This is a genomic window from Pseudoalteromonas distincta, assembly GCF_000814675.1.
Lineage (GTDB): Bacteria > Pseudomonadota > Gammaproteobacteria > Enterobacterales > Alteromonadaceae > Pseudoalteromonas > Pseudoalteromonas distincta.
Window position 1 is genome coordinate 429156 of record NZ_JWIG01000001.1, and the last position, 57671, is coordinate 486826.

A 57671-nucleotide genomic window follows, 5' to 3' on the forward strand; every position below is an offset into this window, starting at 1 on the left:
ACGTTTTTACCTGCGCCTTTTGCAATAATAACTTCAACACCTGCACGCCTTGCAATGTCGGCGGCTTGCAGTTTAGTCGCCATACCGCCGGTGCCTAAATTTGTACCACTGCCACCAGCAAGTTGGCGCAGCTCATCGTTTATATGTGTTACTTCACCAATGAGGGTGGCATCGGCATTGGTGCGAGGATCGCTGGTAAATAACCCTTCTTGATCGGTAAGTAGCAATAATTTATTAGCATTAGCCAAAATAGCAACAAGTGCCGATAAATTATCGTTGTCGCCTACTTTTATTTCACTGGTAGCGACTGCGTCATTTTCGTTAATGATGGGCACAACGTCGTAATTTAATAACGCATTGAGTGTATCGCGGGCATTAAGGTAGCGCTCTCTGTCGTCTACATCAGCGCGAGTAAGCAGCATTTGCCCTACATTTACCCCATATAAAGCAAACAAGCTCTGCCAAATATGAATAAGTTGACCTTGTCCAATTGCAGCAAGCATTTGTTTATCAATTAAGCTTCTGCCACAGGGTTTTAATAGTTGTTCGCGCCCAGCAGCAACTGCACCGCTCGATACTAAAATAACGTGATGACCCTGCTTTTTAAGCTCGCAGCATTGGCGTACTAATTCAACCATATGTGCTTTGTCTAGCTTATCGGTGCCGCCAGTGAGTACGCTTGTACCAAGCTTTACAACTATTACCTGTTCCCTTTGCATGTGCTTTTTACTACTGATTAATTAAAGATGAATTAATTTATACCAGCTCGGTATTTTTGAACAAGTTAAAAATATTCATGCTAGGATCTGATTTTATTAAATTAAGTAAATTACTCTCTATGCCTGCCAGTTTATGTTTAATTATTGCCACCTTTTTATGGGGCAGCTCTTTTATTGCGCTTAAATACGCCATTGCTATTTACGACCCTGCATTGGTGATATTTTTACGCATGCTCACCACGTTAGTTTTGTCGCTTTGTTTATGGCGCTACGTTATTCGGTTTGAGTATTTAAAAGGTGACTGGAAGTATTTAGTGGGTATGTCGCTTGCTGAGCCTTGCTTATACTTTTTATTTGAAGGCCATGCAATGGAATACACATCAGCCTCGCAGGCCGGTGTTATTGTCTCTTGCTTACCTATTATTATTGCGTTGCTTGCCTTTGTATTACTTAAAGAGCATATAAGCAAAGCCATTGTTGTCGGTTTTACGCTGTGTATAGGTGGCAGTATTTTACTTACGCTTCTTTCACCAAGTACCGACCAAGCACCTAATCCGTTACTAGGTAACTTTTTAGAGCTTATGGCTATGGTGTGCGCTGCATTTTATACCGTAAGTATTAAACATTTAGCTAATCGCTACTCGCCCCTGACTTTAATTGCGTTGCAAGGTATTAGCGGCAGCTTGTTTTTTGCGCCGTTTTTATTTTTTATCGACCTACCAAGCGAAAATCAACACGACTTAACTGCGCTCATGAGCATTTTGTATTTAGGTTCGTGTGTAACCCTTGGCGGCTACGGCATGTACAACTATGCAATTAGCAAGGTATCGGTATTAACCGCTGCTGCGTACTCTAATTTAATTCCTATTTTTACACTTATTTTGTCAGCTATTATTTTGGGCGAAGTGCTCAACGTTTGGCAATGGCTGAGCATATTTGTGGTATTTATTGGCGTAATGGTAAGCCAGCGCCATCAAGAACTCGTGGTTGATATACCGCTTAGTGAATCAGGCGAAGACATTTGCGCAGATACAAGCAATCTTAAATCAGTACCCGAGGCAAGCGAATCAAAAGGGTAACAGGTAAGCAAATACAGTCCAGGTGTTTGTAAAAATGAGTTTTGGGATTGATGAATAACCTCAATCCCCGTTACCTTATAATTTTGAATCACCCCACTTTGCAGTTGCAAAGTAAACGCCTCTCCCACTTTGGCCTTTTGTAAAAATGCAAAGTGGGTGTCGTTATGCCCTGCTATTAACGCGCCCTTTTCGTTTCCAAACTCTTTTCCGCCCAGCTCCCCTGCAGGTAAAAATTGGCTAGGCGCAAACGCTAAATTACGACCACTCGCTCCAGCCAATACACTTAATGTTTTATTATGACTTGGCCAATCAAGCTTTGCAGTCACGTAGCTATCGGAGTAATACCACGGTTTTACTTTGGTGCTGGGTGATTTAAGTGCCTCTTGCCATGCTTGCTCAATTAATACTTGAGCAAGCCATGCTTTTGCCTGCATATAAGCGCCGTGACCAAATAATCCAAGCCCAGCTATTAGTAAACCCACGCTTAGCCACTTTTTCATTTACGTGCCCTGCTTAATTTAAATGATCGGTTTATTTTAAGGGCGCCAAATCCCAATAATAAAATACAACCTAGCAATATATGTAACCTGCTTTGCCCATCGGTTTGCGGTAAGCGCATTGCCATACCTTGCGGTACTGCATTAGTAGCTTGCGCCGTTTGCTCTGCCACTTCTTTTATTTGAGTTTGTTCAATCGCTATAAAAGCAGTAAACGGGCTAAGTAATTGATGAGTAAGCGCAAGCTCCTGTACTTCACCTTTAACTACACTTTGCTCGTTGTATAAAAGTAATGACTTGATTTTTTGGCGCGCCCACAGTTTTGCTATACCTTGAGCGCTTGAGCTATTTTGTGTACTTAATTTAATACTTAAAGGCCCTTGTGCTGTTTGCCCAGCAAGTACCACACTTTTAGCATTATTAAGTTTTATAGCGACCATAATAGGCTCGCCAAAATATAAATCAGGTAGTGGTGATGGCCAAAAATCTAAGTTGTTACCGCTTTCATCGCTTAGCGCCAAATTAGTAATAGCCGGATGTGCAAGCTTATCAAACAACTGCTGCATTTTAGGTTGCACCTCGCTTGTGCTGCCTATAAACGTAAATGAGCCCTTACCGACATCTGCCGCTCGGCGCATAAAAAAGCTGTTAGGTGCGCTGCCAATACCCACTGTAAATAAGCGGCTATCACCTAATTTATTTTGAATATTTTTAAATAATGCATCTTCATTACTTACGCTACCATCAGTTAAAAATACAACTTGGCGTACAAAACCATCAAACTCGCTGCCATCAAGTACGGCATTAAGCGCACCTTGTATTTCTGTGCCGCCGTCGGCTTCTAGGCTATAAATAAATCGCTCTGCACGGCGTAAATTAAAGTCACTGGCTATAAGTGGTTTATCGCTCATTGGAGTCACTATGTTGTCAAAACCAATAATGTTAAAGCTGTCGTCGCTATCAAGTAATGACAGTGCATAAAACAACGCTTTTTTAGCTTGCTCCATAGATTGCCCGTGCATAGAGCCTGACGTATCAACTACAAATACCATTTCGCGAGGTAAGCGTTGAGTTTGTGTAAAATGATCCCCTGGTGGCATTAGCATAGCAAGCCCGTATCGGTCACCATTTTCAAACTGCTGAGTAAAAAATGCAGCTTGAGCTTGCTCTTTTTGCAGCGGTTTAAACTCAAGTACAAAGTCGCGATTAACTGTATTTGTCTCATTTAACGCTATTTTATATTGTCCAAACGCGGTGTTTTGCACATCAACATTATGAAATTTAGAATTGATATCCACCAGCTCTAAGCCTACGTCTATATCAATGTTTAAGCTAAATTGGCTGCTTGGTACGTTATCATTTTGATTACTGCTTTGAATGCTGTAAACAGGGCTTAACCATCCCGTTGGGAGTGAGTTAACATGCGTTTGGTTCTGAGTACTCACCTCAACCTCACCACTAATCGCGTGATAACGCGGTGTAATGGTAGTAGGAAACCTAATAGCGAATGTACCGCTGCTGTAATCAATTATTTCTTGATACTCAAGCTCAATAATCACTTGCTCACCAGGGCCAATATTTGCCACATTAGTAATAAACATATTGGCGCGTTGCTGGCGTACAAGGGCCGCTTGGTTACCTGCTTTTTTAGCCTCCTCGTATTTTTTTTCGGCTTCCACTTTTTTATCAATTTGGCCTTTAATGACTCGCTCACCTATACGCATTGTCATGGCGTGCACAGCGCTTTCATCTGGCAATGGAAAAACGTAGCGCGCGTTAACTGCAAACGGGTTTTCGTTTTGATAGGTTTGCGTTACTACAACATGATTAATTAGGCCGGTTAAGGTCATATTGGCGTCGCTTTTTAATATTATTGCGGGGCCTGCTGGCGCACCATTGCTATCAAAAAGTTCTAACTTGGGTGATTGCGCTTGGCTTTTAAAGCTCGCTAACAGCACAATCGCTATGAATATAAAAATGCTTACTTTAGTAAGCATTTTGGTTGGTTTACTCAACATAAAATCACTCCATCGAACGCTTTGTTTTAAATAGTTTTAGTTACTCGCCGTTTGGCCATTTACAGGGTTCATTGAGCGAGTGGTAAGCGTTACGCGTCTATCAAAAAAGTTATCTTCCACCGTGTTGCTGTTAGCCAATGTTTGCTGCTCGCCAAATGCCTGCGTACTTAAGCGTTTGTGGCTCACGCCGTGTTTTATTAAATAGCTTTGCACGGCATTTACACGCGCTTTAGAAAGTAAAAGGTTGGCTTGCTTATCGCCGCGTTGATCGGCAAAGCCACTTAAATCAAGTGCGAGTTGTGGTTGGTTGTTTAACAAGGTAACGAGTTGGTCTAACTGCAGCGCAAAATGCGGGGCAATAACACTTGAACCTGTTTTAAATTGCACCGTCATCGCCAATAAGTTATTAATTTGAACTTGAGTTAACTGCTCATTTTGATTGGCAAGCACTTCTAGCTGTTGCTCTAACATATTATTGTGGTTAAGCACGTGTTGGTAATCGCTGGTTTTTTCTTTCATGACCGTAATTGCACGCTCTTGCTCTGCAATTTTGTTATCAGCTACTTTTGAATCACCTATTAAGCCACCGGCAAATGCCCCAATAAACGCACCAATTGGTCCGCCCACTACGCCGCCAATAATAGCGCCTGCACCTAGCCCAATAGCCGTTTCTTTATGGGCTTCTTTTGATGGCGTGTTAGATGTTGAGGCAATTGCTGGAGTACAAAAACTAGCAACGAGTGTTAACGCAATTAATGTCTTCTTCATGATTTGATCCTTAAACTTACTTTTTAATTTGTGATGTTTTGTTTTGATGGGTGTATTAAAACAAGCTCAAGTGGCAGCAAAGGGGATCAAAAATGGCAAACTGCTGAGCAATTGTGGCAAAAAAGTGGCAATTGCCTTTTTAACCTTACTTAGCTTAAAAACTTCGATATAGTGCACAACAGAGCCGATAGGATAATGATTAAAATGAAAAAAATAGCCATCGTTGAAGATGAACCCGCAATCCGCGAAAACTACATAGAAATGCTGAGCGCACAGGGCTACCAAGTAAGTGGCTTTGAAAATCGCGCCAGCGCTGAAGCTGCATTTAAAAACGCCCTGCCCGATTTAGCCATTGTTGATATTGGCCTAGGCCATGAAATAGATGGTGGTTTTTTACTGTGCCAAACATTGCGTTCGCTTTCTAAAACACTGCCTATTATTTTTTTAACCGCCCGCGATAGCGAAATAGATACTGTATGCGGCCTGCGCATGGGCGCCGACGACTACCTAACAAAAGACATAAGCTTGGCTCACTTGGCTGCACGTATTGGTGCGCTGTTTCGCCGAATGGAAGCACTTGAACAACCCGCTGATGCAAACGCCCTCATAACACGCGGGCAGTTAACGCTCGACACGCAACGTATGCAGGTATTTTGGCAGCAACAATTAGTTGATTTAACCGTAACCGAATTTTGGATGCTGCATTCACTCGCCCAGCGACCAGGCCATGTTAAAAGCCGTAACGATTTAATGAGCGATGCAAAAATTTATGTAGACGACAGCACTATTACTTCACACGTAAAACGTATTCGTAAAAAGTTTATAGCACTCGATAGCACCTTTGATTGTATAGATACTGTGTACGGTATGGGCTATCGGTGGGAACAACACTAATGCTACGATTTGGTCTGCGCAGTAAATTTATATTACTTTCATGTTTTTTGTTTTTGCTGCCGTGGCTTGGCTACGAGTACGTATGGGAAATGGAAAAGTTTTTACGCCAAGGCCAAGAAAAAACCCTCGTAGGCACTACTCGCGCACTTGCTACCGCATTACATGAGCGCCCTGCATTATTTGACGAGCAAACCAACTTTTTAGACCAAGTTGTAAAAGGTCGCGATTTATACGCTTATAATCTTAAAAACCCTATTCAGCTCGACGGTAAACTTAACGATTGGGACAGCTATCAACCGCTATTTTGGCATTACGACAAGCGCTACTTACAAAAAACAGATAACAAACATCAAGCCAGTGACTTATCGTTCGATCACATGGTAGGAAAGTTTGATAACTACTTATACGCCGTATTTAAAGTAACCGACAATACCCTTATTTATCGCGCTAAAAATAGCTTAAGCATTACCAATAACGATTATTTACAAATTGGCTTAAAAACGCCTAACGGCCAGTTTAATACTTACATTATTGCGCCGCGCCAAGATGGCTGGGTTAATGCGTTTGATGCAAATACCAAAGCCCCTTTTACAAAAATTCAGGGCTATTTTGAAAGTACTGAATCAGGTTATAACGTAGAGCTGCGCTTTCCTATTAGCATGCTAGGCAACAAACTTGGCTTTGCTATTGTTGACGTTGATAATAAAGAGGCATTATTAGAGCCTAAAATAATGTCGACCTCAAACTTAAATAACCCAAACGATTTGGGCTCGGTATTAGTCCCTTCCCCAGAAATTAGCCGTATTTTAAAAGGTATGGGCCACAGTGGTAGCCGCATTTGGGTGGTTGATAACCATCATCGTGTACTTGCGCAATCGGGTACTATTCAAAATGCAGATGGCGTATGGGCTGATGGGCTTGCTAATAAAGCACCTGAAACTTGGTGGCAACGCTTTGAGCAAAATTACTTACACCCAATTTACTATAAAATATTAACGCGCCCCGAAAATGAGTTTTTAGATACCCTGCACGATGTAGCCTCTATGCAGGGCACACATTTAGCGAAAGCATTAAAAGGACAACCAGCATCGTCTTGGCGATTAACACCCGACAGTAAAGCCGTTATTTTATCGGCCGCTTACCCTATTTGGATTCAAGACCAAGTAATTGGCGCGGTAATAGCAGAGGAAACCACAAACGGCGTACGTACGCTGCGTAACAAGTCACTTGAAAAACTCTTTAACGTTATTTTAGCTGTGATGCTAATTGGTACTGTCACCTTGTTCTTTTTTGCCTCACGTATATCGAACCGAATTAGGCGGCTGCGCGATACAGCTGAGCAAGCAATTGATGCACAAGGGCGTGTTACTGGCAGTATTAATTACAGCGACGCTAACGATGAAATTGGCGACCTGTCTCGTAGTTTTTCAAACATTGTGAGCCGACTTGGTGGCTATACCGATTACTTAGAGAATATGTCGTCGCGGTTGTCGCATGAGCTGCGAACGCCGGTTGCCGTAGTGCGCTCGTCACTCGAGAACTTACAAAGCTTGCCACAAAACGAGCTGAGTCAAAAATACCTTGATCGCGCCAGCGAAGGCGTTGAACGCTTAGGTAAAATAATAACCACCATGAGCGAAGCCACTCGCCTTGAGCAGAGTATTCAAAGCAACGAGCCTGAGCCTTTTTATTTACAAAAAGTAATAAATGGCTGTATGCAAGGCTATCAGCTTACTTACCCAAACCAGTTATTTACGCTTGATGTATGCCAAAACAAATTACCAATGCAAGGTGCACCGGAGTTTATAGCTCAGCTGCTTGATAAACTTATTAATAACGCGCTGGAGTTCAGTGAAGCCAATACGGCTATTAATGTAAGCCTAAAGCAGAGCGAAAACAAAGCAACATTAACAGTGAGGAACACAGGCCCTGCTTTACCCGAAGGGTTAACTGAGCATATTTTTGATTCAATGGTGTCGGTACGTAGCCAGCAAATGCAGCAACAGCCACATTTGGGATTAGGGCTTTATATTGTAAGGCTGGTGTGCGACTACCACAAAGGCAGTGTAACCGCGCAAAACAACGAACAAGGTGATGGTGTCGTGTTTACCGTAACACTGCCGTTAGCTAATGGTTAGGGCTGTATTTATACCGTTATATTTATAGCCACTGCATTATATGCAAATAGTAAGTACGTAATAAATTAAATTCAGCTGTATATTTTTAGTTAAAAAGAGTTACTTTAATTTACCTTAACTCCATATAAATTAACAAATAAACTCCTCTCATCCCTTAAAACCTGCCGGTTACAATTTAGTACAACTTCAAATGTAACTATTCACTTTTTATTCAGTCGAATGACCATACCCTACATCATATTAAAGTATTAAATTGAAGGAATACTCATGAAACCATCACTAGAGCGTGAAGAACTAGACTTTATTTTTGACTTATACTGGCCCTCTAAAAAGCCCAAGTCTGAAGAGGTAAAACCAAAAAACACCAATTACAAAGAGCTAAGAAAGCACGACGCGACTAAAAACCAAGGCGTATCGCACTACTTAGTCTAATTTTATTACGCTTGGGACTTCTCATGTTCTAAAAATGCTTTAATACAGTTTATTTCTGCAAGTTTTACTTCTTCGCCTATTTCAGGGCCTTTTTTGCCATTTTTAAGTGCATCTTGCACTACTTGTTTCTTATCCATTTTTTGCAGTTCAGTATGAATTGCTCGCAGCTTAGCTGCTTGCGGGTATGGCTTATCGACCAGTGTTTCACCACGCCCTTGTGCATCACATTGGCATGCTTGGGTAAACGCTATAAAACGTTCTGGGTGTACCAACGCATTTAAGTTAGTCACTATTAGCTTGTGAATGGTTTGCGGCCTTAACTGATCAATTGTATGGCAAAGGGTGTGATTATCACTGGTGAGTACGCCAACATCACGAAAACGGTTAGGCACTTTTAAGCGCTCACAAAACGCCTCAATAACTGCAACACCTTCGCGTTCGTGCCCACGTAGGTTTCCATGCTTTTTAAAACTAAGCGCTTTTCCAAAATCATGGGTAAGTGCAGCAAAACGTGCTTCTAAGTTAAAATTTAAATCGGCTGCACGCCTAAGTACCAACATAGTATGCACAAACACATCCCCTTCAGGATGATGGTTTGCCGGTTGCGGTACATTAACCATGCGCTCAAGTTCTGGAAAAATACCTAAACCTTGCAGTGCTTCAAAATAAAGCTCAGGGTGCTTTTCACCCAGTGCTTTTTCAGTTTCAAGCCACACGCGCTCAGGTACTAAATGATTTAGCTCACCTTTATTTTTAAGCTCGCGCATTAATGCATAGGTACTTGGGTGAATACGCCAATCACTGCCATAGCGCGCTAAAAAACGGGCAATACGCAGTACTCGAACAGGGTCTTCTACAAATGCCTCAGTGGTGTGGCGCAGTGTTTTATTTTGTAAGTCAGTTTGGCCATTAAACGGGTCAATAATATTACCGTGTTCATCAAGCGCCATTGAATTTATGGTCAAATCGCGCCTTGCTAAATCTTCTTCGAGCGTTACCGTTGGGCTGGCATCAACTACAAAGCCAGTATAGCCTTTGCCACTTTTACGCTCTGTGCGCCCTAGTGCATATTCTTCTTTTGTTTTTGGGTGTAAGTAAACCGGAAAGTCACTACCTATTGGCACAAAACCAAGCGATTCCATCGTTTTTGGTGTTTCCCCAATCACTACATAGTCGTTATCTTTTGATTTTATATTTAGCAGTTTGTCGCGCACTGCACCGCCAACGAGGTAAACTTGTTTTAAGTTACTTTTCACTTTATTCCCAATAACACTTGCCCAATTGTTTGACGCTAATCATATCATTAATTAAAAAATTCTGCGGTATTTGCCAAGCTTAAGTAAGCTCATTACAATGGCGCATTATTTTTAGCTATAGCCTCACAATTAATGAAAAACCATTCATCAAAAAAAGAACTCATGTTACTACCCATTTTATTAGTGGTTATTTTGATGTGTGTGGCGGGTCACTTTTTACTACAAGCAAATTTTCAAGACAGTAATGTGGTTGAATACATGTTGGCAGCACTGCCGTTTGCTATGTTTGGGTTGGTTATTGTGGCGTTTAAAATGGCGGCTAAAAGCGAAAAAGATGAGCAAAACGAGCAGGATTCTTAATCCTGCTTTATCTTTTTAGAGCGCTCTATTTATTTAAAGTACGTGGTACCCAAACCAATCTGGTTTAATTGCTTGAGCTTGCCCACTAGGCGTGAGCTTAATGTTTAGCTGGCTGTCGAGTAAATCAATGGCAAAGCAATCGTCTACATCATGTAAATCATCTTTATGAATATGACTAAGCCCTGCGAGCAAATCGTTTTTAGCGCGCTCTTTAGCTTCATGGCTACTGCTTGCAACATACAGTGCAAAGTCATGTTGCTCAGCCATGGAATCACTTCTGTAAGCGCCTAAATTTACAAAATAGAGTTGTTTATTTTGCTCCACATAGCTATCAACAACTTCTACTTTAAAGCCATCAATATGATTAATTGCCATGTAGCTATCCATGTGAACACTACTTCTGTCGCCTACCCATTGGCTTTTTAACTTTGAGTAGGTTTGCTCTATATTCTCCCCTACTACAAAGCGAATATCGTGCATTTCAATGTGGCAACCTTGAATCCGGCCACCTAAATACACCATAAATAACTGCATGCTTTTCCTTAACCTAAATTATCAACATCAATATTATGCTTTTTAATCAACTTATAAAAATCTGAGCGATTGCGCTTGGCAAGCTTAGCGCCTTCAGCTACGTTACCACCTGCCATTTTTAAAGTGTTAATTACATAGTCGCGCTCAAACTCTTTTTTAGCGTCGTTTAGTGATAATGGTTCTACGTTTGTTTCGTTACTATTTAGCGCAGCTAACACTAAGTGCTCTGAAATAACATCGCTTGGCGTTAATGCTACAACTTGCTCTACTACGTTTTGTAATTGGCGGATATTACCTGGCCAATCGTAACGTACAAGCGCATGCATAGCATCGCTTGCAAAGTGTTTTTCAGTCTGGTTCATGCGCTTAGCAATGCTTGCACTAAAGTGCTGTGCTAATAAGCTTATATCTTCGCGGCGTTCACACAGTGGCGGTAATTTTAAATTAACTACGTTTAAGCGATAGTATAAATCTTCTCTAAATTGCTGGTTTAAAATAGCTTCAGGAAGATTTTTATGTGTTGCCGACACTATGCGTACATCAATTGCTATCTCTTCTTGAAAACCTACTGGGCGAATTGTTTTTTCTTGTAATACGCGCAGTAACTTAACCTGTAAGTTAAGCGGCATATCGCCAATTTCGTCTAAAAATAACGTGCCACCCTGTGCTTGTTGAAACAAACCTTGGTGATCTTTAATTGCACCCGTAAACGAGCCTTTTTTATGACCAAATAATTCGGACTCTAAAAGCTCCCCAGGTACAGCGCCGCAGTTAATTGCAACAAAAGGGCCACCGCTTACATGACTATGCTGATGAATCGCCTGTGCGAGTAGCTCTTTACCAGTACCACTAGCCCCCGAAATAAGTACATTAACTTGCGTTGGCCCAAGTAGTTTTACTTGCTCTAACAAGTGCAGCATTGCACCACTGCGCGTAACTATATTACTTTTAGGTGCAGCTTCATCGGCGTTAACACCATGAATTTCTATCGCTTTAGCAAGGCTGTCAAATAGCTCATCTTTATCCACTGGTTTAGTTATAAATGCAAAAATGCCCTGCTTAGTTGCCTCTACGGCATCAGGAATTGAGCCGTGCGCTGTCATCATAATGACAGGTAATGCTGGGTAGCGGCTTTGCAGCTGACGATGCAGTGCCATACCATCCATTTCATCCATGCGTAAGTCGGTTATTACGGCGTCAAACACTTGGCTTTTAAGTATTTGTAGTGCGGTTAAGCCGCTTTCGCAGGTTGTTACTTCGTATCCTTTTGATTCAATACGAATAGCGAGCAGTTTTAATAAGCTAGCGTCGTCATCTACGAGTAATACTTTTGCACCTTGTACTTTAGTTGCGGCCATCGTTACTGCTCCTTCGTTTCTTCTCGTAGTAAAAGTTGCTGCTCAATCGTTGCTAACGATGAGAGGGTTTCTTGCATTTTATTATTAAGTGCTTGCTGCTCTTTTTTAGCATTTATTTGCATAGTTACTTGCTGCTTTTGAAGCCATAAATATTGCTTTATGTCATCAGGCCAAAAGTAAGCAAGATCGATTTTTAGCAACTGAGTCATTACCGTATTTGGATCATCATTTATGTTTAAGCACATGAACTTAAAAAAGCGTTTAAGCTCGTTTTCGCCTGTAAAAACATCTTTGCTAGGTACCAATTTGAATCCACCACACTGATTAGCATGCCATGCAATAACCTGCTCTGCAGGAGGATAGCTTGGTTCAATTTTTGGTCTAGGTTTTGGACTAGGGTTACTGTTTTTGTCGGTCGTTTTTTTTGTATCGACCACAGGTGCAGGTGTAATTGACACACGCTCTTCTTGCCCATTATTAATTTCACAACCTGATATAACCATGCTGCTACTGAGCACACATAAAATAGCGATTAAACGCAAGCGCATGTTAATTAACTCCTAGATTTTTTGTTATGGGAATTTTAATTGAAAACCGGCAACCATGTGGCTCGTTATGCTCAACACTAAGTGTACCTCTTAGCTGTTCAACAGACTCTTTTACAATAGTTAAACCCAGTCCACTGCCTTGCAGCGTAACATTTTTACTGTGTTTACCTTGATAAAATGCGCTGAAAATTTGAGTTTTTTCTTGCTCTTTAATACCGCACCCTTTATCAATCACAACGATACAAAGCTGGCTTTGCTCAAGCGCTAAATTAATAGTAACGCTTTGCTTATCTTCTGAAAATTTTAAGCCATTTGAAATAAGCTGAATTAAAATCATCTCAATAAGCTCACTAGGTAAAGCAAGCGGTTTGTTCGGTAAAGTATTTTGCCACTGCAGAGCTTGCTGACGCGCAGTTAAGCGATGCTCAAAATGGCTATTAATTTTATTAATAAGAAGACTAAATTCAACTTCGCTTAAGCTGTCTTTACTGGTGCGAATCGCATTATAACTCAGCAAACTGTCAATCATTGTGCGAAGGCGCACCATAGATTGGCTAATGAGCTCAAGCACCGCTTTTTGCTCAGCGGTAATTGGGCCTACTATTTCATCAGTTAATAAATCAGTGCCTTCAACCATTGAAGCAAGCGGCGTTTTTAGCTCATGAGTTACATGGCGTAAAAAAGTATCTTTTTGCTGCTCAAGCATATGAAGCTGTTCTTGTACCCATTGGAGCTTTTCTCCTAGCTCAACAAGCTCAGCTGAACCTTTCACAGATATTTTTTGCTGCCAATGCCCCTGCCCAAGCTTATCAATAACCGTAGTTAACCCTTTTAGCCGCCCACTTATGCGCCATAAAAAACCTCCCCCAACAATTAAAGTCAGTGGAATAAGTGCCACCAGCCAGTTTATAAATGACGCTTGCAGGCTTGTAAGCTCATTTTGGTTATTGGTAATTTGCGCTTCGTTTTTATCACGTAACCATAAAGTAAGCTCAGCAATTAAATCGCTCACTGGCACAAATAGCTCAGCTTGTTGTTGTTTTTGCTCAACGAGTTTTACATGCGCGGTTTGTAAGGTGGTATATAAGCGTTGCCATTGGTGAATATACTCCTTATTCGTGTTTACAAATTTGAGTTCATCAATGCTTTGTAGGGATGATTGCCATTTATCGACAATGAGCTTATCTAGCGATTCACTTTTTAATACCCAGTTTTGCCTAGTGGCGCGCTCAAGGCTGTTGAGCTCTTGCTTTAAAGTGTTAAACGATTTGGTAACTTGGTAGTTGCTACTCACAATACTTTGAGTAACCGCTAATTGCTTATTAAGCGCATTTAAAAATACGATCACCACTATAGAAAGCGGAAGTAGCGAAAGCAGCATACTCATTGCAAATTGCCCAATTAAATTAGGCCGCCAGTTAAGCATTGCTTGGTATTTTTTAGCTATGGTTGCTGGCATTTCGTTTAGTCCTTTTAAGTTAAGCGTTCTATTATTAAGTGCTTACCTTATACACTAGCTGAACCAGCAATTATATTTAATACGATTAACAGCCAGCACTACAAAACAATGTGTCGCCAAATAGAGACAACGTAACTCGTTGATTTTAATAAACTCCCTTTTAACCCCATTAAATAGTGTTGCAAAAGGCGCACAAAAATTACAATAAACCCAGTAAAAACTTCTCACTGGCTTAAAGCTAAAACAATAACCAGTTGAAAAATAACAACAATTATTATTGGCACCATTTTTGTAATAGGAGTAATAACTTTAATCAATAAGGAAATAATTATGAACAAACGCATTTTAGTAATTTCATCATTACTGGCTTTAGGCTTTTTAGGCGCTAATGCACACGCAATGGACGTTCACGCGACTTTTAACGAACTTGATAAAGACAGTAACGGCACATTAAGTGAAGCCGAAGCAGGTGAAGATGCTGTGTTACACGAGAATTTTTCTCAAATTGATACTAATCAAGATGGGCAATTGTCGCTAGATGAATTCAAAAAATTTATTCAATAAACTCATTTAATAAGGAACGTGATTATGAAACAACTTATAGCCGCTTTTTCATTAATGTTTTTAGCAATTAGTGCCACCGTAATTGCATCGCCAACAAATGTGCGTTTTGCCCACTTAGATAAAGACATGGACGGACAAATATCAATTGCAGAAGCAAAGGAAGACAAGGAAGTAATGAGACAATTTGCCGACTTAGATGAAGACGGTGATGAAAAGGTCTCAAAAAAAGAATTTGAAAGCTTTAAACCTTAATGAGTAATTACTGATTAAGCTTTACTTAAGCTTGTTATAGGTAAACTGGAATTAAAAGCATTTGCCATAATCCCTGAGGGAGTGTGTAAAAGGATTTAATGTTGGGAGTTAAATTACGGCAAGTGCTTTTTCCTTTTCACTTTATTTTAGCCACAAACTTTAAATACATCTTTTGGAAGGAACACCATGAAGATACTTCCCCTTACTATAAGCATCTTAATGCTATTAAGCTTTGATGCCGCTGCACTTGATGTAAAGCAACGCTTTGATCACCTCGATAGCGACAAAAGTGGCTATTTAACGCATGACGAACTTGCTCCCCAACCACAACTATTAAACACATTTGTAAAATGGGACAAAAACCAAGATAACCAAATTTCGCTAGTCGAATTTAAAAGTTATCTAACTAACAACCTTTACTAAGTGATTTGTATGAAAAGTATTAGCTATATAACGCTGCTGGCGTTTAGTATTTTTAGCACATTTAGTTTTGCCGCAAGTAATGACATTGCAAAGCAATTTAAAAAGCTAGATAGGAATAAAGACGGTTTTTTATCACGTTCAGAAACCGCTATAGACCCGGCTTTATGGTCACGGTTTTCAAGCTACGATAGTGACAAAGACGGTAAATTAGCATTAAATGAATATGGCTTATATGCAAGTAAGTAGTTTTATAGCTAGGTAAAAAACACCTAGCTTATTATATTTATATCTATTAATTACGTTCAGGCTTTATCTTTAGAACAATGCGCCAAATACTCTGCATCAGTAGGTTTTGGGCTCACCATAAAATCCATTTTGAGATAAGTTAGAACAGGTTGATTACTCGTATTTTCAGTTGTCGCTTTCCAGCGCCATAAACCCACAGCAGCTGCCGCATTATTATCAAACACGCCCTCTGGGTAAGACGAGATAACCTTATACCCTTGTGCTTTACCTTGTGAATTAATTAACATAGCAAACTCAACACAGCCTGAAATGCTTTTCTTTGCAGCTTCTATCGGATATCGCGGCTCAACTCTTTTAGCAACATCCCAGTATTCACCTACCTTACTTCGCAGTTCAGGACTTGATAAATCAATAAAACTCGGCATTTCATCGTTTACTTGTTTATCAGACATAGAGCTACAGGCTGTCAGCATCATGCTCAAAGGGAGTAATAAATAGAGGGCTTTCATAGCATTTCCTTATTCTTGATGCTTATTTAGTTATTTGTAATATTCGTATTAAACTCATACCCATCAGATTTTATAAAAGTTCGATCCAAAATATTACACACACTGAAGGTAACTTTAAAGTGAGGTAAAGAAATACTTTTTTCAAACCTATAATTTTCACTTTACTTGAAATGTTCATCAGTAGGAGATTTTTTTAATTTTACCTGTTACTTGAAATGTTTCGCCAGCCGGACAATTTTTTAGATATTTTTTACCTACAGGTATTGAATCAATCATAAAATCAATTCTAATATGAGTAAGTATAGGTTGTTTGGTTGTATTTACGGCAGTAGGCAGCCAGGCCCATGTATTTAAAGATCGCGCTGCGGCTTCATCAAATAACCCTTTAGGATATGAGGAAATTACTTTATACCCTTGCGCCTTACCCTCAGAATTAATGATAGTCATGAGTTCTACACAACCTGCAAGACCCTTTTTTGCAGCTTTTATTGGATATCGTGGTTCTGTTCTTGTTAAAATACTCCAATAGTCTTTCACCCTATCGCGCAGCTCAACACTTGATAAATCTATATAATCTATTTTTTCAACAGTTTTCTCTGTCGTAGGTGTTGCTCCACATGCCGCAAGTAATGAAGTTAATGGGAGTAATAAATAGAGGGCTTTCATAGCGTTTCCTTATGCTTTATTGATTGTTTTACATACTAAATAATTACATCAATTACCTATTTTGTAAACAGTTAGTATAGAGAAAAACCTTAAAATGAGGCCTATCAATTCATTGGTATTATAAAATCAAGTTTGTTAATGTAAGTAAATTAACAATAAAAATTCAGTAACTATGCCGCTCAAAAAAATAATCAAACCACTCATACTAGCCAGCCTTTGCGCTAGTTCTAGTTACACTCTTGCACAAACAAAAGTAATTTATAACGCCAATGGTTATACCCCTTTATATCAAGGTGAAGTACAGCAGTTTACTACCCTCGTTATTAAAAATGGCAAGGTAGTAAAACTAGGTAGCGATACACTTAAAGATAGCTACCCAGATGCCAAGCTAATTGACGCGCACGGTAATACCTTATTACCAGGCTTAATTGATGCTCATGGGCACGTTATTGGCCTTGGCGATAATTTATCGCAACTTGATGTACGCGGTGCAACATCGGTTGATGAAATAACAAATAAACTAAAAGTATTTGCCGATAACAAACAAGGTTGGATTATTGGGCGAGGTTGGAACCAAGAGCTTTGGGCTGATACACGCTTTCCTACAGCTAAAGATTTAGACAAAGTAGTGAGCGATCGACCTGTGGTTCTTTCGCGGGTTGATAGTCACGCCATTTGGGTTAATTCAAAAGCGCTCGAACTTGCTGGGATTAACGCCCAAACAAAAGCGCCTGAAGGCGGTGAGATAATTAAAGACGAATTTGGCAATCCTACGGGTATTTTTGTAGACAAAGCAGAATCGCTAATTACCCAGCATATGCCAGCCCCTTCTAAACAAGATATAAGTGACTCACTAGATGCAGCAGGTAAACATTTATTAAGTTTAGGCATTACCTCTACTCACGATGCAGGTATTGATAAAACCACATGGGAGGTTTACAAAGAGCGCGGCGACCTTGGTAATTTACCGCTACGTATTGTGGCAATGTTAAGTGGTGCAAGCCCTGATTTAGACACAATGTTAAAGGCAGGCCGATACCACGACAAAAATGACTTTATGGAAATTCGCAGTGTTAAAGTTTACGCCGATGGCGCATTGGGCTCTCGTGGTGCAGCACTTATTGAAGAATATGCAGACAGACCGGGTCACCATGGTTTAATGCTTGAAACACAAGAGAAACTCGAAGCACTCTTTACACAAAGCTTTAAAAGCGGCTTTAGCGCAAATACTCACGCCATTGGCGACAAAGCAAATAAAGTAGTACTTGATGCCTATCAAAATGTGTTTAAAAAAACGGGCGGTATATTACTACGAAACCGAATAGAGCACGCCCAAATTGTAACCCCTGATGATATCCCTCGCTTTAAAGCGTTAAAAATAATCCCTTCAATGCAGCCGGTGCATGCCACTTCAGATATGCATATGGCAGAGCAGCGTTTAACTGAAAAACAACTAAGCGGCGCCTACGCGTGGCAAACATTTTTACAGCAAGGTTCGGTGGTTGCGGCAGGCTCTGATTACCCTGTAGAGCTTGCAAATCCATTTGATGGTTTGTATTCAGCCATTACACGCATGGATCATAACAAACTACCGGAAAACGGCTGGCGCGCAAGTGAAGTACTAAGCCGCGAAGATGCATTACGTGCATTTACTCTTGGTGGCGCCTATGCAGCTCATCAAGAATTTAAGGTGGGTAGTTTAGAAAAAGGTAAATGGGCCGACTTTATTTTAATTGATAAAGACTACTTTAAAGTGCCTGTTGACGAGATATACAAAACAAATGTACTGCAAACATGGGTAGCAGGAATAAAGCGATACGAAAAAACTAAGACAGAAAATACCACCGAAAAATAAAACTAAAAAAGGGTTAACGCAAGTTAACCCTTTTTGGTTGTGTAGGAAGGCACTTTTAGCTAAACATGTTTTTCACATCTTTTAGCATGTCGTTGTACTCATCACTTGTGAATAGCTGCATAGACGGTATAACGCCTTTGTCTATATACGTTTGCAGCGCTGCAGACTTATCAGAAACCTGTAACGTGCCCTCTAAAATAGCCCCTACTCGAATAAAATCCACGTAACTTACTTTTTCAGGTTTGTAACTTGGGTCAGCCCAGCTCTGAGCTACATCAACAAACTCTTTAGGGAATTCCCACGCTTGCATAATAGATGAGCCAACCTTTCCGCTAAGCTTTTGAATTGCATGAGCCAAAAAGCTTGGATTAGCAAATACCTCTGGGTGGCGCTCAGCTTCAGTTAAAATTGGTAATACACCAATATTATAAACAAGTGCGGCGAGTGTAATAGAATCGCGGTTTAGTGACGTGTGCTTACTATTTTTTAAATAAAACTCCATGAGTGATATTGAATGGCTAGCAACGGTTAATGTTTTTTGCCATGCCTTACCCATGTAGCCTTTAATTAGCTCATTATTTGATACAAATAATTGTTCCATAGCCATAGCTGTAGCAATGTTTTTAATTTGACGTAATCCAATACGAGTCACTGCTTGTTGTAAATTAGATACTTTTACAGAACGTCCCATAATCGCACTATTAGCTACTTTTATCATACGAGCTGAAAGCGCTGGATCTTGTGAGATCACATCTGACATTTGGATTAAATTCACATCTGGGTTATCTGCAGCTTGGCGAACCTTAATCGCTACTTCAGGTAGCGTTGGTAAAACCAACGTATCGTTATTTATTCTATCGACTAGAATCGTTAATAAAGCGTTTTCTGTAGACATAAAGCTGCCATCCTTTTGTGTTCAGCCTGTAAAGTAACTGCAAACTCAGGCAGTTAATTTTCGTATTAGTAATATAATTAGTATTGTCTAACTTACCGATAAAGTTAAGAAAATTATAGAAGTTTATTTTTATTTATAATGCTTTACCGCTCATGCTTGCCTTACAACGCCAAATACTTGCTATTTACCATTTAGTTTTGCTTTAATGCACTCACAATAAGGAAGCGTTTGTACATACTTAATATTTTAACTAAAGCAGTACAAATTATTAAACTTACTTTTTAACAGGCAATATAATGATCTTAAATAAAATTAGCCAAGCAATTATGCTCTCTGGTGTTGTTTTTCTTAGCGCATGTTCTGAACAAGCGCCGTCTTCTACCGACAACACAGCCGTAGAGCTTGCTCAAAAAAGCAGTGCACAGTCAGGCCCTAAGCTTATTAATGCAGATAAACAACGTTTAGATATTTACACCGACTTTAGCTTACAAAGTGATTTATCGCACTTAAGCGATAATCAACGAGCAATGGTTGCAAAGCTTATTGACGCTTCAAAAATAATGGATGAGTTATTTTGGAAGCAAGCATTTGGTGAAAATAAAGATGCTTTTTTAGCAAAACTAAACGATGAAAAAGTACGTAAATTTGCTGATATTAACTATGGTCCATGGGATCGTTTAAATGGTGATGAAGCATTTTTATCCAGCTATAAAGAAAAACCTCTTGGCGCACAGTTTTACCCTGCTGATATAACCAAAGAAGAGTTAAACAATGCAGACGTTGAAGACAAAACAGGGCTTTATTCTGTAATTAAGCGTGATGAGCAAGGTAAGCTTTACAGCGTGCCATATTCAAAAGAATACGCTGATGAGCTTGCAAAAGCCGCTGATATTTTACGTGAAGCAAGCAAACTTGCTGACGATAAAGAATTTGCTAACTATCTAAACTTGCGTGCCGATGCTCTACAAAAAGATGACTTCCAAGTATCTGACTTTGCTTGGATGGATATGAAAAATAACCCAGTAGATGTGGTTATTGGTCCAATTGAAACTTATGAAGATCAATTATTTGGTTACCGCGCAGCTTATGAATCTTACGTACTTATTAAAGATTTAAAATGGAGCGAACGCTTAGCTAAATTTGCAGCATTTTTACCTGAGCTTCAAAAAGGCTTACCTGTAGATGCTAAGTACAAACAAGAAGTACCAGGCTCTGACGCCGACCTAAATGCATATGATGTTGTTTACTACGCTGGACATTCAAACGCGGGTAGTAAAACAATTGCAATTAACTTACCAAACGATGAGCAAGTACAGCTAGAAAAAGGAACTCGTCGTCTGCAACTTAAAAACGCAATGCGTGCTAAATTTGATAAAATTTTAGTGCCAATTTCAGAGCAGTTAATTGTACCAGAGCAGCGTAAACACATTACTTTTGACGCATTTTTTGCCAACACGATGTTCCATGAAGTGGCTCACGGTTTAGGTATTAAAAATACAATCACAGGTAAAGGTACTGTTCGTCAATCACTACAGGAACACGCAAGTGCCCTTGAAGAAGGTAAAGCCGATATTTTAGGTCTATACATGATTGAACAGTTACTTAAAAAAGGCGAAATTACTGAAGGCACTATTGAAGATTATTACACGACCTTCATGGCAGGTATATTCCGCTCAGTTCGTTTTGGCGCATCAAGCGCGCATGGTAAAGCAAATATGATCCGCTTTAACTTTTTTGCTCAAGAAGGTGCTTTTTCTAAAAATGAAGAAGGCTTATACCGCGTTAATATGGAAAAAATGAGCATTGCAATGGCTAAGCTTTCTCGCTTAATTTTAACCTTACAAGGTGATGGCGATTATGAAAAAGTAGATCAACTAATTGCAACGCATGGCGACATTAAAGAAGAACTTGCTAAAGACTTAGAAAAACTAAGTAAAGCTAATATCCCTGTAGATGTAACATTTAAGCAAGGTAAGGAAGTACTAGGGCTTAAATAAGTTTAGTTAAACTTAGTTAAACCCTAAAAAAGCGTTGCAGCTTAAAACTGCAGCGCTTTTTTTAGCTCTGTGATTTGTAGATCTGTATAAGGCACTGCTGGGTGTTTACCCCATATTGGCGCAGGCCATGCAGCATCATTCGTAAAACGCGCTATATGATGAATATGCAATTGCGGCACCATATTACCTAAAGCCGCTATGTTTAATTTATCAGGTTTAAATACATCCATTAATAATTTACTTAGCTTGGCTGACTCTTTTAAATAAACAATTTGATCACCCTCAGATAAATCAATTATCTCTTTTAAGTTAGCCTGCCTAGGCACTAATACAAACCACGGATACAAGCTGTCGTTCAATAAAAGCACTTTACACAACGGCCAATCGGCAAGTTCTATACAGTCGCGTTTAAGTTCTGGCGCTAGTTTAAATTCAGGGTGAGTCATTGCTATGTCCTACTTTGTCTTTGATAATCGCCACTTTATAGCATTTAGTTGCAGTTGCACACGCTTGGCTTTACCATCAAAGCAATATTTATAATAAGCTAAGGCAACCTTGTGCTAAAAAAAATAAAACACCTCTCACTAGCTATACCGTTAATGGTTGGCGCTATTAGTGTTCAAGCAAAACCTTTATCGCTGGAGCGAATTTTTGACGATCCGAGCCTTTCTGGTAAATCACCTGTACAACTTAAATTTTCGCCTGACGGCAGCCGTGTAACTTACCTACAAGGCAAAAGCGATGACTACAACCGCTACGATTTATGGGAATACAATCTAAAAGATAACACCAACCGTGTGCTAGTTGATTCAGCAAAGTTATTTTCAGGCCCAGAAAACTTATCAGATGAAGAAAAAGCACGCCGCGAACGCCAACGTATTTTTGGTAAAGGCATACTTGAATACAAATGGTCTAAAGATGGCAAAGCACTTTTATTCCCACTCAATGGTGACCTTTATTATTACGATTTAGCCTCAGCTAAAAGTAAAAAACTAACCGACACTGAAGCATTTGAAACCGATGCACGCTTTTCACCTAAAGGTAACTACGTATCGTTTATTCGAGAGCAAAACCTTTATGCTTTAGAGCTTGAATCAGGTAAAGAGATTCAGCTTAGTAAAGATGGCGGCGGCGTAATTAAAAACGGCATGGCCGAATTTGTTGCTCAAGAAGAAATGAGCCGTATGACAGGTTACTGGTGGTCAGGTGATGAAACTAAAATTGCCTATACCCGCGTTGACGAAACCCCTGTAAAAGAAGCTATCCGTAACGAAATTTACGCTGACGAAGTTAAATTATTTAACCAGCGCTACCCGTTTACAGGTACCGATAACGTTAAAATTCAACTTGGTGTGGTTAAGCTAAACGACCAAAAAGTAGATTGGATTGATTTAGGTAAAGATGAAGACATTTACATTGCACGCGCAAAATGGCTAAAAGACGGCAATACACTGTCGTACCAATGGCAAAATCGCTCGCAACATAAATTAGAACTGCGTTTTTATAACAGCGAAACTAAAGCCCAAAAAGTAGCGCTGACCGAAAACAGCGAAACGTGGATAAACCTACATTTTGATCTTGAGTTTTTAAAAGACAAAAAACATTTTGTATGGGCATCTGAGCGAGACGGCTTTAAACATTTATATCTGTATCGCACAAACGGTCAACTTGTTCGCCAAATTACCTCAGGTGATTGGGCTGTTGATAGCTTAAAAGGTATTGATGAGAAAAAAGGCATTGTGTATTTTGCCGGTCGAAAAGATACACCGCTTGAAAGCCATTTATACAGCGCGCCTTTATTTAAAAAAGGCGATGCCAAACGTATTACCGAAAAAGGTCAGTACCACAATGTTGTGCTAGCAAAAGACAATAAAACCTTTATCGATAATAGCTCGTCTGATAATAAACCAAACTCAGCAGCGCTTCGTAAAGTAAACGGCGAATTCATTACCTGGCTTGAAGAAAATAAGCTTGATAGTAACCATCCGCTTACCCCTTATTTAAGCGACTTAACAAAACCAGAATACGGCACAATTAAAGCCGAAGATGGCCAAGTTATGCATTACCGTTTATTTAAGCCTAGCAACATTGCTGATGGCAAAAAGCACCCTGTTATTGTTAACGTATACGGCGGCCCGCATGCTCAACGAGTGACGAATAGCTGGCGCAGTAAAAACTTGTACTTTCAGTACATGGCGCAACAAGGTTATGTAATTTTTCAACTGGATAACCGTGGTTCGTACAACCGTGGTAAAAAGTTTGAAGATGCTATTTATAAACATTTAGGTGTGGTTGAAGTTGCCGATCAAATTAAAGGCGTAGAGTTTTTACGTACACTTGATTACGTTGACCCACAACGCATCGGTGTTTATGGCCACAGCTACGGCGGCTACATGGCGCTTATGACAATGTTTAAAGCGGGCGATTACTTTCAAGCCGGCGTATCGGGTGCTCCAGTAACCGATTGGGCTCTATACGATACACATTACACAGAGCGTTATTTAGGTCACCCCGATACAAATGCTAAAGGCTATGAAGACAGCGCAGTATTTCCATATGCAGATGGCTTAAAAGGCCCATTAATGATTTACCATGGAATGGCTGATGACAACGTATTGTTTACGCATTCAACTAAGTTATTTAAACAACTGCAAGATAACGAAAAACAGTTTGAAATGATGACCTACCCAGGATCTAAGCACAGCCTACGCGGTAAACAAGTGCAAACACACTTACATCAAACAATTACAAACTTCTTTAATCGCCATTTTGACGTTAAATAAGCAAGTAAAGTAATAACAGACTAAAGGCTGATTGATAAATCAGCCTTTTTTTTGCATTAATAGGCGTTAAGCCTAGATTAAACTCTTTTTTTAGCTACGCTTATTCTATGCGCTAAAGCGCACACTTTTTGAGGATAAATGTATGCCTAATCTACGAAGTTTTAGTATATCCCAGCGTTTTTCACTGTTAATAGCCATCGTTGTATTTGGACTAATAATACTTAGTATATCGAGCCTAACTCATCAATATAGTTCGCTAAAAGACGAGCAATACATAAAAACACAAAATGTAGTAGAAACGGCGTACAGTATAATCGAACACTATTATGCGCTTGAACAAGATAACACTCTCACTCAACAACAAGCTCAATCACAAGCACTTAATGCAATAAGAGCACTGCGCTACGACAAAACCAATTACTTTTGGATTAACGATTATCAGCCAACAATGGTTATGCACCCTATAAAACCTGCGCTTGATGGAAAAGATTTAACCAATAACAAAGACCCTGACGGCAAATCATTGTTTGTTGATATGGTAAATATAGTGAAAAAAGATGGCGAGGGCTTTATCCCTTATAAATGGCCAAAACCAGGTAAAGATAAACCGGTTGAAAAAATCGCATTTGTTAAAGGTTTTAATCAATGGCAGTGGATTATTGGCTCGGGTGTTTACCTTGATTCAATTGACGAAGCATTTAGTGAGCAACGTAATCTTATAGTCGTCAGTGCAATAATTATGATTATTGCTGTTATTTTACTTAGTTACTTTATAGGTAAGAGTATTTTAATACCGACTCGCTTAGCGGCCGATATGATGAAAGATATTTCACAAGGCGAAGGCGATTTAACCCGTAAATTAAATGAATCCGGTAATGATGAAATATCTGAACTATCACGTTCATTTAATTTATTTGCTCTAAAAATGCGAGAGTCACTTGTTCATGTAGCACAAAGTGCAAACGATGTAAGCGAACATGCGCATACAGTTGACGACTCAAGTAGAACAAGCCACTCATTTATTGAGCTTCAAAACGATAGTTCAACCCAAGTTGCAGCTGCCATGGAGCAAATGACTCACCAAATACACGATGTGAGCCGTAACGCTGAAGCCGCAGAGCAAGCAGCCAAGGATGCAGCACAAAACGCATCAACGGGTAAAAATGTGGTTGCGCAAACAATTACAGCAATAGAAACACTCTCAAGCAACATTGAAACAGTCAGCCGTGTAACAGAAGATTTAGCCAACGAAAGCCATAATATAGGCTCTGTGCTTGATGTAATAAGAAGCATATCAGAACAAACAAACTTACTAGCATTAAACGCTGCCATTGAAGCTGCTCGCGCAGGAGAGCATGGTCGAGGATTTGCTGTTGTTGCAGATGAAGTAAGAACACTGGCCAGTCGTACAGGGCAAAGTACTGACGAAATTCAAACCATGATCACTAAACTACAAGAAGGTGCAAAAGCAGCAGTAGAAGCAGTTAAATCAAGCCAAGCACTTTCAGTTTCTACCGTGGAGCAGGCGTCATCAGCCAATACTTCACTTAATGAAATAGAACGACTTGTTTCAATTATTACCGAAATGAACAGCCAAATAGCACGTGCCACAGAGCAACAAACGCAAGCTGCCGACGAGGTTAATTTGCGTATTAATGAGCTATCTCAATCAACTGAGCAATCATTAAATAATACTAAGCAGCTTACCGATGCCAGTGATAACCTTAAACAAAGTAGCGAAGGTCTTTCGAGCGTAGTTAATCGTTTTAAATTAGATTAATCGATAGCGTTCTCATAAAATGCAAAAGCCCTGAATTAACAGGGCTTTTTTATTACATGTAATTTTTTAGCTTACAAACAATAACGTGCAAACAAGCTCGTTACTGATGCAGCTGTTGGCTTACCATGCTGCCAATCACCGCCTTCAACACCGCTACCTGCTATATCCATATGAACATAAGGTAGAGGCTGTGCAGAGTCGTTACCGTGCTTATCAAGCCCACCAACAATAGCCATAAACGCCATAGGGAACTGATGTCCACGAGCTGTAACGGCAGATGCTGCGTTATTGCTAGATAAAACATCGTCAGCTAGCGTACGTGGTTTAATAAAGTCGTAGTCTTCACGGCGTGAACGCGATACTTCAGCGCCATCGGCCCACAAATCTCCAAGGTCAGCTATTTGACGTGAGACACCAGCACTACGAGCTGGACCATTTTCAACATACGCACCGTAAGGACCCATTGCACGTGCCGCATGACCCGTTAATGTAGCTACAGTAAATAACGTTGGATTAATCTCACCTTTAGCTAAATCTTTCATTTCGCTAAGCAGGTCGCCCATTGCTAAACGCCCTTCTGCATCGGTATTACCAATACGTACACGAACACCTTCACGGCTAGTAATAATTTCATCTGGCACAAAACAATCTGAGCCAATAGAGTTGCGAACAACAGCTAAGTACGATACCACTTTAACGCCTTTAGGCTGATAATCAGCAACGGCTTTCATAAAGCCCGCAACAGAAGCTGCGCCGCCTTTATCACGGCTCATGCCTGCCATATGGCCGCCTACTTTTAAATCTGCACCGCCTGTATCGTATACAAGGCCCTTACCTACAAACATAAGTGTGCGAGTAATTTCGCCCTCTGGTACATATTCAAGCTTAACAACACGTGGGTGATGGCGCTCAACTGCATACGATGCGCGAGCAACTGTACTTAGCATTGGATAGTTTTTATCAATAGCTGCAATATCATCAATTACGTCAACCGCAATGTTTGAGCCTTTAAACAATTCAACGCAGTAATCAGCAAAACGTGGAGGAGCCATACGCTCAGGTTCAGTACCACACAGGTCACGCGCTGCATATTGGCCAGCTGCAATGGCATTAACAGCTTTAATCGTTTGCTCGCTTGCGCCAACTAAACCAATCTGTGTAATAGGTTCAATGCTTTCACCGTGATATTCACGCGCTTCTAATGGCTGCCATAAGGCTTGGCAAGCGCCTAAATAAGCAACTTCTAAAGCATGCTGATAACGGCTATCGCCATTTAAATTTGGTAAAAATAATGCAGGGTTAACACTGCCCGACGCTTTTGCTTCGTTAATTGCTAATTTAGCAGCATCAAAATAACGACGCACGTCGTCGTAATCTCTATTTAACGGACCGGTTGGAGCAAGTACAACGCGCTTGTTTTCAATTACTAATAAAGTAACTTGCTTACCGATGCGAGAATCTACGTTTGCTTGAGCTAAAATAGCATCACGTAATGAGTTATTTGGTAACTGAGAAAAGTCATTACTAATAATAATAAGCGCATCATGAGATGTGCATTCAAGGCTTGCACTAACCGCTTGAGGGTATGCCATAAATAAGGTCCTGTTAGAAAACATAAGCCCCTATTATCGTCGATTTAAATATTGAAGACCAGCAAGGAGCGATGAGCTAATCACATAACCTGTCAATAAATGGCAACTTGGAGTTACAGGCTTTACAGCTTAATCGAGAATACTAAGTTGGAAGTTTTGTTCTGGCTCGTTTTTAATCCCAACGCCTATGCCAAGTAATCTTACAGGCTGTTGTAGCCCTCGCTGGTAGGCCTTAGTAAGTAGTTGAACAAATATTTCTGTATTTAGCTCGTGATATACCTGATCGGCTGAGGTCACTACAAAATTTGCAAACTTCACCTTAACACTCAATTTATTAATACGATTTTGTAACTGCTGTTTATTAAGCCTTAAAACTAATTCCTCTAACAACCTTGGCAGCTCATCTAAGCACTCTTGCAAACTTGTTTTGTTGTACTCGTAGGTATGTTCAACACTCAGCGATTTTCTTATGCGATCTGTGGATACTTTACCAACATACTCACCTGCACATTTTTGATATAGCGACACACCAAAATTACCCACATGTTGCTGCATCCAGTTAACGCCTTTTTCACGTACATCCTTGCCGGTATATAAGCCTTTTAAATTTAGCTTTTCGAGCGTTACTTTGCCCACTCCTGGAATTTTCCCCAGCGGTAATTGCGCTAAAAAGTCATCGACCTCATCAGGCAAAACGACAAATTGACCATTCGGTTTGTTTTCGTCACTGGCTATTTTGGCAATAAATTTAATCGGTGCAATACCTGCTGATGCAGTGAGCCCTGTAGCATTGTAAATATCGGCTCTTATTTGCTGTGCAATAAGTGTGGCACTGCCTTTACATGCGGTGCTGTCTGTTACATCTAGATAGGCTTCGTCTAAAGAAAGGGGTTCAATTAAGTCTGTGTAGCGGCTAAATACTTCACGTATTTGGTTTGAAGCTTCTTTGTATACAGCCATGCGCCCTGGGACAATAACTAAATCGGGGCATAATTGTTTAGCATGATAGTTCGACATAGCCGATCGTACGCCATACTCCCTAGCTATATAGTTAGCGGTTGAGAGCACGCCTCGTCGGCTATTGCCTCCAATAGCAAGCGGTACACATGCAAGTTTTGGATTATCTCGCATTTCTACTGCTGCATAAAAGCAATCCATGTCTATGTGAATAAACTTCTTCATCACCACAACGATAACTGGTTATTTATACAGTCATTATTATAGAATCACATGCGATAAGCAAGCCTAGGGCCTGTTTATCTTTCGAGGTTAAATTTGCAGCAGTATGTTTGGTATTTAGGCAAGGCAGAGCCTATGTAGTGTGGTTATTCCCCATAAACAGGCGATAACGTAGCACAAATGCCAAACATACGCTGCCCGAAGGGTTCTGCCTAGGGGCAATTTACTCTTTGTTGCCTACATGGATGTAGGTAAGGGGCGTGAGCAGGACGCGGAAGCTTTGCTCGGTTTTTACTTATTCTTACAGGGATGTAAGTCAGTAGAATAACGCAGGAGCAGTTATCGAGCCCACTAGGTCACAAACCTCGCGCCGCGATTAAATAGCCCCTAGATTGAACAAATTTTAATCCTGAAAGGTCAACAGGCCCTAGTTAACGATTAAAAAAAGTGTTTATTATCCTCCGTTCTCTTATAACCACGTAGCCAATACATAACCTCAAATAAAAATCCTGCCAACATTAAAATGATAGCGCCAGATTCATTCCCCATCGCGTAACAGGTAAAAGAAGCTATAAAAACCAAACAAGCTAAGGACCAATTAATTATATTCTGCATATTTTTACCTTTGTGTGTTTTTGTGTTTGTCTGTGTAATTTAACTGTAGACCTAAAATTAAACAGGTACAATCATCTTATAAAAAAAACATGCCATTAATTACCTTGAGCTCGTAACACCATGTTGATAATCTAAGTACTTTGAAAATCAAGGGCCAATAAATAATGCAAACGTTTAAAGATCAGCACCCTATTCATACCGATATCACCGTAGCATGGGCTGATATGGATGCGCTACAACACGTAAATAATGTAGTGTATTTACGTTACTTTGAAATAGCCCGAATCGACTTTTTAAATAAAATAAATCTGTTCGACACAATAAGCCCAAACGGTGTGGGCCCAGTAATAAGCGAAAATAACGTTCGCTATAAACGCCCAGTAACTTTTCCCGACACACTCACTGTAGGCGTTACAATTACAGATCTTAAAACAGATCGCTTTACCATGAACTACACCGTTTACAGCCATGCACAAAAAGCAATAACGACTACGGGTGCATCTAAAGTTGTAATGTTTGATTTTACTACAGGGCAAAAAGCCCCAATCTCCGAGCCTCTTTTATCGGCTTTAATCAGCCATGCTCAAAACTAATTTAGTTAAGGAATTTTTATGCAATACAACCCACTAGGTAGCAGTGGCGTAAACGTATCTCGAGTGTGCCTAGGGAGTATGACTTGGGGTAAACAAAATACTCAAAGCGACGCTGATGAACAAATAGCCTACGCGCTAGAGCAAGGCGTAAACTTTATTGATACAGCCGAAATGTATGCTGTACCTCCTTCGCCAGAGACCTATGGTAAAACCGAGGAGATTATTGGCGACTGGCTATCGCGTAATAAACAAAAACGCGGCGATGTAGTACTAGCTACAAAAATTGCAGGCAATGGATTATCGTGGGTACGTGATGGCGGCAATATTACTCGCCAAACAGTAATAGAAGCCGTGGATGATTCACTTAAGCGACTTCAAACAGACTACATTGATTTATATCAACTACATTGGCCAAACCGCTCTACCCCTCACTTTGGCAGACAATGGCCCGGCACTCTTAAATTTACCGATGTAAATACACAAGAGCAACAAGCTAGTATGCTTGATATTCTAGAAGGCCTTAATGAATGTGTTAAAGCAGGTAAAATTAAGCACTGCGGTTTATCTGACGATACGCCATGGGGTATAAGCCAGTTTTTAAGTTTGGCCAAAGAGCATAACTTACCGCGTATGGTATCTATTCAAAATGAGTTTAGCTTAGCGCACGCTAAAGACTGGCCGTATTTAATAGAACAATGTGTACACGAAGATATTGCCTACTTACCGTGGTCGCCTTTAGCGGCCGGTTTATTAACGGGTAAATATCTAAATGGTGCTCGCCCAGAAGGTTCTCGTTGGACCTTCATGCAGCGTAACGGTATTTTTAGAGATACACCCAATGCAGAGCAAGCCACTAAGCAGTATGTTGAGCTGGCTCATGCAAACAATATTACTCCAGCACAACTAGCCTTAGCATGGTGTAACCAAGTAGATGGCGTAACTTCTTCAATTATTGGGGCAACATCTATAGCTCAATTAAAGGAAGATATAGACGCATTTAGCATAACGCTAAACGACGAAATTCTTAGTGAGATTAACACTATATTTAGAAACCACCCGATGCCTTATTAAGCATGTATGAGTTAAAAGCAGCCTTGAATGAGGTTGCTTTTAACTAAAATATTTGACCCTACTACAACCAACACTATACTTTTATTAGGTTTTCTTAATTCAACGAACATTTATCAATGCTGAAAAAGGGATACTATGCATTTTGCTTATTAATTGTATTCAACGCGCACGCCGTTGAGCAAAAAGTACAACCTCTAGAAGAGATTATTTGGCTGCAAAGTTACACGCCCCCTTTTCATATAGCTAAAAGTGAAAGCGCACCACAAGGCGGTATTTGCGACAACCTAACCGAGCAACTCATCAGAACCATAACTGATGTAAAACATACCCGCTTAATTGTTCCTCAGCAGCGTATAAATAAATATTTAAATGAAGGAAAAAATGTATGTTTTCCGTGTGTTATTTATAAAAAAAATAATAACCAACAACTTAACTACTCAAATCCAACAACGGTATATCCCCCATTTTCAATTATCACGACTAAAGAGCTAAAGCCACAATTAGAAGAAAAGCACGGCTCGCCTATTCACCTTATTAATTTATTAACCGACCCGCAATATGTATACGGGCAAGCGGCTGCTCGTAAATTTACAACTAAAATTAATACAATTATTGAAAATACAAAGCGAGATAAAGAGTCTTCGTTAAGTTGGAGTAGCGAAAATGAAAGTCAGGCTGTTATAGCACGCTTGAGTCACGGCTTTTTAGACTACTCAATTGATTACCCGTTTATGGCTGATTACTTTAATAAACAAGGGGAGTATACGAATATAGAAAGTGTGCCAATTGCAGAAAATGACATTCAATTTATAAGAGGAGCAATAGGCTGTGCGGCTAAAGCACCTAATAATTTTGCAGAGCAAGCCCTTAAAAAAATTAACCGCGCATTAAAAAATAATGTACTTCAATCGCCTGAGTATCAACAAAGTCAGCATAATTGGCTTAAAACCACCTTTACTGACTTTGATAAACACTACCAACAGCAAGTCATTAATTTTTACTTACTTGCCACTGATGCTCAAGCAAACACTGATCATTAGCATAAAGCGCCACTGCAAAAATACTTTTAGCTGTTACCTCACCTACGCCCGACGGTGTACCTGTCATTATTACATCACCGTCTTCTAAGCTCATAAATTCACTAATTTCTTGTAAAATTGAGTCAGGGTTGTGCAGCATAAAATGAGTATCACCTCGCTGAATCACTTCATTATTAATTTTAAGTTCAAAGGTAAAGTGCTTCATTGCATCAGTTAGCGCTACAAAATCAGTTAAAATTACAGAGCCGTCGAACGCTTTAGAGCGCTCCCATGGAAGCCCTTTATTTTTTAATTTACTTTGCACAGTACGCTTAGTTAAATCAAGGCCGAGTCCAACACCTGCAAATTTTTTATCTTTAACTACAAAACATAGCTCGGTTTCATAATGCAGCGTATCGCCGTTGTGAGCTGCAAATAACGTATTAGTAATTGCGCTATTTGGCTTATTAAATAAAACCATTTGATCTGGCGTTTCGTTATTTAGCTCTGCAATGTGTGCTGTATAATTACGACCAACACACACTACTTTTGATGGTGTTAATTCTTCAGATACTAACTTTATTGAATGCATATAAATAATGTCTCAGTTATTGGACCTGTTGACCTTTCAGGATTAAAATTTGTTCAATCTCGGGGCTATTTAATCGCGGCGCGAGATTTGTAACCTAGTGGGCTCGATAACTGCTCCTGCGTTATTCTACTGACTTACATCCCTGTACGAATAAGTAAAAACCGAGCAAAGCTTTCGCGTCCTGCTCACGCGCCTTACCTACATCCATGTAGGCAACAAAGAGTAAATAGTCCCTAGCTAATAAGCGTTTCAAGTAAGCTCAAATTAATAGGTTTAAGTAAAACTCGGTCAATATTTAAATCTTTTATTTCTCTTGGATCTGGCTCTGCGCCACTTACAATCACTAAACGTAATTCAGGGTATCGTTCATTAATTTGCTGGCCTAAGTCAACGCCACGACCATCAGGTAAATGCATATCTAACAATACCTTATTAAATTGCTGGTCGTGATTAAGTATTTGCAAACATTGTGCGCAGCTAGACGCAATGACGGTTTCAACGCCTAAACTTTCTAAAAGTAGTTGCGTAATTTGCGCTGCATCGTGGTCGTCTTCCACAAGTAAAAAGCGCTGCTTTTTCTCGGTTAAGCCATTACTACAATTTATATCTTTAGCTTGCGGTGCATGCTCTGGCGCTACCAAGTAATCTTGCAAACATTGATATAAAGCCGCGCTATCAACAGGCTTTGGTATTACATCGTTAAAACCAAGTGCAGCAAGCTCCTCATGTATGCCTTTCATAGTAGCGGCAGTGAGCGCAATTATTGGGCCTTTGTAGCCCATTTTTCTAAGCTCTATGGTAGCTTCCTTGCCGCCCATTACAGGCATATGAATATCAATAAAAATAATATCGTAAGGCGCTTTATACGCATCTGCTATGCGTACTTTTTCAAGTGCTTGCTGGCCATGTTCGGCATAATCTACGCGCGCACCACAGGTACTGATCATATGACCAACTAGCATGCGTAAATCACGTAAATCATCAACCACTAATACTCGCCCATGCACTTTGCATGGAGCCGATTTACTTTGTAATTGTGGGGCACTACTAAAATTAAGTACTTGTCGTTCTACTTCGCTAATATCACCTGGATATACCGAAATCGTAAATGTAGAACCTTTGCCTATTTCAGAGTGCAAACTAATATCACCGTGCATACGCGCTAACAATTCAGCACATATTGCCAAACCTAAGCCTGCGCCACCTACAGAGCGTGATTCTACATCTGCTATTTGTTCAAATGGCTTAAATATAAGTTCTTGTTTTTCAGGGGCAATGCCCATACCTGAATCTTTAATGCTAAAAAATAGCATTTCGCGATCATCAACCCATTGCGTCCACGCATTAACAACAATTTCGCCTTTATCGGTAAATTTAACCGCATTGTTTATTAGATTTATTAAAATTTGACGAACTCTTGTTGCATCAAGTCGTGCAACCAAAGGTAATGGCTGATGAGATTCAAAGCGCAGCGTAAGACCTTTATCAAGCACCGATACGCGCATTAGCGTGTATACATCGGCAAGCATGCTATCAAGGTTAACTTCGCTTAGGGTAAGTTCCAGTTTATCGGCTGCTATTTTAGATAAGTCGAGCACGTCGTTTAACAAGCTCAATAAGTGTTTACCATTTCGATAAATAACACCCAATTCATTTTCAGCTTGCTGACTAAAATCGCTCTGCATTAACAGTTCGGTGTAGCCTAAAATAGACGATAGAGGAGTACGTAACTCATGGCTCAAATGAGCTAAAAATCGATCTTTTGAACGGTTTTCGGCTTCAGCTTTTAAGCGCTCTACTCTCTCGCCTTCAACATCTTTACGTGCCAAAGCATAACGAATAGCACGTGCAAAGCGGCTCGAACTCATTTCTGTTTTAATTAAGTAATCTACTGCACCGGCATCAAGCGCCGCCGAGTCTAACTCGTCGTTTGACTGCCCGGTAAGCATAATAATGGGTCCGCTAAAGCCATTGGCAATTGCTTCTTTTAATACATCTAAACCATTCGATGCACCCAAGCGGTAATCAAGCAGGCAAATGTCGTGCTCATTTTTGCTAAGCGTTGCAATTGCCTGCTCAGGGGAGCTTATCCATTGAATGTTAAACGTGTGTGAATCCAATTGGTCCAGATAGTCGCAGGTGAGTATGTAATCATCTTCATCGTCTTCTACAAGCAGCAACTGAGTCACTTTATCTAACATACAATCTCCATTAATCGTTAAATGTTGTCGGTAGCTCTACAAATTCTACCCAGTATTTTCCTAGCGTTTTCATCAAATCAACCAAACCATCAAACGTTACTGGTTTTGTAATGTAAGATGCAGCACCTAAGTTATACCCTTTAACCATGTCTTCTTCTTGTTTAGACGTAGTTAATATAACAACCGGAATTCCCTTTAAGTTAGGGTTTCCTTTTATAGCTTCAAGCGCTTCACGGCCATCCATTCTAGGCATATTTAAATCAAGTAATATAAGTCCAGGACGCGGCGAAACTGCTTTGTCTTCAAACTTACCTTTACGCTCTAAATACTCAAGCAACTCAACGCCATCTTCAACAAAATGAAGCTCGTTAAGTACACGACTTTCAGCAAGGGCATCTTGTGTTAACAAACGATCATCTTCATCGTCGTCTGCCATTAAAATAGTAATCGGTTTTACTTTTGAATAGGGCATTTAAGCCTCTCCTTGCAATGTGAAAAGCTCAGCTTCCACAGGTAGTTTTATAATAAAGGTTGCACCTTCACCGTCTTTACTTTGGGCTGTAATTGTTCCGCCGTGGCGCTCCACAATACGCCTACATACAGAAAGGCCAATACCCGTGCCTTTATATTGTGAGCGTCCATGCAAGCGCTGAAACGGTACAAATATTTTATCGGCATAGTCTTGTGAAAAACCAATACCGTTATCTTCTATGGTAATAACTTGAAAACTTAAATGAGTATTATGATCAGAGCTGAAAATATCTTCATCTTGATAACTAATTTTTATGTGTGGGTTTACGTTGGGACGCCTAAATTTAACAGCGTTCGACAACAAATTTAAAAACAGCTGCTGCATTTGGCTTTTATCTGCCTGAATAACTGGCAAATCATCTACATCAATTTGTGCTTCAGACTCTTTTATCGCTATCTCTAAATCACTTAATATATCAGCTACAACTTCATTTAAATTCGTGTCATCAAAATCTTTACCACGCGTTGTAATTCGCGAAAACTCTAATAAGTCGTTTATTAAATTAGACATACGCTGCGCTGCATTTTTCATGCGCCCAATGTAATCCATCCCCTTTTCACCCAATTCATCTTTAAACATGGTTTCAAGACGGTCGCTAAAGGCTTGGATTTTTCTAAGAGGTTCTTGTAAATCATGGCTTGCTACAAAAGCAAACTCTTCAAGCTCTCGGTTACTACGGCTCAATTCATCTGAATATAATGTTAGCTCTTGTGTCCGTTCAGAAACCTTCATTGCTAATGTTTCGTTTTGTTTTTCAAGCTCAAAACGATATTGTGCTGCATTTCTTAAATTAAGGCGCGTCATAATAAACATACCAATAATCAGTAACGCACTCGTTATTGCTGTTATAGCGAATGTAATTTTAGCTTCATTTTTAATCTGTGCTAATTTAGAAAAATGGCTTACTTTAAAGAGTAATTCGCGGTCTTGAATTTCATTAACATACTCTCTAATTTGCTTATAAAGCTTTCTTCCTTTATGCGTATTTAATACATACAACGCACGTCTTTCTTTGTCATCTAGCGCAAGGTTTACAGTTTGTTTTAATTCTTTAATTTTACTATCTACAAGAACTAACAACTGAGCTATACGCTCAGCTTGACCGTCAATCTCAGAGTGAAGCGACTTGACATGATCTGTTTGCGCTTCAATTTGGGCTACAGCATCGTAGTACGGCGTTAAATAATCAGCCTCTTCTGTCAATAAATAACCACGCTGTCCTGACTCAGCCTGCACTATGGATAGATGCAGCTTCTCAATTGCAGTGGTTAGCATGCTAGTGTTGTCTAAACTTTTTTGGGTTTGTGTTAAGCCTTGAATCGTATTCAATGCTAAAAATGCGTTGCCCACAATAATACCTAGCACAACCACCATAAATGTTGCCCAAGTGATATTCGCCTTACTTTGCTGTTTTTTCTTGCTCATTTAGCTTCCCGAATTAAAGTTTATACAACACTTAATATTTATTGAGAGTCTGATATTTTTTGCAAACTTTCGCTGCACTGTTGGCAATTATTGATAATTTTATCAAGTGCATCTAACGCTTTTTCTTTTGGCATATCGTTTTCAAGTACCAATTTAATCAGCTCAGCATTCATCGAAATACGATTTAGCGGCCCTCTTGCATCGTGTACTAATTTATTGAGTTGCTCTGTTTGGTTATCGGATGTCATGCCCTTCCTCAAATCTATTTATATTCGCCAATACCGCCATATGCATTAAGGCGGTTATAAAGTGTTTTAGTACTAATACCCAGCATTTGTGCAGCAAGCGTTTTATTACCTTGCACCTTATCAAGCGTTGCATGAATAAGTTCTTTTTCAACTTCTTCAATTGTTTGCCCTGCTGATACAGGCTTTTCGGCAGCTTGATTATTAACGCGCGAAAAAGGTGACTCTAAGTTATCAGGTAAAATAATGTCGCTAGTTTGTGGGTCGCTCATAATAAATGCACGGTGTATAGCATGGCGGAGCTCTCGCACATTACCCGGCCATTCATAGCTTTGCAGCTCTTTGAGCTGTGCGGCAGTCCAACTAAAGGCAGTGCCGTTTTCGTCATTAAGTTGATCTAAAAAGGCTTTCGCTAATAAAGGTACATCTTCTTTTCTATCGCGAAGTGGCGGTATATCAATAGGAAAAACAGCCAACCTAAAGTAAATATCTTCACGAATAACATTATTTTGTGCTAAATCGGTAAGCGAGCGGTTAGTGGCTGAAATAACACGGCAATTGGTTGGTATTTCTCTGTTACCACCTACGCGTGTTACCTTTTTAGTTTCAAGCACTCGCAGTAAATTTGGCTGCATATCAATTGGCATTTCAGTTACTTCGTCTAAAAACAAAGTACCGTTATTTGATTGCTCAAATACACCTTCTTTACGTGCAATTGCGCCTGTAAATGCGCCTTTTTCGTGGCCAAATAACTCACTACCAATTAACTCTTTTGAAAGTGCGCCACAGTTGCTAGCAACTAATGGCCCTTCGCACTGGCTTGCGTTATGAATAGCTTGAGCCACTACTTCTTTACCTGCACCACTTTCACCCATAAGCATCACGTTAGCATTTGTTTTAGCTACACGTTCAATCATGTTGTAAAGCTTTTGCATTGGCTCAGATTCACCAATCAAACCGCCAAAGTGGCGTACAATACCGCTCGACTTTGCTTTTTTAACTGCTTTTTTAGGGCCATTTAAAACGAGTTCTAAATCTTCACGTTGTAATGGTTTTAATAAATGCCCTACATTTGGCTCACACATATCAGCTAAAATACCTTTAACTGAAGGGTGGCCCGAAATAAGTGTAATTTTTGGAGATTGCCCAATCGTTTTTAAGTGATCAAGTAAGTGCAAACCGCTACCATCAGGCAGCATAAAATCAAGCAGCACATGATCAAAGGCATTATTTTCAAACCATTGATGTGCTTCTTTTAAACTGGTAGCTGTGCTTATATTGTGGCCGAGGAATTCGACTATGTGGCAAACAACGTCACTAAATTCAACGTCGTCATCTACTAAAAGTATGTCTAACATGATAAATCCCTATGCTTTTTTCTTATTCTACGCATCCTTGATATTAATTTAAAGGTGCGCCCAGAATCTAATTTTTAAAATAAACTTAAGCGATTAAATGCTATTAATGTTACCAACCTAATATTTACGTATGCTGAAAAAAATCGATCACAAATTATGATTAATAATTAAAATCGTTTCTATTTATAGAATGGTAGCAACTATTATTATTAAAAACCTAAAAAAGGAGACGAAATGCAGCAATTAAAAACCTTAATACATTCAGGTATTAATATTGACCAAGGTACTCAATTTACACGCTTAACAGCTCGCGCCATTGTAATTAAAAATAATAAAATACTTTTAATGTATACAAACCGTTATGAAGACTACAGCCTGCCCGGCGGTGGAGTAGATGACGGCGAAAGTATTGAGCAAGGCTTAATTCGCGAACTAAGCGAGGAAACCGGTGCACAACAAATAAGTGTAGTTAAAGCTTTTGGACTCTATGAAGAGTATCGCCCTTGGTATAAAGACGATTTTGATATTATTCATATTAAATCGTATTGCTTTGTATGCAGTATTGCCGACGAGTTTGGCAAAGCGCAGTTAGAGCATTACGAGCAGCAAAATGGCATGACAGCCAAATGGGTTGATATTAACGACGCAATTGCACATAACGAGCGCACCATTGCTAACAGTGAAAAACAAGGGCTTTCTATTTTACGAGAAACTTACTTATTAAAGCGCATTGCAAAGGAGCTAATATAAAGCTCTGTGTTTGCCCCAGAGGGTGTTGTAAATTTTGCAACGCCCAGAATATTTTACTACCTCGAGCACCTCAATTTTTATATTTAAAAAATACCCCTTCAGCAAAAATATAAATTTAACTAATAAAATCAGATGGATAAAAACAAAAGCAACTTTTTTAAAAACTGGCTCTAGCCTTGCACCTTTTAAATAACTAAATTTGTAAGGAGATAGAAATGAGTAACACAGTTAAAACGATTAATCCCGCAACTGAGCAAACCATTGAAACCTATACACTACTTTCTCAAAAGGAAGCAGAACAGGTAATCGAAAAATCTCACGAAACATATTTAAAATGGCGATTAACGTCATTCACTGAACGTGCAAAATACCTTAATAAGTTAGCCTCACTCTTTGAAGATCAAAAAGAAGCTATTGCAAAACTCATGACCGAAGAAATGGGTAAAGTTTACGAGCAAGGCTTTCAAGAAGTTGAACTATGTGCAGGAATTTGTCGTTACACAGCCGAACAAGGCCCAGAAGTACTTGCTGACGAAGAACGTGATATGGACGGCGGCCGCGCAATTATTAGCTACCAACCAACAGGTGTACTATTAGGTATTCAACCATGGAACTTTCCGCTTTATCAGGTAATTCGCTACAGTGCAGCTAACATCATGGCGGGTAACACAACCGTATTAAAACATGCTGGTAATGTATTTGGCATGGCTGAAAAAATAGAAGAGCTATTTAAACAAGCTGGTTTCCCAGAGTATTGCTTTAACAATCTGCTTATCGACGGCAAAACAGCCAGTTCTTTAATTTCGCACAAAGCAATTAGCGGCGTAACCTTTACCGGTAGTGATGCAACAGGTAAAAAAGTAGCAGAAGAAGCAGGTAAACACGTTAAGAAAACAGTGTTAGAGCTTGGTAGTAACGACGCTTACTTAGTACTTGATGACGCAGACCTAGAGCTTGCAGTTAAAACCTGTGTAACCGGGCGCATGATCAATAACGGTGAAACGTGTGTTTCAGCTAAACGTTTTGTTGTTGTAGAGTCACTTTACGATGACTTTAAAGCGCAAATTAAAGAGCAATTTGAAGCCATGAAAATGGGCGACCCAATGGCTGATGACACAGACTTAGGTCCAATGGCTCGTGAAGATTTACGCGACGGCATTCACGACCAAGTAATGGAATCAGTTAAAGCAGGTGCAAACATAGTAACGGGCGGCGAAATACCTTCGCAAACAGGTTATTACTACCCACCTACACTACTAGATAACTTAGCCCCTGGTATGCCAGCCTATGACGACGAATTATTTGGCCCAGTAGCTTCGCTTATTAAAGCCAAAGACAACGACGATGCAATGCGCATCGCTAACGACTCTCGCTACGGTTTAGGCGGCGGTATTTTCTCTAAAGATGAGAAAAAAGCCATTGAACTAGCTAAAAAGTACTTCGACACCGGTATGATCAATATTAACGGCTACGGTTTAGCACAACCTAACCTACCGTTTGGTGGTGTTAAGGAAAGTGGCTACGGCCGAGAGCACGGCGGCTTTGGTATGCGCGAATTTGTGAATATCAAATGTATTATGATCAATAGCTAATTTAGCTTTAAATACTAATACATTAGAAAGCCTAAAAGTGGGTAACCGCTTTTAGGTTTTTTAACTTTAAAATTAGATTACAGAAGAGCTTAGTCTCTACTAAGTTCAAACCACAAAGCAACTACACAGTAATAACTGTAAATGAGCAGTTTGCTTTTTAATCATTATCAACATAAAAGAATAATATAATAAATTCAGAGGCACTAATTGCAGCTAGCTGCATTATCAGCAAAAACATAATACCAATCCCAGCTTGAGGGTCAGGTTCAATACCAAAGACAAGTACTGGCGCTAAAGTAATAGTACATAATGCAGCTATAATTCTAATAAAAATGAGCCGTTTATTTTTATAGTTTTTAGCGTTAGCTAAAAAATATAGAAGCAAATAAGGCAACAGCATAAACGCAAAGCCAATCTCAGTTGGCATCCAGTACTTAATAGCAACAGCAACTAAAGATAAAACAGCAAGCGCCTTAACTGGGTAGTACATTTTTTTATAATTCACATGCTTTCCTTTGCACGCAGTGCTTTATTAGCACCAAATAAAATATTGCCGAACAATATAAAAACTTTAACTATGCAATGCAATCTATTTCACTAGACTTAACCTGACAGGCAACAATGAGCGAGAAGCAGACGGTCGAGTAAACTCGTTTTTGGACAAAAACGATTTAGAACTAAGGCGTGCTTTGTGCCAATAGCGAAAACTGGCCACTTAATTCAAAAAAACAGCAATGATACGATAGCAGACTTTCCTAAGTAGATAAAAGCACTGGTGTTTTTATCATAACGTTTGTCGATTTCCTTTTAAGGCTGTATGTAAACTAAGCCACCATAGAGACTTTAATTTAAAGCCCCAGTAGAAACTAATACTTCACTTTAGAATTCATTGCTCTAAGATGTATAATCCTAATCTCAGGATGAAATAAGGCAATACGTTTTCTATTATTATGAAAAATCTATTATCCATCCGTTCCTATAGCACAAAGCCAGTTCGTCATTCACATCAATTTAATCAGTTGGTTCTACCTTTACGTGGTGTCATAAATATATCTGTTGGTGATTTTAATGGTAAAGTTGCTCCTAGTGAATGTGTTGTAGTTAAAGCCAGCGAAGAGCACTTGTTCACCGCAAACACTGAAGCTAGGTTTGTAGTCGCAGATATGAAAAATCTTCCGCTAAATATTTCATCTTCACAATGTATTGTTTTTGCAATTAACTCACCTCTTAGAAGTTACTTAACTTTTATCGAAAACCAACTAGAAAACAAAGTTAATGCCCAATTAGAACAGGCGATGTTCGAAATGTTCAGCCTATTGCTTGCAGAGCAACCTTTATTACCAAAAGTAGATAACCGCATTGGAGCAGCAATATCCTTCATAGAGAAAAATATTGCAGCGCAGCTTCAAATTAAATGTTTAGCTGAATCTGCTTTCCTGAGTGAGACACAGTTTAAGAAACTATTTAAACAACAAACAGGTATGACCGTGATGAAGTACGTAACAAAACTTCGAATGGAAAAAGCCCAAGCCTTACTTACACATACAGATTACCCGCTACCATTTATTGGTGAAAAAGTAGGTTATAAAGAACCTTCAGCCTTTAGCAGAAAATTCTCACAATACTTTGGTCTATCACCAATTAAATTCAAAAAGTAAACTTAGTCGGAATTGATAACGATTGCGTCTTAATTGTTAAAAACACTCTACATAATTAGCATACTATTTCTGTATTGAAGTTATTATAAATAGGTCTCATTATGGAAAATCATCACGGAAGTTTTAAAGGTGTTATGGCGATTATTGTTGCTAGTTTCTTGTGGGGGACAACTGGTACTGCTGCAAGCTACTCACCAGATGTAAGCTCTTTGGCTATTGGTGCATTCTCTATGGGGATAGGAGGGGTGTTGCTTGTAATCACAGCTCGAAAAAAGCTACTTATAGATTATAAGCTGATGCTCGAACAGCCTGTAGTATTTCTTTTAGGTGCCGTTTCTGTCGCTATTTACCCATTAGTATTCTATACCTCAATGCGTTTATCAGGTGTTGCCATTGGTACTGTAGTATCTATAGCCACTGCACCTTTTTTTGCCGCAATCCTTGAGCGTCTTATTAGTAAAAAGGACATTTCATTGCAATGGATGTTGAGCTTTGTCATTGGTGCTATAGGTATTGCTCTGTTAACTTTAGGTAAAGACCAGAGCAATAATGCTTACAGTATTAATCAACAAGGTTTGGGGATTCTTTTAGGTTGTATTGCTGGTTTAACTTATGCAGGTTATTCATGGTCAGCAAGGCGTTTAATTGAAAGTGGCATTCAATCAAAATCGTCCATGTCTGGGCTATTCGGTTGTGCTGCACTATTGTTACTTCCATCATTATGGTTTACGGGTGATAACTTATTTTCAAGCTCAACTAATGCTTTCGTATCTTTGTATATGGCAATAATTCCAATGTTTTTAGGATATTTATTATTTGGTTTTGGCTTGAATTATATAGATGCAAGTAAAGCGACATTAATCACCTTAATTGAACCGTTAGTTGCAACTGTTTTAGCTATAGTCATTATTGGTGAAAAATTTAAAGTAATTGGTTGGATAGGCGTAGCTTTAGTATCACTATGCCTATTGATACAAACAATCAAACCTCAAAAAAAAATTAAGATTAGCCATCAAAAAATATAGTTATACAGCACTAAATATTCTCTTGAATTTGCAAATGCCTAATGTCCGCAATTGGCTAGCCGCTGTCGCTAAAACCTTAACAGCCAACGTCCGTAGTTTGCTCTTTTGCGGCATTCGTCTAAACACGTTTTGGGGCAGAAACGAGTTACGCTTGAATGTCCGCTTATGGCACTTTCTAGCCACTCGACAACATAAACACGGTAAGTCGGGTTGTTGCTAGCCAATTCATTATTTTTGTCGGATGGCGTGGCTTCGCCACTTATCCGACCAACACTGCCTAATAGCTATAACTTTTCCTCAAACCTCGGCACTTTTCGCTTGTCTGCCTTATTCATAGCAAGCTCTTGGATTTCTTCATGCTTTAGATCTTCGGGTTTATCTTCTAGTGACTCCTGATTAGCGTTTTCGTAAGAAAGCTCAGTCAGTAGCGCAAAGTGATCAGAGCCATACTTAGCTAAGCGCTTAATACGTTTTACTTTAAAGCCTTCGCTGTGAAATAAGTGATCGAGCGGCCAACGCATAAAAAAGTAGCTTGCATGAAAGGTGTTATAAAAACCACGGCCTTTTCGAGGGTCTAAAAAGCCACTTATTTGCATAAACAAACGGGTGCTACGCGACCATGCTACGTCGTTTAAATCACCGGCAACTATGGTAGGTCGTGTTGGGTTTTTAAGTGCTTTAGCCACCATTATTAGCTCAGAGTCGCGTGGGCGCGATGAATCTTCTTCAGTGGGGCTTGGCGGTGCGGGGTGAATAAAGTGACCTTGCATTTGCAGGCCTTCATCGTTTTCAAACAGAATATGAATTGAAGGAATATCTTCTTCTATTAGCTCACAAATTTGTGCATCGAGTATTTTAAACTTGCTGTATAAGTGCATGCCATAACGATTATCTTTAGGGCATTCTATGTAATACGGGTAATTTTTTTTAATGACTGATAATTTATTTTCCCACCAGCTATCACTCTCAAGTGTAATAAGTAGGTCGGGTTGGTGCTCATCTACAAGGCTAATTAGCTGCTCACTTTTATGGTTCGACATCAGTACATTTGCCGACATAATTCGTACGCTGTGGTCTATATGCTTTGGTGCGCTTTGCACTTCTTTTTTAGCAAGCCACGTATACGGATAAATCCATTTACCTTGTAAAATCATTATAAGCAATGAGGTTAAGGCTATAAATACATAACCTATTGCGCTACTTTGCCATAATAAAAACAACGATGTAACGGCTACAAAACTGGCAATATAAAATACCTGTAAGCGCACAAAGTCGCAGCTACGCACTAAGTAATGCTGGCTGTACGACATAGGCAACAAGGTAACCAGTAAAAAAAAGCCAATAATTATAGCCAGCGCAATAAGCATTTTAATATCCTTATAAAGTTAATTTAGCGACTTAAAATTGAAAGTATTTCTCGGGTGTCGTGCACCATATGGATAACTGTACGGTCTATTTCTATACTCACTGTACCACTATCTCTAGAGCGTTCAATCACTCTACCTCGTTTATATAAATCACGATCTAAATAGTCGCCTCGGTGGTAGCTTTTACTTAGCCCTGGTGGCGTCCAACCTGCGCGAATTAACTGCTTAGCCTCTTTTTTAGAAAGGTAGTCATTGTCGTTGTGTTTATGTGAATGATGCTTATTATGGCCGTGTTTATGACCATGCTTATCTTTATGCGGTTTTGCATCTGCGCTTATTGAACATAAAGCCAATGCTATTAGTGTTGTGTATGTTAGTGCTGTGTATGTTAGTGCTCTCATAAATAATCTCTAGCATAATTAATAGCTAAAGATTAACAAACACGGCTGAACATCATATGAAACAGCTTACACTTATTTAACGTTGTTTATATTGTGTTTTACAGTGGCTTCGCATAATAGCGGGATCGCGTAATTTTAAGTGTTTTGTTTTACGACCAGCATGGCGTTTACGCCACACTTTAAAACTGCCTTTTGAAATATGTTCGCGCATAAATACCACCAGCTGGGAGTATTTTAATCCGTATAACTGCTCTATTGCCTCAAAAGGGGTTCTATCTTCCCACGCCATTTCGATAATGCGTGACTGCTGCTCTGCGTTAAACATGGTATATCTCACAAAATTTAACTTATACGCTAGGTAAAAATACTTAGATCAATGCAATTAAGCTCAGTAACTGTATAATTGGCGTTCAATTTATGTATTTTAAAAGATATCGAATTTTTATTTATGCGCGCAATATTTCTGTTTTTAGCTTTAACTTTACCTTCATTATTACTTGCAGCGCCAAGTAAAACCCTGCGCTGCGTAACAACTCACTACCCGCCTTTTACTATATTTGATGAGAAAAGCGATACGTTCACAGGTTTAGATATTGAATACTTAACCTTTATTGAGCGTAATTTAAATCTTAAAATTGACGTAATTCATCTGCCATGGGCGCGCGTTAAAAAAGAAATGGCGCTGGGCTACTACGACTGCTATTTCTCTTTGGCCAATACAAAAGAGCGAGCAGAGTATTTAGATTTTACAAGCGTGCCCTTGCATACTACTAAGTATGGTTTATTTGCTTTAAACAAAGATAAACTGCTCACTGACGATTTATCAAATACCCCAATAGCGATGCTACGCGGTGTTGCTGTGCCTGAGGTTATTGCTAAAAAGTATAACCTTGATGAGAATAATCTACTTCGCTCACTTTCAACTAAAGACACTTTTGAGCTGCTAGAAAAAAATCGCGTTGAATACGCAATAACTAACTATCAGGCGGGTTTGTGGTACTCAAAGGAATATAAAAACGTATACGCTAGGCAGCTCAATGAGTTTACGTTTCCTACTTACATTGCTTTTAAGCGTGGCGTAATAGATACAAAATTAGTTGATGAGCAAATAAAGCGTTTTAAAGCACAAACTCAATAATTAACACTGTACACGTTAAGAGATAACCAATGTTTACAAAACTACCAAAGTGGGTTGAATATGGCGCGTTTACGCTCGCATTTATAGCGGGCATAGTAAACGCTGTAGGCTTATTAGGATTTGAGCACCAGGCTATTTCGCATGTATCTGGCTCTGTTACTTTACTTGGTATTAAAGCAATAACTAATCCCAGTACTGCCTTATTGTTACTTTCAATAATTGTTAGCTTTATGTTGGGTTCGGCACTGTCGGGCTTTTTGCTCTCTGGTGGCTCATTAAAACTTGGTCGTCATTACGACACTTTGCTTTTTATTGAAGGATTGCTACTACTTGCGAGTGCTTATTTACTCAAAAACACATTCGTTTACGGTATTGTTTTAACGTCTGCTGCGTGTGGGCTACAAAATGCGCTAGCCACCAATTACAGTGGCGCAGTAGTTCGTACCACACACTTAACGGGTATTTTTACTGACCTTGGTTTAATGCTAGGCAAAGCGCTTAAAGGTGAGCAATTTGATATCCGTAAAGGCGTTATGTTTTTACTCATTATTGCAGGCTTTTTACTAGGCGGTATAACCGGCTACGTTTTATTTAAGCATTACTTAGTGCTGGCTTTGGTGGTTCCTGCTGTGGCTTGTTTTGTTTTATCAATTACGTATCGGATTTATAGGCTGCGTACGCTTTAACGCAACAAGTTTAAATGCATATTAAAACCGCATATTATAGAGGCAATGCAATATAGATTACTTTCAAGGAATGTATGAAACCTTATTTTTTGCCGCTGATATTACCCTTTAGCCACGCTGCGTTTGCTGATAATCAAAACAACGATGCAATAGAAACCATAACAACTACGGCATCACGTATTGAAGCGCTATCTACCCCACTCCCTTTATCAATAAGTACACTCAGCGAAGCGCAGCTAAATAGCATAGCGCCTACCCATATTGAAGAAGCCCTGCAACGTGTAGCAGGAGCTAATATTCAACGCGGAAATGGCCAAGAATACTTACCCGCACTTCGCTCTCCGGTACTTTCGGGCGCTGGCGCTTGTGGTGGCATATTGACTTTGGAGGATGGCATACCACTGAGAGCCGCTGGGTTTTGTAACATAAACGAGCTATTTGAGGCGCACAGCGAAATGGCGCAGCGCATTGAAGTACTAAAAGGCCCTGGCTCTGCACTTTATGGCTCAAACGCCGTGCATGGTGTTATTAATGTAATAACGCCCGACACCACACAAGGCGGTGGCTTAGTAGGCTTAGATTATGGCTCATACGGTTATGCTCGCTACAAATTACGTGCAGGACAAGATTACGGCAACAGCGGTATCGGCATTAACGCAAGTGTTACCGATGATAGCGGTTACCGCGACGACGAAAGCGTAGAGCAACAAAAAGTAAATATTCGCCATCGCTATTCAAATAATAATTTATTACTTACCTCAGGCCTTACTTACACAAATCTTGATCAGCAAACTGCGGGATTTATTACAGGCTTTGAAAGCTATAAAAACGAAGACCTCGCGCAAAAAAACTTTGACCCTGACGCATTTAGAAGAGCACGTGCATTTAGAGCATGGAGCAATGCAACATGGCAATTAAATAACGATGATGTGCTCTCTACTACGTTATATTTTCGCGACCAAAGCATGGACTTTTTTAAGCACTTTTTACCCGGCACACCGCTTGAAAAAAACAGTCAAACTGGTTTTGGTGTGCAATCACTTTATCAACATAATTTACAAAGTAATATAAAAATAAACCTAGGGCTTGATGGCGAATACACGCAAGCCGACTTTACTCAAAGCCAAAACGAGCCCACTCAAGGTTCTGCATTTTTAGTTGCTACAGTACCCCAAGGTAAGCATTACGATTACGATGTAAACACCACGCTTTATGCCCCTTTTGCATCGCTTGATTGGCAATTAAATAAGTGGTTACTTACCGTAGGTGTGCGCTACGAGCATATGCAGTACGACTACACCAATAATATGCTAGCAGGTAGAACAAAAGACGATGGCACAGAATGCGGCTTTGGTGGCTGCCGATACAGCCGCCCAGCGAGTGCTAAAAATAGTTTTAGTAATCTATCGCCAAAGCTTGGGGTTAGTTATCAGTACAATACAAATAACACGCTTTATGCAAACTTTTCTCGCGGTTACAGAGCGCCACAAGCGGCTGAGCTATACCAATTACAACGCGAGCAAACCACTGCAAATTTAAGCGCCGAAATAGCGAATAACGCAGAGCTGGGTATTAAAGGGATTTACGAAAAACTACGTTATGGCGTGTCGGTTTACGCTATGAGTAAACACAATACGATTTACCGCGATAGCGACTTTTTTACGGTAAATAATGGCAGCTCTCGTCATCGTGGTATTGAGCTTGAGCTTAACTACCAGCTCACCAAGTCGCTTGCGCTTAACTTTGCAGGCACTCACGCAAAGCATACTTATACTAACAACCAAATACTTAACGGTTTAAATATAAACGGCAACGACATAGATACCGCGCCGCGTAATATTGCTAATATCGATTTAACATGGCAGGCATTAAACAACGCGCAATTTGCTTTGCAGTGGCACCGCGTTGGTAACTACTACACCGACCCAGAAAACTTAAATAAATACCAAGGGCATGATGTTTTAAGCCTGCGCGCTCAGTGGCAAGTTACTAATAATCTTGAGCTACTTGCTCGTATTATTAACTTAACTGATGAGGCTTATGCGGAGCGCGCCGATTACACCAGTTTCACCGGTGACAGATACTTCCCTGGCAAACCACGTAACGCGATGCTTTCGGCAACTTATACGTGGTAGTGCTTATTTAAGAGCTAAGCTAATTTAGCTGATTTAAGTCGCTCATGTATTTCATGGGCGACTTTTTCATTACCTTTTTAAACATAGTAATAAATGCACTCACCGACTCATACCCTAATAACTCCGACACCTGCTGCACACTTTGCTTATCAGAAAGCGCTTTTAAGGCTGTAATTATATGCAATTGCGTACGCCATTTTCCAAATGTCATGCCTGTTTCTTTTTTAATTAACCGCGCTAATGTACGCTCTGTTAATGCAAACTGCTTAGCCCATTGTGGTAGTGTTTTTCGGTTATTTGGCTTGTTTATAAGCTGATCGCTCATAGTTTGAATTACCTCGTTTTTAGATAATACAAAATCAAGTGGTTGTACGGGCATATCAATAAGTTGATCAAATAACACCTGAGCTAAACGCGCTGTTTTACTATTTAAAGTATAGTGCTGATTATGCCCAGCCAACTCGCACATTAGCTCTTTAACCAGCGGCGTAATGGCTAACGTGCAGGTATTTAACGGCATACCGTTTTTACTACTATCAATAAATAAATGACAAAGCTGCGCGTTATCAGACGCCCTATTACTATGCACCTTTTGTGCTGGGATCCAAATTGCACTGTGCGTAGGCACCATCCACATTTTTGCCGACACTTCACACGTTACATAACCATGTAGCGCTAAAATTAATTGCCCTTTTGGATGAGTATGTAGTGGTATTTCGTGACTTGCATGGGCATGCTCTATTTTGGCTATTATGGGCTGCGCCATAGTTTCAAAATTTTTAATGTCGTCCCAGCCAATTGCATCAAACATAGTTTTGTCTGTTTTTAGTTATTTAATGTCATTATCTCTAAATTATAGTTTTTGCTAAGCCTTTATACTAGCGCCCATTAAGTATTAGCTTTAATGGTCTTCCCTTTTGTTAAATAACACACCTAAATCACGCTTTGCTGGCATATTACTTGTGCTTGGCATATTACTTATTGCCGCAAATTTACGCGCCACATTTACAGGTATTGCACCTGTGCTTGAACAAATTATTAATCACTTTGGGCTTAGCGCATCGCAAGCTGGTTTTTTAACAACATTGCCACTCATTGCCTTTGCGGTTGTATCGCCAATGGCCGCAACCCTTGCTAAAAAGCAAGGGTTAGAGCGCACCTTGTTTTTGGCTTTGTTATTTATACTTGCAGGGGTTGCAGCGCGGGTAATAAATACCTCAGCCATGCTTTTTGTAGGCACCGCTATTATTGGTGTGGGCATTGCCATCGCAAACGTATTATTACCAAGTTTAATTAAGCGCGACTTTCCTGCAAAGGTTGCGTTAATGACCTCAGCCTACGTGCTGACTATGGGCGTGGTATCGGGTGGGTTTTCTACTTTAGTATTTCCGCTTAGTCAGTTAAACGGATTAGGATGGCAACTTGCGCTGGGCTCATCAGCTCTTATTACTCTGGCGAGTATTATTGTATGGATGTCGCAATTAAGTAAGCACACAAAACCCGCGAGTATTGCTCAACACGCTGACACGTCAAAAAGTGTATGGCGTTATTTACTAGCATGGCAAATTACCCTACTGCTGGGCTTAAACTCGTTTTTAAATTATATAATTATTACGTGGTTACCAAGCATATTAACCGAAACTGGTCACTCAGCTACCCAAGCAGGTGCTTATCATGGGGCTTTTCAAATAGCGACTGCATTACCGGGTTTAATATTAATCCCGTTACTTGCCAAATTAAAAGATCAAAGCGCGCTTAGCTTTATTTTAGCCATGTTGAGTGCACTCAGTGCTTTGGGGCTGCTTTACATGCCTAGCTTTGCTTTTGTTTGGACCCTAATGCTGGGCTTTTGCTCTGGGGCATGTTTTATATTGGGGCTGTCGTTTATTAGTTTACGAACTGACGATTCGCAACAAGCAGCGTCGCTTTCAGGTATGTCGCAAAGCGTAGGTTATTTACTTGCGGCTATTGGTCCTATGCTAGCTGGTGCATTACACACGACTACAGGCAGTTGGAGTGCGCCATTATGGCTGTGCGCTATTGCTGGAGTACTGTGTGCATTATGTGGTTTAGGCAGTGGTAAAAACACCACTTTAGCTAAATCAGCTAACTAGCTGCTGTAACCACGAAAATAAACCAGACGAAGGTTTACTACTCGCGTGCTTTTGCTCGTAGCGTTTATTAGTTGCTTCGCGCTGTTCACGGCGCTCTTGTGCTAAATTAGCCTTTGCAGCAAAACGCAAGCGCTGCTCTTGAGTAAGCTCATCATTAAAACTAATGGCTGTTTTTTTCACTGCTCGGCTGCTTTTAGGTGAACTACACATATTATTCTCCAAATGACTGACTTATAAGTAGACAGTCATTTGGTTAAATAAATTTCAAACCGCTTACTAAAAAGTAATACTGATAACCCCAAATAACTAGTTTTGTGGGGTTGTATCAAACGCAGGTACTTCGTGTAAGCCGCTCAACCAGCTCAATGTTGATTTAGCCCAAATTTGTGCTGTTGGCGTAAACTGATCACGCTGATCAACCGCACCAATACGCAAGCCATATACACGGTCAGCTTTAGCTTCGTTAGTTGCATAAAGTGTTGTACCACATGTACCACAAAAACCTTGCGCACGCTTGTTACCACTTTGCGCTGTTTTAACAAACTCTTTTGGCTCACCTTGGGTAAACACGACCGAATTTGGCTCTGCAATTATAACTGCTCTAAATGGGCCGCTCGACATACGTTGGCAATCGCTACAATGGCAAACAAGTGCGTTGTTATTTTGAGACTTTGCTTGGTATTTAATTTCACCACAGTAACAGCTTCCAGTAATTTCCATTATTTAAATCCTTAATGCTTATGAAGATTGAATCGAGATATAAGACCGGCAATATCGATTCATTATTTTTAAAATATAAAAAAACTGCTCGCCGGTTCATTTGTATGTTCGGTTAGATTTTTAATTTTTGAGAGTGATTTTAAAAGTTGAGCAAGTGCTAAAAACATGATCCGATGTTTTAAATAAAACAGCAATACCACGTTAAGCTAATAGCGTAACGTGGTGTGTTTAAGCTATCTTTTATGTGCGTTTAAATAATCAACAGCTAACAGGCTAAGCGCCTTAGTGCCTACTTTAAACGATGATTCGTCGGCATAAAAATAAGGTGAGTGATTACTAGCCACTGTATTTAAATCTTGCTCACTTGGTGTGCCGCCTAAAAATACAAATACACTCGGTACTTCTAATGCGTAAAACGAAAAGTCTTCTGCGCCGGTTATTTTTCCCATTTCAACTACGTTTTCATTACCTGCTGCTTTTTTAAGGCTAGGTAACATTTGCGCAGTTAACTTTGGGTTATTAATCGTTACCGGATAACCTTCGTGAATGTGTACCTCTGCAGTAGCACCTGACGATTTAGCAATGTGCGTGGCTGTGGTTTTTATTTTTTCAAATATTTGTGCTCGGTTATCCATATCAAAGTTACGAATTGTGCCTACCATTTCGACTTCTTCAGGAATAATATTATTACGCACCCCACCCGCTATCTTACCAAACGAGACAATAGCAGGCTCTTTGGTAATGTTGATTTGGCGACTAACAATATGATTTACGCCTGTTACTATTTGCGCAGCTGCGGCAATGGGGTCAACCCCAGTCCACGGTGCAGAGCCGTGTGCCTGCTTGCCATGTACTGTTATTTCAAATCGGTCTGCACTGGCCATTGCAGGGCCACTTCTATAGCCAATTTTACCGCTGTGCAAACTAGATGTTATGTGTAACCCAAAAGCAGCTTCTGGTTTGTATTGTTTAAATATGCCTTCTTTAAGCATTAACTCAGCGCCTCCCTCTTCCCCCTCAGGTGCGCCTTCTTCTGCAGGCTGAAATACAAACATAATATTACCGTGTAGCTCATCTTTCATGTTTGCAAGCACTTGTGCAGCGCCCATTAGCATAGCCACGTGCGTGTCGTGCCCACAAGCATGCATTATGCCTACATCTACACCACGGTAATTAGTGGTTTTAGTTGATTTAAAATCAACATCTGCTTTTTCAGTAACTGGCAGCGCGTCCATATCTGCACGTAGCATTACTGTCGGGCCAGGCTTTGCGCCTTTTAATAGCCCCACAACACCTGTATAAGCAATCCCTGTTTGTACTTCCATACCCAGCGACTTTAAGTGCTTAGCAACAATACCTGCTGTGCGGGTTTCGCGATTTCCAAGCTCAGGGTTTTGATGAAAATCACGTCGCCAATCAATAACCTGTTGCTCTATCTTTTTAACTTGCTGATCAATGTTTGCATTGGCATTAAACGCACTAAGGGCAGCAAAGCCCAGCGCTATTGAAATTAGTGATTTTTTCATCCTGTTTGTCCTTATTATATTTATTGGTTTTATAATATTGATGAGCACGAGCCCTTATGTATTATTGAGAACATAATTAGTTTGCTCTATAACCACTATTACTGAAGGCTCTACAATAATCAATCCCATTTAAGCTAGATGCCCAACTATGAAGGGCCACTTCACTTTTCACTGGTTTTATCTATTTTTAGTTTGAAGTTTTAGCGCTAATTAAGCCTACCACTTTTGCTTTTGTTGATTTAAAAATGGCACTAAATAGTCCACCAAAGCGCGGACAGTTGGGCTTAATAAACGTTGCGATGGATAGAGTAAATTCACGGGTAATGGGCTTGGCACATAATCGCTTAATATTTCTATTAACTCACCGGATTGAATTGCCGCATCAACGTAAAAACTAGGCAGCTGAGCAATACCTTGATTAGCTATAGCAAAGGCTTTTAAGCTTTGAGAATCGTTAACTTCAAGGCTACCAGCTACTTTTATTACTGTGCTTTTTCCGTCAATTAAGTACGACCATCGCTTGGCATTAGTTACTGCGGTATTTATTAAACATTGATGGTTTTTAAGATCTTTAGGCGTACTGGGCATGCCGTGAGTGTTAATATAGTGAGGGCTTGCTACCGTTTTAAAGTGCATATTACCAATATTACGCGCGACCATTGTTGAGTCGTTTAAGTGCCCTACGCGTATAGCTAAATCAAAGCCTTCTTCCACCAGCTCTACTTTACGATTCATAAGTGAAATTGCTAAATCAACGTCCTGATGCAGCTCTTTAAATTCAGCTAATGCAACCGGCAGCATATATTGCCCAATCATTATGGGAGCTGTAATTTTTATAAGCCCTTTGATTTGTTGTAGCTGTGTTTTGGAGCGGCGAAGTTCGGTGACTTGTGCACGAATATCACTGAGCTTAAGTAAATATGCTTTACCGTCTTCGGTTAAACTTAATGAGCGTGTAGTACGGTTTATTAACCTAATATCGAGCCATTTTTCAAGCTCGTTAATTTGCCTGCTAACGGCTGAGGGCACTAAATTTAAACTCTCGGCAGCGCGGCTAAAGCTTTGCTGCTGGGCTACTTGCTCAAATACCTGAATTGATTTTAATAAATCCATTACTTACTCGCTAAATTACACTTGGCTATTATTCTAAAAATATCACAAATAATATTATTTATTTGTTATTTTTCACCTTTACTGATGAGTTTATTATTACCTTACATTCACAAAATACATTGTTAAAGGTAATAAAAATGAAAGTATTATTAATAGGCGCATCAGGCATAGTTGGGGCAGCAATAGCGGCAGACCTTCATGATCATCAAGTTATTAAAGCGAGCTTTAAAAACAGCGAACACACGGTAGACATTCAAGATAAAGCCTCTATAGAAGCATTATTTAAAAAAGTAGGAAATGTTGATGCGGTTATATCTACTGCAGGTTTAATTGCCTTCGCACCTATAAACGAGATAAGTGAGCAAGATTACACAACAACTGTAGGTAATAAATTAATGGGTAATATTACACTATTTCATGTGGCAACTAAGTACATTAATCAAGGCGGTAGTTTTACTTTTACTTCAGGCTTTTTAGCACAAAATCCTGCGCCTGGTTCAGCAGCTGTAAGCATGGTAAATGCAGCGCTAGATTCATTCGCTAAAGCGGCGGCATTAGAACTTGAAGGCATATTACGCGTAAATACCGTAAGTCCTCATTTTGTAAAGGAAACGATGGAGATAATGGGTATGGATAGCACCAATGGTATAACCGCAGCTGATACCGCTAAAGCATTTAGACACGCAATTGAAAGTAACCAAACAGGTAAAGCTTTTGATGTAGTCGACTATATTTAGAGCTAAAGCAGATTGCTTGATGTAACAATTCAACCAGGTTATTAATTGAAGCCCTGTTATCAAAATAGCTGCTCTAAGCAGCTATTTAAATTAGTAACTTTAAACAGCTAGCAATCTGTTATTTAAGCTTAATTACCGATAAAGTATGTGGGTTATCAGCTTTTTTGTTAACCATATTAGGGCTGTCGAACACGGCGTCGAAATTCATAATAATAATATCTTTACCACGAACAATTAATTCAGATGGTGCATCAAGCTCCCCATGAAGTCCTGTGGTATTCCCATTTTGTGCCAGTAACTCTAATTTACCTTGCATATCAATACTATAAATAGCGTTAGCAAATAAGTCTGTAATATAAATTTTGTTAGTACGCTTGTCCCACTTTAAACCGTCGGTTGCAACTAGGCCTTTTGCAAATAGCTCTGTTTTAACTTTTTCATTGCGCTCGTTCATAGTGGTTTTAATTACGCTGCCATCTTCCATAATGCTGGTGTATAAATTACCTTCTCCATCAAATGTTAGGCCGTTAGCGCCAAACTTAAGTGTCGCGTTAGAGGCAAATGTATCAAACAGATGTGAGTCATGATTTTGAGTACTTAAAAAAGGTTTTATATGCGCTGGTTTTTGAGCATTTAACTCACTCATGCCAACCTTATACACACCACTTAACTGCTTAGTACCTTCAAGTTTTAATACTGTTTCTGAAATAAACAGATCATCGCCTTTAAATACCACTGCATTAGGAAATAATAACCCTGTTACAACAACATCCGTGCTTACAGCTTTTCCATTTACAACATTAATACGTAGTATTCGCGATTTATAACTGCCATCAAACCACATTTGCATGTCAGCTACGTAAGCATTGCCATCTGGGCCGAATGCAATTCCCATAGGTGCAATTTTACCTGTTGATGGCGCCATATCTTGCTTAGTAAAAGTATACCAATTACTAAAATTGTTATTTTTATCAAGCATGCCTATACGGGGCGCAGCAGGTGTTTGCATCTCGCCTATTTTAATCAGTGTATCGTTATGAAAGTTTGGCGAGGTAATATATACATTGCCCTCTTTATCCATATCGCTACTGGCTGGCGAATTAAAGGTGTTAGGTAAATCGACTAATAACTCAGGCGTTAACAATTCTGGTTTTGTAGGCTCAGCTAATGCGCTATTAAAAAGCCCTGTTGCTAGCAGCGCTGCTGCAAAATAAAGTGGTTTCATTGTGTTGTATCCTGTTAGTTTAATTTGATACAACCAGTATATTGTTTACTTTAAGGTTTGATAATCAGGGTAAATAGCAAATCACTTTATACATTTTATATATAATTAAGGTTGTTTTTTATTTTTAAGAGTCATGTTTAAATTCCTAAAAACAAAAGACCTATACGTACTTCGCAAATATAAATGCTAGGATAACAGCTTGTAATACAGGCTAATTATAAAACCAAATTATGAATTTAAATCAGCTCGACCTAAACCTACTCATTATTTTAAAACAGCTATTAAACGAAAAACACATTAGTAATACTGCGTTGACGTTAGGTATGAGCCAACCTTCAATTAGTCGGTCTTTAAGTAAGTTACGTAGTTTATTTGACGACCCATTACTAATTAGAATGGCCGGTGGATATGAACTAACGCCTAAAGCACAGTCGATTCAGCAAGATTTAAACTCTATTTTGAATATGGTCGAAACACTGGTTAATAAGCAAACCTTTGATGCTAAAACCAGCCAAGCCATTATTAAGTTATTTGGCTTGCCACCACAAATGCACTTACTAATAGAAACCATTATTAAAGATGTGCGCGAACAAGCGCCTAATATCACTCTTGAAATAGACACGTTACCAAAACCGCAATTTTCAGATTTACTAAAAGGCGAAACTCATTTTGTAATAACAGGGCACAAGCCTACAAGCTCTGAGGACAAACTGTATCGCCAAGCGTTGTTTGAACGCGACTTTAAATTAATAATGGCAAGTACTCATCCACTAGCTAATACAAAGCTGAATATTGAATTATTACGTAACTGTAACTTTGGACAAATATCGATTCAGGGAGAAAAGTCACTTTCTATTGCCCACTGCTTTGCAGCACTTGGGATTGATAATGTTAATACGCCAATACGCTTAAAAAACTTTTATAGTATTGGCACCATTGCACAAAATACCGATTTAATATTTTTTGTACCGGACCATTTTGCTAATGATATTTGTCGCCATCATGATGTAGTTGCAAGAGTGGTCCCTCCAG

57 protein-coding genes (2 of these 57 cut by a window edge) are annotated in these 57671 nt (G+C 39.6%); 26 read left to right on the forward strand and 31 right to left on the reverse strand.

Annotation, left to right across the window (positions count from 1 at the left end):
* Positions 1–719, reverse strand: the 5' portion of a protein-coding gene (proB, locus tag QT16_RS01845; RefSeq protein ID WP_039484993.1) for a glutamate 5-kinase. The gene continues 385 nt to the left of window position 1, outside the view; 719 of the gene's 1104 nt are visible here — the first part of the coding sequence; the start codon lies at positions 717–719; its stop codon lies beyond the left edge, outside the window.
* 119 nt (positions 720–838) lie between these two features.
* Between proB and QT16_RS01850 the strand changes: the two genes are divergently transcribed.
* Positions 839–1798, forward strand: coding sequence for a DMT family transporter (locus tag QT16_RS01850; RefSeq protein WP_024597327.1), 960 nt, complete (start codon positions 839–841; stop codon positions 1796–1798).
* On the opposite strand, the gene QT16_RS20500 is transcribed toward QT16_RS01850, so the two are convergent.
* The 3 genes from QT16_RS20500 to pdsO are packed head-to-tail and all read right to left on the reverse strand — an operon-like array spanning position 1693 to position 5081.
* Positions 1693–2298: a class GN sortase gene (locus QT16_RS20500; RefSeq protein ID WP_082007339.1), complete on the reverse strand. Its 606-nt coding sequence runs from the start codon at positions 2296–2298 to the stop codon at positions 1693–1695. The genes QT16_RS01850 and QT16_RS20500 overlap by 106 nt on opposite strands.
* Positions 2295–4313, reverse strand: a complete 2019-nt coding sequence (locus QT16_RS01855; RefSeq protein ID WP_039484999.1) for a marine proteobacterial sortase target protein — start codon at positions 4311–4313, stop codon at positions 2295–2297. Before QT16_RS01855 ends, QT16_RS20500 begins: the two co-directional genes overlap by 4 nt.
* A 36-nt stretch (positions 4314–4349) precedes the next feature.
* On the reverse strand, positions 4350–5081 hold the full coding sequence (gene pdsO / locus QT16_RS01860; protein ID WP_039485002.1) for a sortase-associated OmpA-like protein PdsO: 732 nt from the start codon (positions 5079–5081) through the stop codon (positions 4350–4352).
* A gap of 204 nt (positions 5082–5285) precedes the next feature.
* Here pdsO and pdsR point away from each other — a divergent pair, with 204 nt between their 5' ends.
* The 3 genes from pdsR (at position 5286) to QT16_RS20850 (ending at position 8545) form a co-directional block, all read left to right on the forward strand.
* Positions 5286–5975, forward strand: coding sequence for a proteobacterial dedicated sortase system response regulator (gene pdsR, locus QT16_RS01865; RefSeq protein ID WP_039486017.1), 690 nt, complete (start codon positions 5286–5288; stop codon positions 5973–5975).
* On the forward strand, positions 5975–8113 hold the full coding sequence (gene pdsS, locus QT16_RS01870) for a proteobacterial dedicated sortase system histidine kinase (protein WP_039485005.1): 2139 nt from the start codon (positions 5975–5977) through the stop codon (positions 8111–8113). Before pdsR ends, pdsS begins: the two co-directional genes overlap by 1 nt.
* Positions 8114–8380: 267 nt before the next feature.
* Positions 8381–8545 (forward strand): hypothetical protein, encoded by a 165-nt coding sequence (locus QT16_RS20850; RefSeq protein WP_167334954.1) that lies wholly within the window; start codon positions 8381–8383, stop codon positions 8543–8545.
* Positions 8546–8550: 5 nt separating this feature from the next.
* Here QT16_RS20850 and QT16_RS01875 read toward each other — a convergent pair whose 3' ends face one another.
* Entirely contained in the window at positions 8551–9801 is a 1251-nt protein-coding gene (locus tag QT16_RS01875; RefSeq protein ID WP_039485010.1) for a multifunctional CCA addition/repair protein, read from the reverse strand.
* 132 nt (positions 9802–9933) lie between these two features.
* Between QT16_RS01875 and QT16_RS01880 the strand changes: the two genes are divergently transcribed.
* Positions 9934–10161 (forward strand): hypothetical protein, encoded by a 228-nt coding sequence (locus QT16_RS01880; protein ID WP_007581571.1) that lies wholly within the window; start codon positions 9934–9936, stop codon positions 10159–10161.
* 33 nt (positions 10162–10194) lie between these two features.
* Here QT16_RS01880 and QT16_RS01885 read toward each other — a convergent pair whose 3' ends face one another.
* The 4 genes from QT16_RS01885 to QT16_RS01900 are packed head-to-tail and all read right to left on the reverse strand — an operon-like array spanning position 10195 to position 14060.
* Complete coding sequence (locus QT16_RS01885) at positions 10195–10695, reverse strand: DUF1543 domain-containing protein (protein WP_024604361.1); 501 nt, start codon at positions 10693–10695, stop codon at positions 10195–10197.
* Positions 10696–10703: 8 nt separating this feature from the next.
* Positions 10704–12053 carry a sigma 54-interacting transcriptional regulator gene (locus QT16_RS01890; protein WP_024597600.1) on the reverse strand — a complete coding sequence of 450 codons (1350 nt, stop codon included), beginning with the start codon at positions 12051–12053 and terminating at the stop codon, positions 10704–10706.
* Between the two features lie 2 nt (positions 12054–12055).
* Entirely contained in the window at positions 12056–12601 is a 546-nt protein-coding gene (locus QT16_RS01895) for a hypothetical protein (RefSeq protein WP_039485020.1), read from the reverse strand.
* A gap of 1 nt (position 12602) precedes the next feature.
* Entirely contained in the window at positions 12603–14060 is a 1458-nt protein-coding gene (locus QT16_RS01900; RefSeq protein ID WP_039485023.1) for a sensor histidine kinase, read from the reverse strand.
* A gap of 330 nt (positions 14061–14390) precedes the next feature.
* Here QT16_RS01900 and QT16_RS01905 point away from each other — a divergent pair, with 330 nt between their 5' ends.
* The 4 genes from QT16_RS01905 (at position 14391) to QT16_RS01920 (ending at position 15545) form a co-directional block, all read left to right on the forward strand.
* A complete protein-coding gene (locus QT16_RS01905) occupies positions 14391–14624 on the forward strand; it encodes an EF-hand domain-containing protein (protein WP_002961641.1) in 234 nt (77 codons plus the stop codon).
* 24 nt (positions 14625–14648) lie between these two features.
* Positions 14649–14876, forward strand: a complete 228-nt coding sequence (locus QT16_RS01910; RefSeq protein ID WP_024597597.1) for an EF-hand domain-containing protein — start codon at positions 14649–14651, stop codon at positions 14874–14876.
* A 186-nt stretch (positions 14877–15062) separates the two neighbouring features.
* The gene (locus QT16_RS01915; protein ID WP_039485028.1) at positions 15063–15299 is read left to right on the forward strand and encodes an EF-hand domain-containing protein; all 237 of its coding nucleotides are present in this window, start codon (positions 15063–15065) and stop codon (positions 15297–15299) included.
* Between the two features lie 9 nt (positions 15300–15308).
* Entirely contained in the window at positions 15309–15545 is a 237-nt protein-coding gene (locus QT16_RS01920) for an EF-hand domain-containing protein (RefSeq protein WP_024598659.1), read from the forward strand.
* Positions 15546–15601: 56 nt separating this feature from the next.
* Here the strand turns inward: QT16_RS01920 and QT16_RS01925 are convergent, their stop codons facing one another.
* Positions 15602–16054: an energy transducer TonB gene (locus QT16_RS01925; protein WP_039485034.1), complete on the reverse strand. Its 453-nt coding sequence runs from the start codon at positions 16052–16054 to the stop codon at positions 15602–15604.
* A gap of 177 nt (positions 16055–16231) precedes the next feature.
* Positions 16232–16720 carry an energy transducer TonB gene (locus QT16_RS01930; protein ID WP_039485037.1) on the reverse strand — a complete coding sequence of 163 codons (489 nt, stop codon included), beginning with the start codon at positions 16718–16720 and terminating at the stop codon, positions 16232–16234.
* Positions 16721–16892: 172 nt separating this feature from the next.
* Between QT16_RS01930 and QT16_RS01935 the strand changes: the two genes are divergently transcribed.
* A complete protein-coding gene (locus QT16_RS01935) occupies positions 16893–18575 on the forward strand; it encodes an amidohydrolase (protein WP_039485039.1) in 1683 nt (560 codons plus the stop codon).
* 55 nt (positions 18576–18630) lie between these two features.
* On the opposite strand, the gene QT16_RS01940 is transcribed toward QT16_RS01935, so the two are convergent.
* Positions 18631–19470: an HDOD domain-containing protein gene (locus QT16_RS01940; protein WP_039485043.1), complete on the reverse strand. Its 840-nt coding sequence runs from the start codon at positions 19468–19470 to the stop codon at positions 18631–18633.
* A 296-nt stretch (positions 19471–19766) separates the two neighbouring features.
* Between QT16_RS01940 and QT16_RS01945 the strand changes: the two genes are divergently transcribed.
* Positions 19767–21467, forward strand: a complete 1701-nt coding sequence (locus QT16_RS01945; protein WP_039485046.1) for a DUF8614 domain-containing protein — start codon at positions 19767–19769, stop codon at positions 21465–21467.
* A gap of 41 nt (positions 21468–21508) precedes the next feature.
* Here QT16_RS01945 and QT16_RS01950 read toward each other — a convergent pair whose 3' ends face one another.
* Positions 21509–21913 (reverse strand): HIT domain-containing protein, encoded by a 405-nt coding sequence (locus QT16_RS01950; protein WP_039485049.1) that lies wholly within the window; start codon positions 21911–21913, stop codon positions 21509–21511.
* 111 nt (positions 21914–22024) lie between these two features.
* Between QT16_RS01950 and QT16_RS01955 the strand changes: the two genes are divergently transcribed.
* Positions 22025–24250 carry a S9 family peptidase gene (locus tag QT16_RS01955; RefSeq protein WP_039485051.1) on the forward strand — a complete coding sequence of 742 codons (2226 nt, stop codon included), beginning with the start codon at positions 22025–22027 and terminating at the stop codon, positions 24248–24250.
* Between the two features lie 142 nt (positions 24251–24392).
* Positions 24393–26030 carry a methyl-accepting chemotaxis protein gene (locus QT16_RS01960; protein WP_039485054.1) on the forward strand — a complete coding sequence of 546 codons (1638 nt, stop codon included), beginning with the start codon at positions 24393–24395 and terminating at the stop codon, positions 26028–26030.
* A gap of 71 nt (positions 26031–26101) precedes the next feature.
* On the opposite strand, the gene QT16_RS01965 is transcribed toward QT16_RS01960, so the two are convergent.
* Both QT16_RS01965 and dinB read right to left on the reverse strand, forming a co-directional pair.
* Positions 26102–27622 (reverse strand): M17 family metallopeptidase, encoded by a 1521-nt coding sequence (locus QT16_RS01965; protein WP_039485056.1) that lies wholly within the window; start codon positions 27620–27622, stop codon positions 26102–26104.
* Between the two features lie 129 nt (positions 27623–27751).
* Complete coding sequence (gene dinB / locus QT16_RS01970) at positions 27752–28804, reverse strand: DNA polymerase IV (protein WP_039485058.1); 1053 nt, start codon at positions 28802–28804, stop codon at positions 27752–27754.
* 776 nt (positions 28805–29580) lie between these two features.
* Here dinB and QT16_RS01975 point away from each other — a divergent pair.
* The 3 genes from QT16_RS01975 (at position 29581) to QT16_RS01985 (ending at position 32120) form a co-directional block, all read left to right on the forward strand.
* Positions 29581–30009 carry an acyl-CoA thioesterase gene (locus QT16_RS01975; protein ID WP_002958095.1) on the forward strand — a complete coding sequence of 143 codons (429 nt, stop codon included), beginning with the start codon at positions 29581–29583 and terminating at the stop codon, positions 30007–30009.
* Between the two features lie 18 nt (positions 30010–30027).
* Complete coding sequence (locus tag QT16_RS01980) at positions 30028–31080, forward strand: aldo/keto reductase (RefSeq protein ID WP_039485063.1); 1053 nt, start codon at positions 30028–30030, stop codon at positions 31078–31080.
* 116 nt (positions 31081–31196) lie between these two features.
* Positions 31197–32120 (forward strand): ABC transporter substrate-binding protein, encoded by a 924-nt coding sequence (locus QT16_RS01985; protein WP_039485066.1) that lies wholly within the window; start codon positions 31197–31199, stop codon positions 32118–32120.
* Here QT16_RS01985 and QT16_RS01990 read toward each other — a convergent pair.
* The 6 genes from QT16_RS01990 to QT16_RS02015 form a co-directional block, all read right to left on the reverse strand.
* A complete protein-coding gene (locus QT16_RS01990) occupies positions 32071–32691 on the reverse strand; it encodes a fumarylacetoacetate hydrolase family protein (RefSeq protein WP_039485069.1) in 621 nt (206 codons plus the stop codon). The two genes, QT16_RS01985 and QT16_RS01990, sit on opposite strands and share 50 nt — an antisense overlap.
* A gap of 233 nt (positions 32692–32924) precedes the next feature.
* On the reverse strand, positions 32925–34892 hold the full coding sequence (locus QT16_RS01995; protein WP_039485072.1) for a hybrid sensor histidine kinase/response regulator: 1968 nt from the start codon (positions 34890–34892) through the stop codon (positions 32925–32927).
* A gap of 10 nt (positions 34893–34902) precedes the next feature.
* On the reverse strand, positions 34903–35364 hold the full coding sequence (locus QT16_RS02000) for a response regulator (protein WP_039485075.1): 462 nt from the start codon (positions 35362–35364) through the stop codon (positions 34903–34905).
* Positions 35365–36849, reverse strand: coding sequence for a sensor histidine kinase (locus tag QT16_RS02005; RefSeq protein ID WP_039485078.1), 1485 nt, complete (start codon positions 36847–36849; stop codon positions 35365–35367).
* Between the two features lie 38 nt (positions 36850–36887).
* Positions 36888–37097, reverse strand: coding sequence for a histidine kinase (locus tag QT16_RS02010; protein ID WP_039485081.1), 210 nt, complete (start codon positions 37095–37097; stop codon positions 36888–36890).
* A gap of 14 nt (positions 37098–37111) precedes the next feature.
* Positions 37112–38452 (reverse strand): sigma-54-dependent transcriptional regulator, encoded by a 1341-nt coding sequence (locus tag QT16_RS02015; RefSeq protein WP_039485084.1) that lies wholly within the window; start codon positions 38450–38452, stop codon positions 37112–37114.
* 234 nt (positions 38453–38686) lie between these two features.
* On the opposite strand from QT16_RS02015, the gene QT16_RS02020 reads away from it, so the two are divergent.
* Both QT16_RS02020 and QT16_RS02025 read left to right on the forward strand, forming a co-directional pair.
* A complete protein-coding gene (locus QT16_RS02020; RefSeq protein ID WP_039485087.1) occupies positions 38687–39202 on the forward strand; it encodes an NUDIX hydrolase in 516 nt (171 codons plus the stop codon).
* A gap of 215 nt (positions 39203–39417) precedes the next feature.
* Positions 39418–40794, forward strand: a complete 1377-nt coding sequence (locus QT16_RS02025) for an NAD-dependent succinate-semialdehyde dehydrogenase (protein WP_039485091.1) — start codon at positions 39418–39420, stop codon at positions 40792–40794.
* A gap of 157 nt (positions 40795–40951) precedes the next feature.
* Here QT16_RS02025 and QT16_RS02030 read toward each other — a convergent pair whose 3' ends face one another.
* A complete protein-coding gene (locus QT16_RS02030) occupies positions 40952–41299 on the reverse strand; it encodes a hypothetical protein (RefSeq protein WP_039485094.1) in 348 nt (115 codons plus the stop codon).
* Between the two features lie 445 nt (positions 41300–41744).
* Between QT16_RS02030 and QT16_RS02035 the strand changes: the two genes are divergently transcribed.
* Together QT16_RS02035 and QT16_RS02040 are read left to right on the forward strand one after the other, a co-directional pair.
* Complete coding sequence (locus QT16_RS02035; protein ID WP_039485098.1) at positions 41745–42452, forward strand: AraC family transcriptional regulator; 708 nt, start codon at positions 41745–41747, stop codon at positions 42450–42452.
* Between the two features lie 101 nt (positions 42453–42553).
* Positions 42554–43477: a DMT family transporter gene (locus QT16_RS02040; RefSeq protein ID WP_039485102.1), complete on the forward strand. Its 924-nt coding sequence runs from the start codon at positions 42554–42556 to the stop codon at positions 43475–43477.
* A 284-nt stretch (positions 43478–43761) separates the two neighbouring features.
* On the opposite strand, the gene QT16_RS02045 is transcribed toward QT16_RS02040, so the two are convergent.
* From QT16_RS02045 to QT16_RS02055, 3 genes are all read right to left on the reverse strand, one after another.
* Positions 43762–44844, reverse strand: coding sequence for an endonuclease/exonuclease/phosphatase family protein (locus QT16_RS02045; protein ID WP_002958081.1), 1083 nt, complete (start codon positions 44842–44844; stop codon positions 43762–43764).
* 23 nt (positions 44845–44867) lie between these two features.
* On the reverse strand, positions 44868–45245 hold the full coding sequence (locus tag QT16_RS02050; protein WP_039485109.1) for a hypothetical protein: 378 nt from the start codon (positions 45243–45245) through the stop codon (positions 44868–44870).
* Positions 45246–45321: 76 nt separating this feature from the next.
* A complete protein-coding gene (locus QT16_RS02055; RefSeq protein WP_039485113.1) occupies positions 45322–45570 on the reverse strand; it encodes a TIGR03643 family protein in 249 nt (82 codons plus the stop codon).
* Between the two features lie 123 nt (positions 45571–45693).
* Between QT16_RS02055 and QT16_RS02060 the strand changes: the two genes are divergently transcribed.
* The 3 genes from QT16_RS02060 to QT16_RS02070 all read left to right on the forward strand — a co-directional run bounded on the left by QT16_RS02060 (position 45694) and on the right by QT16_RS02070 (position 49204).
* Entirely contained in the window at positions 45694–46383 is a 690-nt protein-coding gene (locus QT16_RS02060; RefSeq protein ID WP_039486020.1) for a substrate-binding periplasmic protein, read from the forward strand.
* Between the two features lie 29 nt (positions 46384–46412).
* Positions 46413–47069, forward strand: a complete 657-nt coding sequence (locus QT16_RS02065; RefSeq protein ID WP_039485115.1) for a YoaK family protein — start codon at positions 46413–46415, stop codon at positions 47067–47069.
* A gap of 74 nt (positions 47070–47143) precedes the next feature.
* Positions 47144–49204, forward strand: coding sequence for a TonB-dependent receptor (locus tag QT16_RS02070; protein ID WP_039485118.1), 2061 nt, complete (start codon positions 47144–47146; stop codon positions 49202–49204).
* Between the two features lie 19 nt (positions 49205–49223).
* Here the strand turns inward: QT16_RS02070 and QT16_RS02075 are convergent, their stop codons facing one another.
* On the reverse strand, positions 49224–50015 hold the full coding sequence (locus QT16_RS02075; protein ID WP_039485120.1) for an AraC family transcriptional regulator: 792 nt from the start codon (positions 50013–50015) through the stop codon (positions 49224–49226).
* Positions 50016–50121: 106 nt separating this feature from the next.
* Between QT16_RS02075 and QT16_RS02080 the strand changes: the two genes are divergently transcribed.
* The gene (locus QT16_RS02080) at positions 50122–51318 is read left to right on the forward strand and encodes an MFS transporter (RefSeq protein WP_039485121.1); all 1197 of its coding nucleotides are present in this window, start codon (positions 50122–50124) and stop codon (positions 51316–51318) included.
* Here the strand turns inward: QT16_RS02080 and QT16_RS02085 are convergent.
* The 4 genes from QT16_RS02085 to QT16_RS02100 all read right to left on the reverse strand — a co-directional run bounded on the left by QT16_RS02085 (position 51307) and on the right by QT16_RS02100 (position 54677).
* The gene (locus tag QT16_RS02085) at positions 51307–51528 is read right to left on the reverse strand and encodes a hypothetical protein (RefSeq protein ID WP_024605837.1); all 222 of its coding nucleotides are present in this window, start codon (positions 51526–51528) and stop codon (positions 51307–51309) included. The genes QT16_RS02080 and QT16_RS02085 overlap by 12 nt on opposite strands.
* A gap of 96 nt (positions 51529–51624) precedes the next feature.
* The gene (locus QT16_RS02090) at positions 51625–52038 is read right to left on the reverse strand and encodes a GFA family protein (protein WP_007377055.1); all 414 of its coding nucleotides are present in this window, start codon (positions 52036–52038) and stop codon (positions 51625–51627) included.
* A gap of 233 nt (positions 52039–52271) precedes the next feature.
* On the reverse strand, positions 52272–53564 hold the full coding sequence (locus tag QT16_RS02095; protein WP_002958068.1) for an amidohydrolase: 1293 nt from the start codon (positions 53562–53564) through the stop codon (positions 52272–52274).
* Positions 53565–53780: 216 nt separating this feature from the next.
* Positions 53781–54677, reverse strand: coding sequence for a LysR family transcriptional regulator (locus tag QT16_RS02100; protein WP_039485151.1), 897 nt, complete (start codon positions 54675–54677; stop codon positions 53781–53783).
* A gap of 137 nt (positions 54678–54814) precedes the next feature.
* Here QT16_RS02100 and QT16_RS02105 point away from each other — a divergent pair, with 137 nt between their 5' ends.
* Entirely contained in the window at positions 54815–55414 is a 600-nt protein-coding gene (locus QT16_RS02105; RefSeq protein ID WP_039485154.1) for a short chain dehydrogenase, read from the forward strand.
* 118 nt (positions 55415–55532) lie between these two features.
* Here the strand turns inward: QT16_RS02105 and QT16_RS02110 are convergent, their stop codons facing one another.
* Positions 55533–56639, reverse strand: coding sequence for an NHL repeat-containing protein (locus QT16_RS02110; RefSeq protein ID WP_039485156.1), 1107 nt, complete (start codon positions 56637–56639; stop codon positions 55533–55535).
* 230 nt (positions 56640–56869) lie between these two features.
* Between QT16_RS02110 and QT16_RS02115 the strand changes: the two genes are divergently transcribed.
* Positions 56870–57671 carry the 5' portion of a LysR family transcriptional regulator gene (locus tag QT16_RS02115; RefSeq protein WP_039485164.1) on the forward strand. It continues 113 nt past the right edge of the window, so the window shows 802 of its 915 coding nt (coding positions 1–802); it begins with the start codon at positions 56870–56872; its stop codon lies off the right edge, out of view.

What these genes read in the sequence shown, in the direction of transcription:
- QT16_RS01850 (WP_024597327.1), top strand. Translation starts at nt 839, where the DNA reads ATGCCTGCCAGTTTATGTTTAATTATTGCCACCTTTTTATGGGGCAGC.
- QT16_RS20500 (WP_082007339.1), bottom strand. Translation starts at nt 2,298, where the DNA reads ATGAAAAAGTGGCTAAGCGTGGGTTTACTAATAGCTGGGCTTGGATTA.
- QT16_RS01855 (WP_039484999.1), bottom strand. Translation starts at nt 4,313, where the DNA reads ATGTTGAGTAAACCAACCAAAATGCTTACTAAAGTAAGCATTTTTATA.
- pdsO (WP_039485002.1), bottom strand. Translation starts at nt 5,081, where the DNA reads ATGAAGAAGACATTAATTGCGTTAACACTCGTTGCTAGTTTTTGTACT.
- pdsR (WP_039486017.1), top strand. Translation starts at nt 5,286, where the DNA reads ATGAAAAAAATAGCCATCGTTGAAGATGAACCCGCAATCCGCGAAAAC.
- pdsS (WP_039485005.1), top strand. Translation starts at nt 5,975, where the DNA reads ATGCTACGATTTGGTCTGCGCAGTAAATTTATATTACTTTCATGTTTT.
- QT16_RS20850 (WP_167334954.1), top strand. Translation starts at nt 8,381, where the DNA reads ATGAAACCATCACTAGAGCGTGAAGAACTAGACTTTATTTTTGACTTA.
- QT16_RS01880 (WP_007581571.1), top strand. Translation starts at nt 9,934, where the DNA reads ATGAAAAACCATTCATCAAAAAAAGAACTCATGTTACTACCCATTTTA.
- QT16_RS01885 (WP_024604361.1), bottom strand. Translation starts at nt 10,695, where the DNA reads ATGCAGTTATTTATGGTGTATTTAGGTGGCCGGATTCAAGGTTGCCAC.
- QT16_RS01890 (WP_024597600.1), bottom strand. Translation starts at nt 12,053, where the DNA reads ATGGCCGCAACTAAAGTACAAGGTGCAAAAGTATTACTCGTAGATGAC.
- QT16_RS01895 (WP_039485020.1), bottom strand. Translation starts at nt 12,601, where the DNA reads ATGCGCTTGCGTTTAATCGCTATTTTATGTGTGCTCAGTAGCAGCATG.
- QT16_RS01900 (WP_039485023.1), bottom strand. Translation starts at nt 14,060, where the DNA reads ATGCCAGCAACCATAGCTAAAAAATACCAAGCAATGCTTAACTGGCGG.
- QT16_RS01905 (WP_002961641.1), top strand. Translation starts at nt 14,391, where the DNA reads ATGAACAAACGCATTTTAGTAATTTCATCATTACTGGCTTTAGGCTTT.
- QT16_RS01910 (WP_024597597.1), top strand. Translation starts at nt 14,649, where the DNA reads ATGAAACAACTTATAGCCGCTTTTTCATTAATGTTTTTAGCAATTAGT.
- QT16_RS01915 (WP_039485028.1), top strand. Translation starts at nt 15,063, where the DNA reads ATGAAGATACTTCCCCTTACTATAAGCATCTTAATGCTATTAAGCTTT.
- QT16_RS01920 (WP_024598659.1), top strand. Translation starts at nt 15,309, where the DNA reads ATGAAAAGTATTAGCTATATAACGCTGCTGGCGTTTAGTATTTTTAGC.
- QT16_RS01925 (WP_039485034.1), bottom strand. Translation starts at nt 16,054, where the DNA reads ATGAAAGCCCTCTATTTATTACTCCCTTTGAGCATGATGCTGACAGCC.
- QT16_RS01930 (WP_039485037.1), bottom strand. Translation starts at nt 16,720, where the DNA reads ATGAAAGCCCTCTATTTATTACTCCCATTAACTTCATTACTTGCGGCA.
- QT16_RS01935 (WP_039485039.1), top strand. Translation starts at nt 16,893, where the DNA reads ATGCCGCTCAAAAAAATAATCAAACCACTCATACTAGCCAGCCTTTGC.
- QT16_RS01940 (WP_039485043.1), bottom strand. Translation starts at nt 19,470, where the DNA reads ATGTCTACAGAAAACGCTTTATTAACGATTCTAGTCGATAGAATAAAT.
- QT16_RS01945 (WP_039485046.1), top strand. Translation starts at nt 19,767, where the DNA reads ATGATCTTAAATAAAATTAGCCAAGCAATTATGCTCTCTGGTGTTGTT.
- QT16_RS01950 (WP_039485049.1), bottom strand. Translation starts at nt 21,913, where the DNA reads ATGACTCACCCTGAATTTAAACTAGCGCCAGAACTTAAACGCGACTGT.
- QT16_RS01960 (WP_039485054.1), top strand. Translation starts at nt 24,393, where the DNA reads ATGCCTAATCTACGAAGTTTTAGTATATCCCAGCGTTTTTCACTGTTA.
- QT16_RS01965 (WP_039485056.1), bottom strand. Translation starts at nt 27,622, where the DNA reads ATGGCATACCCTCAAGCGGTTAGTGCAAGCCTTGAATGCACATCTCAT.
- dinB (WP_039485058.1), bottom strand. Translation starts at nt 28,804, where the DNA reads ATGAAGAAGTTTATTCACATAGACATGGATTGCTTTTATGCAGCAGTA.
- QT16_RS01975 (WP_002958095.1), top strand. Translation starts at nt 29,581, where the DNA reads ATGCAAACGTTTAAAGATCAGCACCCTATTCATACCGATATCACCGTA.
- QT16_RS01980 (WP_039485063.1), top strand. Translation starts at nt 30,028, where the DNA reads ATGCAATACAACCCACTAGGTAGCAGTGGCGTAAACGTATCTCGAGTG.
- QT16_RS01985 (WP_039485066.1), top strand. Translation starts at nt 31,197, where the DNA reads ATGCTGAAAAAGGGATACTATGCATTTTGCTTATTAATTGTATTCAAC.
- QT16_RS01990 (WP_039485069.1), bottom strand. Translation starts at nt 32,691, where the DNA reads ATGCATTCAATAAAGTTAGTATCTGAAGAATTAACACCATCAAAAGTA.
- QT16_RS01995 (WP_039485072.1), bottom strand. Translation starts at nt 34,892, where the DNA reads ATGTTAGATAAAGTGACTCAGTTGCTGCTTGTAGAAGACGATGAAGAT.
- QT16_RS02000 (WP_039485075.1), bottom strand. Translation starts at nt 35,364, where the DNA reads ATGCCCTATTCAAAAGTAAAACCGATTACTATTTTAATGGCAGACGAC.
- QT16_RS02005 (WP_039485078.1), bottom strand. Translation starts at nt 36,849, where the DNA reads ATGAGCAAGAAAAAACAGCAAAGTAAGGCGAATATCACTTGGGCAACA.
- QT16_RS02010 (WP_039485081.1), bottom strand. Translation starts at nt 37,097, where the DNA reads ATGACATCCGATAACCAAACAGAGCAACTCAATAAATTAGTACACGAT.
- QT16_RS02015 (WP_039485084.1), bottom strand. Translation starts at nt 38,452, where the DNA reads ATGTTAGACATACTTTTAGTAGATGACGACGTTGAATTTAGTGACGTT.
- QT16_RS02020 (WP_039485087.1), top strand. Translation starts at nt 38,687, where the DNA reads ATGCAGCAATTAAAAACCTTAATACATTCAGGTATTAATATTGACCAA.
- QT16_RS02025 (WP_039485091.1), top strand. Translation starts at nt 39,418, where the DNA reads ATGAGTAACACAGTTAAAACGATTAATCCCGCAACTGAGCAAACCATT.
- QT16_RS02035 (WP_039485098.1), top strand. Translation starts at nt 41,745, where the DNA reads ATGAAAAATCTATTATCCATCCGTTCCTATAGCACAAAGCCAGTTCGT.
- QT16_RS02040 (WP_039485102.1), top strand. Translation starts at nt 42,554, where the DNA reads ATGGAAAATCATCACGGAAGTTTTAAAGGTGTTATGGCGATTATTGTT.
- QT16_RS02045 (WP_002958081.1), bottom strand. Translation starts at nt 44,844, where the DNA reads ATGCTTATTGCGCTGGCTATAATTATTGGCTTTTTTTTACTGGTTACC.
- QT16_RS02050 (WP_039485109.1), bottom strand. Translation starts at nt 45,245, where the DNA reads ATGAGAGCACTAACATACACAGCACTAACATACACAACACTAATAGCA.
- QT16_RS02055 (WP_039485113.1), bottom strand. Translation starts at nt 45,570, where the DNA reads ATGTTTAACGCAGAGCAGCAGTCACGCATTATCGAAATGGCGTGGGAA.
- QT16_RS02060 (WP_039486020.1), top strand. Translation starts at nt 45,694, where the DNA reads ATGCGCGCAATATTTCTGTTTTTAGCTTTAACTTTACCTTCATTATTA.
- QT16_RS02065 (WP_039485115.1), top strand. Translation starts at nt 46,413, where the DNA reads ATGTTTACAAAACTACCAAAGTGGGTTGAATATGGCGCGTTTACGCTC.
- QT16_RS02070 (WP_039485118.1), top strand. Translation starts at nt 47,144, where the DNA reads ATGAAACCTTATTTTTTGCCGCTGATATTACCCTTTAGCCACGCTGCG.
- QT16_RS02075 (WP_039485120.1), bottom strand. Translation starts at nt 50,015, where the DNA reads ATGTTTGATGCAATTGGCTGGGACGACATTAAAAATTTTGAAACTATG.
- QT16_RS02085 (WP_024605837.1), bottom strand. Translation starts at nt 51,528, where the DNA reads ATGTGTAGTTCACCTAAAAGCAGCCGAGCAGTGAAAAAAACAGCCATT.
- QT16_RS02090 (WP_007377055.1), bottom strand. Translation starts at nt 52,038, where the DNA reads ATGGAAATTACTGGAAGCTGTTACTGTGGTGAAATTAAATACCAAGCA.
- QT16_RS02095 (WP_002958068.1), bottom strand. Translation starts at nt 53,564, where the DNA reads ATGAAAAAATCACTAATTTCAATAGCGCTGGGCTTTGCTGCCCTTAGT.
- QT16_RS02100 (WP_039485151.1), bottom strand. Translation starts at nt 54,677, where the DNA reads ATGGATTTATTAAAATCAATTCAGGTATTTGAGCAAGTAGCCCAGCAG.
- QT16_RS02105 (WP_039485154.1), top strand. Translation starts at nt 54,815, where the DNA reads ATGAAAGTATTATTAATAGGCGCATCAGGCATAGTTGGGGCAGCAATA.
- QT16_RS02110 (WP_039485156.1), bottom strand. Translation starts at nt 56,639, where the DNA reads ATGAAACCACTTTATTTTGCAGCAGCGCTGCTAGCAACAGGGCTTTTT.